The sequence below is a fragment of the Acidimicrobiales bacterium genome (genome assembly GCA_035512495.1).
Taxonomy (GTDB): Bacteria; Actinomycetota; Acidimicrobiia; order Acidimicrobiales; family CADCSY01; genus DATKDW01.
Window position 1 is genome coordinate 1 of the sequence record DATKDW010000026.1, and the last position, 56975, is coordinate 56975.

A 56975-nucleotide genomic window follows, 5' to 3' on the forward strand; every position below is an offset into this window, starting at 1 on the left:
GTGGCGGCGGCGGTGGCCGACCTCACCGAGCGCCGGGCGGGGCCACGCATGTGGTCCGGCGACCACACCCTTTGGCAGGACGACCCCACCGAGGTCGCGGACCGCCTGGGCTGGCTGCACGTGGTCGACGACATGGCCGCCGCCCTGCCCGAGATCGAGCGGGTCGCCGCGGCGGCCGCCGCCGACGGGCTCCGCCACGCCGTGGTGCTCGGCATGGGCGGCTCGTCGCTGTTCCCCGAGGTGCTGGCCCGGTCCTTCCCACCCGCCCGGCTCGACCTCCGCGCCCTCGACACCACCGACCCTGCGGCCATCGCCCGCATCGCCGAGCTCGGCCTCGACCGCTGCCTCTTCGTGGCCGCGTCCAAGTCGGGCACCACCATCGAGACCCGCAGCCAGCTCGAGCACTTCTGGGCGGCGTGCGGCCCCATCGCCGGAGGAACGGAGAGCGGGGCAAACAGGGGCAGCCGCTTCGTCGCCATCACCGACCCCGGCTCCGAGCTGGCCGAGCTCGCTCGCCAGCGGGGCTTCCGGGCCACCTTTGAGAACCGGGCTGACATCGGCGGCCGCTACTCGGCCCTGTCGCACTTCGGCATCGTGCCCGGGGCGCTGATGGGCGTCGACGTCGTCGGTCTGCTGCAGCGGGCCCAGGCGGTCGCCGCCGCTCACGGACCCTCCGACCACGACCACCCGGCCGTGCGGCTCGGCGCCATCCTCGGCGCCGGCGCCCGGGCCGGGCGGGACAAGCTCACCCTGGTGCTGCCCGAGGGCATCGCCACCTTCGGCCTGTGGCTCGAGCAGCTGGTGGCCGAGTCCACCGGCAAGGCGGGAGAGGGGATCGTGCCGGTGACGGGCGAGCCCCTCGCCGGGCCCGAGGCCTACGGCGACGACCGCCTCTTCGTCGCTGTCGGTGACGACCACCGCGCCACCCTTGACGCGCTGGCAGCAGCCGGGCACCCGGTGGTCACGCTCGCCTACGGCGACCCCCTCGACCTCGGCGGCCTGGTGCTGCTCTGGGAGCAGGCGGTGGCGCTCAGCGGCGCCGTGCTCGGCATCAACCCCTTCGACCAGCCCGATGTGGCCGCCGCCAAGGAGGCCACCGCCACGGTGCTGGACGAGGGCCTCTCCGACATCCCCACCACCGCGGTGTCCGACCTGCTCGACCTGGTGGGCCCGGGCGACCACCTGGCCGTCCAGGCCTTCGTCGACCCCGGGGACATCGACCTCCTCACTGCCCTCGAGGCCACCCGCGTGGCCCTCCGCGACCGGCTCCGGGTGGCCACCACCGTCGGCATCGGCCCCCGCTTCCTCCACTCCACCGGCCAGCTCCACAAGGGCGGCCCGCCCTCGGGGGTGTTCCTCCAGGTGGTGGGCGACGACCCGTCCGACCTCGACATCCCCGGTCGGGGGTTCGGCTTCTCCACCCTGAAGAATGCCCAAGCGGCCGGCGACCTCCGCGCCCTGCAGGACCGTGGCCTGCGGGCCGGTCGTGTCGGTCTCGACGAGCTGCTGGCGGCCCGCTGATGCACCTCGGCCTCGAAGGCTGACCCCCAAAACCCGTTCTGGCACCAGGATCGCGCTGTTCGCCGGCGCGGATCTGGTGCCAGTTCGCCCCAGCGGGGGTCGGTCAGGCCGAGGGCTCGGGGATGACTCGGGCCAGCTGGGCCACGACCTTGTAGGCCGCCTCGGCGGGGCCGACCTCGTCGGGTCGCAGCAGGTTGGCCATGATCCGCAGGACCCACTCCATCAGGGGTCGGGAGTGCATGCCCACCCGGGTGAGCTCGCGCATGAGCGTGGGCCGCCCGATGATCTTCACGAACGTGCGGGCCACCTTGAAGTAGAGCCCGTACTCGGCTTCGAGCATCTGCTCGTAGCGCTGGAGGGCCAGGCCGTTGCCGGTGTGCAGGGCCTCGTCGAGCACGTCGGCGGCCATGCGCCCGGTCTCGTAGGCGTAGTCGATGCCCTCGCCGTTGAACGGGTTGACCGACCCGGCGGCGTCGCCCACCACCAAGTGGGTGGGACCCGACTTGGGGCCGACGGAGCCGCCCATCGGCAGCCGCCCACCGGTGGGCTCGCCCACCTTGGCCTCGGGGGTGATGCCCCAGTGCGCCGGGGCGGTGGCCGCCCACTCCTCCATCAGGTGGGAGGTGTTGACCGACTTCCAGTCGCGGAACGTGGAGAGCAGCCCGATGCCGACGTTGATGGTGCCGTCGCCCACCGGGAAGATCCAGCCGTAGCCGGGCAGCGACGCTCCGTTGCGGTCGCGGACGTCGAGGGCCGACTCGATCCAGGGGTCGTCGTGCATCGGGCTCTCGTAGTAGCCCCGGATCGCCATGCCCTGGGGCCACGACCGGATGCGACTGGTGCCGAGGGCCCGCCCGAAGCGCGAGTTGGACCCGTCGGCCACCACCACGTAGCGGGCGGTGACGTCGCGCACCGCGCCGCTCTCCTTGTGCTTGATCGAGGCGCCGGTGAGGAGGCCACGGTCGAAGATCGGGCCGACGGCCTCCGTGCCCTGCCACAGGGTGGCACCGGCCTTGACGGCGTGGTCGGCCACCATCTGGTCGAGGTCGCGGCGGCGCACGACGTAGCCGTGGGAGGGGAACACGGGGTGGTCGGGCCAGGCCAGCTCGAGGGTGACGCCGTGGGCGATGGTGCGCAGGCCGTCGAAGCGGTGGTGGTCGCGGGCGATGGCGTCCTCGAGGCCCATCTCGGCCAGCTGGTGGACGGCCCGCGGCGTGAGGCCGTCGCCGCAGGTCTTCTCCCGGGGGAAGACCTTCTTCTCGACCACGAGCACGCGGTGGCCGGCCTCGGCCAGCCAGTAGGCGGTGGCCGCCCCGGCAGGGCCGCCCCCAACGACGAGCACGTCGTAGTCGGTGGTGGGACTCACCTCGTCAGTGTGGACCGCCCCGGCGGCCGACGGCGACTCGCGCCGGCGGCCCGGAGATCAGTCGTCGTCGCCGCCCTCGCCCTCGGCACCCTCGGCCAGCGTGGGCTCCTCCTCGCCGCCGATGACCTCGCGCTCGTAGCGGACCACGGCGAGGACCTCCTCGTCGGTGAGGGCGTTGCCGAAGCCCGGCATGGCGCCAAAGCCCTGCTGGGAGATCTTCTGGCCGCCGGGTCGGTCGGGGTCGCCGTAGGGGGTCCCCGCGGCCGGGGAGCCGTCGACGACCCAGTCGAGGTGCTGCTGGGGGTCGGAGAACGTCAGGTTGACCTCGGTCAGCGGCGGGCCGGAGCCGCCGCCGCCGCCCCCGCCGTGGCACCCGGCGCACTGGGCGGCGAAGATCTGCTGGCCCTCGGCGAGCACGGGGTCGAGCGCTTCGCCGGACTCGGTGAGGGCGCCAGCGTAGATGAGGGCCCACAGCGGGAGGATGGCGAGCACGGGGGCGGCCCAGACGGGGATCTTCGCCCGGCGCTGGGCAGCCTCCACGTAGGGCGGGGGCGGGGGGGGCGGCGGCGCCGGCTCGGCGGCGGTGCCCACCGGCGCCTGGGTGGCCGGGACGGGGGCCGCCTCGCCCGAGCTGGCCGGGGTGTCGGTCGCCGGTGCGTCGGCGGCCGGTGCCTCGCCGGCGTCGCCGCTGTCACCGTCGCCGGCGGAGCGGCGCTCTCGCGATCGGCGCAGCAGGTGCTCGGGGACGTCGGTCACGGATCAGCCTCCAACGGAGCTCAGCCCCCTCGGTCGGGGCTGCCATCAGGCGCTCACACTAGGGGCCCTCTCGAGGCGATGGCCAAGTCGGCCCGATGTGCCGGCCCGGGAGGGGCCGTGGTAGACCAGAGGCCGACCCGGTGTGGCGTGACCGCCTCGCGGGCGTACAATGTGAGAAGTTTCACGAGCCGGGTTGCCGAGGAGGTCCGCCGGGTGGTCGCTCTCATCGCATCGACGCTGGCAACGATCCTCATGAGCGTCGCCATCGTCGCCTACGGCAAGCGCCGTCCGCCCGGCACGCCCCTCACGTGGGGCGAGGCCATGGTGGCCGCCACCTACGTCTTCGCCATCTTCACCCTGGCGTACGGCGTCGTGCCCCACCAGTGGCTCACCCTCGCCGAGAGCGAGCTCAACTGGCGTCAGGACCGCCTGGTGTCCGGGCCCTTCGGGATCATCGAGGCCGGCCCCATCGAGATCACCTACCGGGTCCTCAAGGACCTGGTCGCCACGATCATCTACGTGGTGTTCCTCGGCGGCCACATCGCCCTGTGGGCCATCTGGCAGGGTCGTGGCAAGGAGAAGCCCAAGGAGATCCCGACCTCGCCGTACGGCCGGCCGCTGGCCCGGAAGGCCTGAGCATGGCCAAGACCGACGCCAACCCCCCGATGCCGACCTTCTCGGGGGACTACATCCTCCAGGAGATCGACACCGACGCCCTCGGTGCCTCGGTCAAGCCGAAGCAGTTCCTCCACATCGACCAGTCCGAGTGCATCATGTGCGAGGGCTGCGTCGACATCTGCCCCTGGAAGTGCATCCACATGCTCTCCACAGAGGCGGTGGCCGAGGCCACCAACACCGCAGCGCCGGGCCTCGACCCCGACGACCACGTGATCTTCGTGGTCGACGAGGACGTCTGCACCCGCTGCGCCCTCTGCGTCGACCGCTGCCCCACCGGCGTGATCGTCCTCGGCAAGGCCGGTGTCGCCGCCCGCGACGGCGACCAGCACCAGCGCGACAACAACCACGGCTACGGCTACGGGATGCGCTTCTGATGCCCGAGGCCCCGGTTCTCCGTCACGCCGCGAGCGTGCTTAGGCTGCGGGTCGTCCCCGTCCCCGTCACCGCCGCACGGCGATCCTCCGAGCGATAAGGACAACGAGGCACAGGCATGGCGAACACCATCCAGAACAAGGGCCGGGGCGCCCAGCTCGCCGACCGGCTGAGCAAGCTCGGCGACCAGATCCAGGGGTCGCAGGCCTGGAGCTCGATCTTCCGACCGGGCTCGATCTTCCGGAAGGGATACACCGACAGCCCGAGGAACCGGTCGTACGTGGTCATGAACTCGGTGCTGTACCACCTCCACCCGGTGAAGGTGAAGCGCCACGCCGTCAAGGTCTCCTACACGCTGTGCCTCGGCGGGTTGAGCTTCTTCCTCTTCATCCACCTCACCGTCACCGGCATCTTCTTGATGTTCTTCTACCGCCCGACGGCGGCGGCGGCGTGGAACGACATCTACACGCTCCAGACCTCGGTCACCTTCGGCCTGCTGGTGCGCAACATGCACCGGTGGGCGGCCCACCTCATGGTGCTGGCGGTGTTCCTGCACATGGCTCGGGTCTTCTACCACGGGGCCTACAAGCCGCCGCGCGAGTTCAACTGGGTCATCGGCGTGATCCTGCTCACGCTGACCCTGCTCCTCAGCTTCACCGGGTACCTGCTGCCGTGGGACCAGCTGGCGCTGTGGGCCGTGACGGTGGGCACCAACATGATGGGCTACACCCCCGTGTTCGGCGACCAGGTGCGCTTCGTGCTCCTGGGCGGGGTGGAGATCGGCACCGACACGCTGCTGCGCTGGTACGTGCTCCACGTGCTGATGCTCCCGTTCGTGCTCGTGATCTTCATGGCCATCCACTTCTGGCGGGTCCGCAAGGACGGCGGCATCTCCGGGCCCCTGTAGGGCCACGGCGACGCCTCAAGGCAACGAGGGAAACATGACCGAGATCCCCGAGCACCTCCTCAAGCGAGCAGCGGAGGCCAAGGCCAAGGCCGCGGCCACGCCCGACGCCCCCCCGGAGGAAGCCGCGCCCGCTGACGACGACGCTGCCGTCGCGGCCAGCGACGCCGAGGCCGAGGACACCGGCAAGATCCCGGCCCACCTCCTCGATCGATCCAAGGCGGCCAAGGCCAAGGCCGAGGGCGGCGGCGCCGCCCCCGCCGAGGGCGGCGGCGTGGCGACCAAGGAGCGCGCCCCGGCCGGCGCCGGTGGCGCCGTGGCCACCGCCGGCTCGCAGGCCCCTCCGCTGACCACCGGCCCCGAGGGCCACACCCAGCGCCTCCTCACGGTCGTCAAGTCGGGCTCGATCCAGGACGTCAAGGCCAAGCCGGTCGACAAGGTCCACACCTGGCCCCACCTGCTGGTGGTCGAGTTCGTGGCCGCCCTGTTGGCCACCGCGTTCCTGCTCGTCTTCGCCGCCCTCGTGAACGCCCCGTTGCTCACGCTGGCCAACTTCAACATGACGCCGAACCCCTCCAAGGCGCCCTGGTACTTCCTCGGCCTCCAGGAGCTGCTCGCTCTGTTCCACCCGATGGTGGCCGGCGTCACCATCCCCGGCATCGGGATGTTCGCCCTGATCCTGGCGCCCTACACCGACCGCAACCCGTCGCATCGACCCGAGGACCGCAAGTTCGCGATCTCGCTGTTCACCATCTTCCTCATGTTCTGGGCGGTCCTGGTGATCATCGGCTCGTTCTTCCGGGGACCTGGCTTCAACTTCGTCTTCCCCTGGGCCGACGGCATCTTCTTCGAGTTCTAGGCAGTAGGAGCAACCTTGGAAGGAACAACCGTCCTCACGATCGCCATCCCGGTCCTCGTGGCCCTGGCGGCGCTCGTGCTCTTCACCACGGCTCGTCGGCGCGACACCGACCGCGCCCTGTCGAGCGAGACGCGCCGCCGGGACCGCAGCGACAGCCCGTTCCTCGCCGTCGACGAGGACGAGCGTCCCCGGACCGGTCGCGAGGTCGAGCGCGAGGCCGCCATGGCCCGGGCGTCAGCCGGCACCGAGCTCGAGCGCTTCGACTCCGGACCGCCCGCTCCCTACGTCCCGCCCGACCCCGAGACCCTCGGCGTCACCCGCCGGCAGTTCTTCAACCGCAGCATCATCGCCATGTTCGGCCTCGGGCTCTCCGGCTTCGGCGCGGCCGTGCTGGCGTTCCTGTGGCCCCAGCTCTCGGCAGGCTTCGGCTCCACCATCACCGTGGGCCGGGTCGACGACATCCTGTCCTCGATCCGCGACAGCCACGAGCCCTTCTACGTCGCCGAGGGTCGCTTCTACCTCAACCCGTACCCGAGCGCGGCGGTGGGCAAGGCGGCCAACGCCTACTCCGACGCCGTGCTGCCCGGCATGGAGGCCGGCCTGGTGGCGCTCTACCAGAAGTGCCCCCACCTCGGCTGCCGCGTCCCGTGGTGCGACACCTCGCAGTGGTTCGAGTGCGGCTGCCACGGGTCGAAGTACAGCCGGGTGGGCGAGTGGAAGGGCGGCCCCGCACCCCGCGGCATGGACCGCTTCGCCGTCACCGTCGGCGACAGCGGCGTGGTCAGCGTCGACACGAGCCTCGTGGTGGAGGGCCCGGCCAAGGGCACCAACACCACCGGCCAGGAGGCCGAGGGCCCCAACTGCGTCGGTGGCGGGGGTGACCACTGATGGATCTCCTCATCGCAGCCGCCACCGGCGGCGGTGGCGGCGGCGCGGCCGATGCCGCCCCCATCTCCGCCCAGCAGGCCATCGCCATCATCGTGGCCGTCGTCGTCGTCGTGGGCTGGGGCCTCTACCTGCTCACCAACATGAAGCGCGCCAAGCCCGAGATCGGCTCCGAGATCGAGCTGGCCCCCAACCGCAAGCCCTACTACGACGACGAGCAGCTCGAGGGCCCGAGGCTCGAGCGGGCGCTCTCGTGGGGCCTCGTCAGCCTGGCCGTCATCGGCGTGGGCCTACCCCTCTACTGGCTTGCCGAGCCAGGCCGCCAGGCAGGCGCCATCGACAACATGCGCGAGCGGCGCGAGGGCGTCACCTACGTCCACGGCGCCGGCTCCGAGCCGGTGGGAGGCGGCGCCCTCTTCGCCGCCACCGACCAGGGGGGCTTCAACTGCGCCGGCTGCCATGGCGGCATGGCCGCCATCGGCGGCGAGGTTCCCGCCACCCTCACCGACCCCGACGGCACCCTCCGCCAGGTCCAGTGGTACGCCCCGTCGCTCAACGACGTCACCCTGCGGATGACCGACGAGCAGATCTTCGACGTCCTCACCTTCGGCCGGCCGTTCTCGCCGATGCCAGCGTGGGGCATCGAGGGCGGCGGTCCGATGACCAGCCAGCAGCTCGAGAACCTCATCCTCTACATGCACAGCATCGCCATCTCCCCCGAAGAGGCGCGTCAGCAGAACCTTGCCGCCATGGAGGCGGAGCAGGAGCGCATCCGCGGCCTGGGCGACCAGCCCGCCACCCTCGGTGCCGCGCTGTTCAACCTGCACTGCGCCCGCTGCCACACCAAGGGGTGGTCGTACGACGAGCCGGTGGCCCCAGGCTCGGGTGCCTTCGGGCCGCCGCTCTACAACGTGCTGGAGCAGTTCCCCGACCGCCAGGATCACATCGATTTCGTGGCCAACGGGCGCCAGCTGGGCGAGCAGTACGGGGAGCAGGGCCAGTCCAGCGGCCGCATGCCCTTCTTCTCGCAGGTACTGACCGAGGAGCAGATCGAGGCGATCGTGGACTACGAGCGCGAGCTCACGGAGCGACAGGCGGCCGGCGGCAACCGCGCCAACCGGAACGGGGGCGGCTCGTGAGCGGCGCCCTCCTCCTCGCCCTGAGCCTCCCCTGGGATCCTGCCCTCCGCGGCATCGCCATCGTGGCGGTCGCCGTGGCCATCCTCTGCGGCTCGGTCTACCTCCTGCTCGCCACCAACACCGGCACCCGCCTCGGGTTCCTCATCGCCGCCGCCGGCCTCGCCGGCTGGATGATGCTCATGGCCGGCACCTGGTGGATCTACGCCATCGGCCTGGTGGGCGACTCGCCCACCTGGCAGGTCACCGAGATCGTCCGTCACGACGACCCCCGCAACCTCGAGGGGGTAGCCCTGCCTGAGGCGCGTGACCTCTCCGACTGGACCCAGATCCCCGCGGACGACCCCTCGCGGGGCGAGGCCAGCGCAGCCGCCGACGAGGCCATCGCCGGGTCCGGTCCCGTGGCCCAGTTCGAGACCACCAGCGACTACGTCGTGATCGGCGTCCTCGACCGTGGCGGCAAGGACCCCGACGCCCTGCTCTCACAGCTCCCCCTGTCGCACCCGCCCCACCACGCCATCGTGCAGGTGCAGCAGGTGGTCGAGGTCGAGGTCGCCTTCGGCGAGGCGCCGCCCCCGGCCGAGGCCGACCCCACCCGGCCCATCCACTCCATCGTGATGGTGCGGGACCTCGGCAGCGAGCGCCTGCCGCCGGCGGTCATCACCATCGCCTCGATGATCATCTTCGGGGTGGCCTGCAACGCGCTGCACCGGCGTGACAAGGCGGCCAGCGAGGCCCGTGCTCGTGCGCTGGCTGCTGCCCCATGAGCATTTCGGCGGGCCCCGCGCTCGTCGCTAGGGTCCGGTGATGGACGACTACCTGCCGATCGTCGTCATGTTCGTGCTCGCCGTCGGCTTCGTCGTGCTGAGCCTGGTGACCACCAAGATGGTCGCCTCCTCGCGCCCCACCGACGCCAAGCTGGCGCCCTACGAGTGCGGCATCGTGCCCAGCCGGGAACCCGCCCGCCGCTTCCCGGTGCGGTTCTACCTGGTGGCGATGATCTTCATCATCTTCGACATCGAGATCATCTTCCTGTTCCCGTGGGCCACGGTCTTCCGTGAGCTCGGCGGCTACGGCCTCGGCGTGATGATGCTCTTCATCGTGCCGTTCTTCCTCTCGTTCGCCTGGGAGATCTCCCAGGGGGGCCTCGACTGGGGCCCACGCAAGCGGATGCGCCGCCTCGACCCCGCTGCCGCGCTCGGCCGCGCCCCCGGCCCCGGCGTGCGCCGGGTGACCTCGCCCGGCCTCGTCGCCGGCTCCGAGCGGCGTCCCGTCACCGCCCCCGCGCCCGAGGAGGTCCACGCCTGATGCCGGCACCGAACGGCCTCGAGGGCATGCAGCACAACTTCCTCACCGGCCCCCTCGAGGACGTCGTCAAGTGGGCGCGCAGCAACAGCGTGTGGCCCGCCACCTTCGGCCTGGCCTGCTGCGCCATCGAGATGATGGCCACCGGCGCCGCCCACCACGACCTGTCGCGCTTCGGCATGGAGGTCTTCCGGCCCTCGCCCCGCCAGGCCGACCTGATGATCGTGGCCGGCCGCGTGAGCCAGAAGATGGCACCGGTGCTCCGGCAGGTCTACGACCAGATGATGGAGCCCAAGTGGGTCCTGTCGATGGGCGTCTGCGCCTCGACCGGCGGCATGTTCAACAACTACGCGATCGTGCAGGGGGTCGACCAGGTCGTCCCCGTCGACGTCTACGCCCCGGGCTGCCCCCCGAACCCCCAGACGCTGCTGCACTCGATCCTGACCCTCCACGAGCTCATCCGCACCGGCGAGCTCACCCAGCGCCGCCGGGCCACCGGCGCCGGCGCCGGCATCCACGTCGAGGCCCAGGAGGCCGGCGACGTCCCCGTCACCCTCCAGCGCAAGCCCGTCCACCTGGGTACTCCCACATGAGCGACGGCCAGAGCGACGTGGCGCCCGACGAGGAGGCGCAGGGAGAGGGCGTGCCCGAACCGGAGACCCGGCACGGCGCGCTCGTCACCCGCACCTTCGGCGACGAGGTCCTCCACGTCGAGCGCGAGCGCTGGCTCGAGGTGGTGGAGGCGCTGCGCGACGAGGGCTACACCCTCTGCACCGACATCACTGCGGTCGACTACCTGACCCACACCGGGCGCACGCTGCCGGCCGGCGTCGCACCCGAGCGCTTCGAGGTGGTGGCCAACCTGGTGTCGCTCGAGCAGCGCGCCCGCCTCCGCCTCCGGACCCAGGTCCCCGAGGGCGACCCCACCGTGGCGTCGCTGTGGGGTGTCCACCCCGGGACCGAGGCGGGGGAGCGCGAGGTCTACGACATGTTCGGCATCGCCTTCGACGGCCACCCCGACATGACCCGCATCCTCATGCCCGAGGACTGGGAGGGTCACCCGCTGCGCAAGGACTACGCCGTGGGGGAGATCCCCGTGGCCTTCAAGGGCACCCCGGGGGTGAGATGAGCGACTCCGCACACCACGACCAGCGCGCCGGCGGCGTGGGGGCCGACACCAGCGAGGGCGCTCAGGAGATGATGGCCCGTGGCAGCGTGGCGGCCACCGAGCTGCTCCGCGAGTCGGGCGCGGTGCTGCGGATGTCGGAGGCCGACGTCGCCGAGCTGACCCAGACGATCGACGACGAGACCATCGGCGACGACGAGACGATGATCATCAACATGGGGCCCCAGCACCCCAGCACGCACGGCGTCCTGCGCCTGATGCTCGAGCTCCAGGGCGAGACGGTGCTGCGCACCAAGCCCATCATCGGCTACCTCCACACCGGCATGGAGAAGACGGGGGAGTCCCTCACCTACCTCCAGGGCACCACCAACACCACGCGGATGGACTACCTGTCGCCGCTGTTCAACGAGCTGGTGTTCGCCATGGCCACCGAGAAGCTGCTCGGCCTCGAGCTGCCCCCGCGGGTCACCTGGATCCGCATGCTGATGTGCGAGCTCAACCGCATGTCGTCGCACCTCCTCTACTTCGCCACCAACGGCATGGACATGGCCTCGACCACGTCGATGATCTTCGGCTTCCGCGAGCGCGAGGAGATCCTGACGTTCTTCGAGCGCTGCTCCGGCTTGCGGATGAACAACAACTACATCCGCGTGGGCGGGGTGGCCGCCGACCTGCCCGACGGCTGGGAGGACGAGGTCACCGCCCTCGTCGACGAGATCGAGTCCCGCCTGCCCGACCACGAGGACCTCTTCCACGGCCAGCCCATCTGGCACGAGCGCAGCCAGGGCGTGGGCGTCCTCACCCCCGAGGAGGCCCTGGCCATGGGGTGTACCGGGCCGATCCTCCGCGCCACCGGCGTGCCGTGGGACCTTCGCCGCGACACGCCGTACCTGGCCTATGACCAGGTCGACTTCGACGTCGTCATCGGCACCTACGGCGACGCCCTCGACCGCTTCTCGGTGCGCATGGACGAGATCCGCGAGTCGATGCGCATCGTGCGCCAGTGCGTCGAGGCCATGCCGGCGGGCGACCACCGGGTGCAGGACAAGAAGGTCACCCCGCCGCCCCGGGCCCGCATCGACGAGTCGATGGAGGCCCTGATCCACCACTTCAAGATCTTCACCGAGGGCTTCAAGGTGCCCGAGGGAGAGGTCTACGCCGCGGTCGAGTCCCCTCGTGGCGAGCTCGGCTGCTACATCGTCTCCGACGGCAGCTCCAAGCCCTACCGCATGCACATCCGGGGGCCGTCGTTCGTGAACCTCCAGGCGCTGCCTCACATGATGCGCGGCGGCCTCGTGGCCGACGCCGTCGCCATCATCTCCTCCGTCGATCCCGTGATGGGGGAGGTCGATCGCTGATGTCCCGCCTGTCGTCCGCCAACGTCGAGCTCGCCCGGGAGATCATCGCCCGCTACCCGCGCAGCCGCTCCGCCCTGATCCCGCTGCTCCACGTCGCCCAGGAGCAGGATGGCTGGGTCAGCCCCGAGGCCATGGCCCACATCGGCGAGCTGCTCGACCTCACCCCCGCCGAGGTCCTCGGCACCTGCAGCTTCTACGAGATGTTCAAGCGCGAACCGGTCGGTCGCTACGTGGTGAACGTCTGCACCTCGATCTCGTGCCACCTCATGGGTGGCGACGAGCTGCTCGAGCACTGCGAGCGCAGCCTCGGGATCAACGCCGGGGCCACCACGGCCGACGGCACCTTCACGCTGAACCACGTCGAGTGCATTGCCGCGTGCACCGAGGCGCCCGCCCTCCAGGTCAACTACCGCTACGTCCACCGGGTCACCGACGCCGACGCCGACGCTCTCTTCGACGATCTGCGCGCCGGCCGGCGCGACGACGAGATCCCGCCCCACGGCACCCTCACCCGCATCCGCCAGCGTCCCGCCCCCGACCGGTGGGTCGGACGCGGCGCCGAGGGCCTCGCTCCGGAGGTCCGCTAGATGGCAGTCACCAGCGCTCCCAAGATCACCACAGCGCGCTTCGACCGCGACGACGCCCACACCCTCGACGGCTACCTCGCCACCGGGGGCTACGGGGCGCTGCGCAAGGCGCTGGCGATGACCCCGGCCGAGGTGGGCGCTGAGGTCAAGGCGGCCAGCCTGCAGGGCCGCGGCGGCGCCGGGTTCCCCGCCGGCGTCAAGTGGGGGTTCCTGCCGGAAGGGGTGTTCCCCCGCTACCTCGTGGTCAACGGCGACGAGAGCGAGCCGGGCACCTACAAGGACCGTCTCCTCATGGAGCGTGATCCCCACCAGCTCATCGAGGGCGTGATCATCTCCAGCTACGCCACCGACTGCGCCCAGGCCTTCATCTACGTCCGCGGCGAGATGCCCGTTGCTCACGAGCGCCTCGCCACCGCCCTCAACGAGGCCTACGCGGCCGGCTACGTCGGCAAGGACATCATGGGCACGGGCTACGACCTCGACGTGGTGCTGCACTGGGGCGCCGGCGCCTACATCGTGGGGGAGGAGACCGCCCTCATCGAGAGCCTCGAGGGCCAGCGCGGCATGCCCCGCCTCAAGCCCCCGTTCTTCCCCGCGGTCAAGGGCCTCTACATGCAGCCCACCATCGTCAACAACGTCGAGACGCTCGCGAACATCCCCTGGATCATCGACAACGGCGCTGCCGCCTACACCGAGATCGGCAACGAGGAGGGGGCGGGCATGCGCATGTTCGCCGTGTCGGGCCACGTGAAGACCCCCGGCGTCTACGAGGTCGAGCTCGGCAAGACGACCTTCCGCGACCTCATCGAAGCGCCGGTCTACGGCGGGGGCATCCGTGACGGCCGCGCCCTCAAGGCGTTCATCCCCGGCGGGGCGTCGTCACCGTGGTTCTTCGAGGAGCACCTCGATCTGCCCCTCACCAAGTCCGGCATCGACAAGGCCGGCTCCATGCTCGGCTCGGGCGCGGTGATCATCATGGACGAGACCACCTGCGTGGTGCGTGCCGCCTACTCGCTGGTGCGGTTCTTCGCCCACGAGTCCTGCGGCAAGTGCACACCGTGCCGCGAGGGCACCGGGTGGCTGGCCAAGATCCTGCGTCGCATCATCGACGGGGCGGGCCGCGAGGAAGACCTCGAGCTCCTCCTCGACGTGTCCGACAACATCTCTCCGGGGATCGCCTGGCCCCCGAAGCAGACCACCATCTGCCCGCTGGGTCCCTCGGCGGTCTCGCCGATCGCCTCGTCGATCCGGCGCTTCCGCGACGAGTACCTGGTGATGATCAAGGAAGGCGGCGCGGCCCGTGGCTGACACCGAGCACGAGACCAAGACGACCGTCTCCATCACCGTCGACGGCCGCACCGTCGAGGCCGCCCCCGGCGAGCTGGTCATCGCGGCCGCCGAGCGCGAGGGCACCTACATCCCGCGCTTCTGCTACCACCCGCGGATGAACCCGGTGGGCATGTGCCGCATGTGCATCGTCGAGATCGACACCGGGCGCGGCCCCTCCCTCCAACCGGCCTGCATGATCCCGGTGGCCGAGGGCATGAGCGTCGACACCACCTCCGAGGTCACCAAGAAGGCCCAGGATGGGATCCTCGAGTTCCTGCTCATCAACCACCCGCTCGACTGCCCCGTCTGCGACAAGGGCGGCGAGTGCCCCCTGCAGGACCAGACCCTGGCGTTCGGTCCCGGTGAGAGCCGCTTCGTCGAGCAGAAGAACCACTGGGAGAAGCCGATCCCGCTGAGCGACCTGGTCACCATGGACCGGGAGCGCTGCATCTTGTGCGACCGTTGCACCCGCTTTGCCTCCGAGGTCGCCGGCGACCCGCTCATCAGCTTCATCGGGCGGGGCAGCGAGACCCAGGTCAACACCTTCCCCGACGACCCATTCGCCTCGTACTTCTCCGGCAACACGGTCCAGATCTGCCCGGTGGGCGCGCTCACCTCGGTGGCGTACCGCTTCAAGACCCGCCCGTGGGACCTCGACCAGGTGGAGTCCACCTGCACCTCCTGCTCGGTGGGCTGTCGGATCGCGCTCCAGAGCTCGCAGGACCGCCTCGTCCGCCAGCTCGGCGTCGACGTCGACCCCGTCAACTGGGGCTGGCTCTGCGACAAGGGCCGCTACGACCACGAGGCGTTCGACAGCGACCGGCGCCTCGGGACCCCGCTGCGCCGCGACGGTGACGCCCTCGTCGAGACGGGCTGGGCCGAGGCCCTCGGTGCGACGGTCGAGGCCCTCGCTGGTGCTCGCGACCGCCACGGCCCCGGCTCGGTGGCCGTGCTCGGCGGCGCCCGCCTCACCAACGAGGACGCCTACGCGTGGTCCAAGCTGGCTCGCTCGGTGATCGGCACCGACTCGGTCGACGCCCAGATCGGCGACGGCCTGCCGGCGGAGGCCGTGGTCGGCCTGCCCCGGGCCACCATCGACGAGGTCTGCGCCGCCGACACCGTCGTGCTGCTCGCTCCTGACGTCAAGGAGGAGCTGCCGGTGCTGTACCTGCGCCTCCGCCACGCCGTGGTCGAGCGCGGGCTCAAGATCATCGAGCTCAGCCCCGCGGCCACCGGTCTGACGCGCTACGCCGCCGCCTCGTTCCGGTACCGGCCGGGCGAGGCCGCCGGCGTCATGCGTGACCTCCTCGCCGGCGAGGGCCCCCATGCCGAGGCCGCTGGGCTGCTGGGCGACGGCACCGTCGCCTGCGTGCTCGGGCGCCCGTCGCTGGCCGAGTCCGGGCAGTCGATCCTCGATGCCGCCTCGGTCCTGTTCGAGTCGGCGCCGGCCACCACCTTCCTGTCGGCCCTCCGGCGCTCGAACGTCCACGGCGCGCTCGACATGGGCCTTGCCCCCGGGCTCCTCCCGGGCCGGGTCGCCCTCGACGAGGGCCGCGAGTGGTACGGCGCCGAGTGGGGCGACCTCCCCGCCGAGCGCGGGCTCGATGCCGCCGGGATCCTCGAAGCTGCGGCCAATGGCCAGGTGCGGGTGCTGGTGCTCCTCGGTGCCGACCCGCTCGCCGACTTCCCCGACCGCGACCTCGCCCGCCGGGCGCTGGCGGGGGCCGGTTTCGTGGTGGCCCTCGACTGCTTCGCCACCGACTCCAACCGTCAGGCCGACGTGGTGCTGCCGGTCGCCGGCTTCGGCGAGAAGCCCGGCACCACCACCAACATCGAGGGGCGGATCAGCCGGCTCCACCAGAAGGTCACCGCGCCGGGTACCGCTCGGACCGACTGGATGGTCGCAGCAGAGCTGGCGTGGCGCCTCGGTGGCGACCTCGGCATCGAGTCGGTCGAGGACGTGTGGGCCGAGCTGTCGCGGCTGGCCCCCTCGCACGCCGGCATCACCTGGGAGCGGATCCAGTCCGGTGAGGGCTTCGACGGCATCCTCGCCGGCGAGCTCACCACCGAGGCGGTGGAGGAGGCTGCCGCCGACCCGGAGGCCAGCGACGTCGACGAGGCGTTTGGCCCTTCCGGCGGCGGGAGCGACGACGACGCCACGCCCCGCATCCCGGCGGTGCTGCGCTTCGGGCCCGTCCCCGCGTCCCGGAACCTGCCACCGGTCGACAGCTACTCCCTGCGCCTGGTGGCGTCGCGCCGCCTCTACGACGACGGCACCATCAACCAGCACGCCCCGGCGCTGGCGGGCCTGGCCGTCGCCGCGCCGCTCCGGGTGAACGCCACCGACCTCGACCGGCTCGGCCTCGACAGCGGCGCCCGGGTGCGGTGCACCTCCAGCCGGACCTCGCTGGTCCTCGAGGTCGCCCCAGACCCCGGCGTCCCCCGGGGCTCGGCTGTGCTCACCTTCAACCAGCCCGGAGCCGGTGCCGCCGACCTGATCGACGCCTCGCAGCCCGTGACCGACATCCGCGTCGAGACGATCACCGACTCGACCTCCCAGGAGCGCGCTGATGGGTGACCCGCTCTTCGCCGACGGCATCGACCTCACGGTCGTGCTGTTCGTCCTCGTCAAGGCGCTCATCGGCTTCACGTTCGTGATGGTCGGCGTCATCTTCATGATCTGGTTCGAGCGCAAGATCATCAGCGACATGCAGGCGCGCGTCGGTCCCGACCGGGCCGGGAAGTGGGGACTGCTGCAGACCCTCGCCGACGGCATCAAGCTGATCTTCAAGGAGGACCTGTCGCCCGACCGGGCCGACAAGCTCATCTTCCGCCTGGCGCCCTACCTGTCGGTGGCGCCCGCCTTCCTGACCTTCACCGTCGTCCCCATCGGCGGGGTGTTCGGTGGTGGCGGCGACGGCTCGATCACCCTCTTCGGGCGCACCACCTACATGCAGGTGGCCGACCCCCAGGTCGGTGTGCTGTTCCTGCTCGCCATGTCGTCGGTGGCGGTCTACGGCATCATGCTCGCCGGCTGGTCCTCGGGCTCGAAGTACCCGCTGCTCGGCTCGGTGCGGGCCTCGGCCCAGATGGTCAGCTACGAGGCAGCCCTCGGCCTCTCCGTGGTCGCGGTCATCCTGCTGTCGGGCTCGCTGTCCACCCACGACATCGTCGCCGCCCAGGCCGGGTCCATCCTGAACTGGAACCTGGTTGCCACCGCCGGGGTCCCCTTCTTCATCTTCCTCGTCGCTGCCACCGCCGAGCTCAACCGCCCGCCGTTCGACCTCGTCGAGGCCGAACAGGAGATCGTTGGCGGCTTCCACACCGAGTACTCCTCCATCCGCTTCGGCATGTTCTTCCTCGCCGAGTTCATGAACACCATCACTATGTCGGCGATCATGGTGACGCTGTTCCTCGGCGGCCCCGCCGGCCCGATCCTCTTCGGCCCCGAGATCATCTGGCCCACGTTCTGGTTCATGGCGAAGCTGCTGGCCTTCCTCTTCCTGTTCGTGTGGATGCGGGCGAGCCTGCCGCGCCTCCGCTACGACCAGCTGATGGACCTCGGCTGGAAGCGCCTCATCCCCCTCTCGCTCGGCTGGCTGCTCCTCATCGCGGCCATCCGCGTCGGCCGCGACGAGGGCTGGAACTGGGCCGTGGTGCTGGTCGGGAGCTTCGTCGTCGGCCTCCTCGCGTTTGCCGCCCTGCTCGCCGCCATGCGAGTGTCCGACCGCCGTCGGGACCTCGAGGCGGTCGACGAGTTCGGGGAGGTGACGGGCTAGTGGGCTACTTCAGCGGGTTCGGCGTGACCCTGCGCCAGATGTTCCGTCCCCGGGTCACGCACCGGTACCCGGAGGTCAAGCGGCCGAAGCCGGAGCGCCACCACGGCCGCCACGTCCTCAACCGGTACGAGGACGGCATGGAGAAGTGCATCGGCTGCGAGCTCTGCGCCGGTGTCTGTCCGGCGCGCTGCATCTACGTCCGAGGCGCCGACAACCCGCCCGACGACCCGGTCAGCCCCGGTGAGCGCTACGGCTACGTCTACGAGATCAACTACCTGCGCTGCATCCACTGCGACCTGTGCGTGGAGGCCTGCCCCACCGAGGCCATCACCGAGTCGAAGCTCTTCGAGTTCTCCTTCACCAACCGCGACGACGCCATCTACACCAAGGACCAGCTGCTGGTCGACGACGACGGTCGCCCCCGCCGCCTGCCCTGGGAGGACTGGCGCGAGGGCGACGACACCCACACCTCGGCGTGGATGCGCGCCACCTCGACCGGCGGCTCCGCCGCCTACGCCGGCCGGGTCCTCTGGTCGGGTGAGCTGGGCTACGGGGTCCGCGCTCCGGAGGTCGGCCAGTCCGCCACCGCGGCGCCGGTGCTCGACGCCTCCGAGGAGGGTGATCACTGATGGAGACCGTCGTCTTCCTGATCGCCGCCGTGGTGATCCTCACCGGCGCCCTCGGCGTGATCCTCTCCCGCAACCCGGTGCACTCCGCCCTGATGCTCGTCATGACCCTGTTCGGGGTGGCGGTGCTCTTCGTGGCCCAGGAGGCGCACTTCCTCGCTGCGGTGCAGGTGATCGTCTACGCCGGCGCCATCGTCGTGCTCTTCCTGTTCGTCATCATGCTCCTCGGGGTCGACACCGCCGAGAACCTCCAGACCGAGCCCATCGGCGGCCAGCGGCCGGCGGCCGCCGTCGTGGCGGTGGCCAGCCTCGGCCTCCTCGCCCTGCTCGCCGTCCGCGCCGCGCAGGTCTCCACCGGGGCAGAGTCGGTCATCGGCCCGCTCGACGGTGACGGCTCGAACACCGTGCTGCTGGGGCGGGCGCTGTTCACCGACTACGTCTTCGCCTTCGAGGCCACCGGGGCGCTGCTGGTCATCGCCGTGGTGGGCGCCGTGGTGCTGGCCCGCCGTCCCCGGGGCGGCATCGACGAGGGGAGCCGGACGTGACCGTCGACTCCAGCTGGTACCTGATCCTCTCGGCCATGCTGTTCACCATCGGGGCCATGGGCCTGCTGGTGCGCCGCAACCCGCTCGTGATGTTCATGTGCGTCGAGCTCATGCTCAACGCCGTCAACCTCACGTTCGTGACCTTCGCCCGGATGCTGAACGACATCGGCGGGCAGGTGGTCGTGTTCTTCGTGCTCGTCGTGGCCGCCGCCGAGGTGGTGGTCGGTCTCGGGATCATCGTGGCCATCATGCGTCGCCGCCCCGGCGCCACCGCCGACGACATCTCGCTGCTGCGCGGTTGAGGAGACGACATTGACCAGTGCCGTGTGGCTGATCCCTGCCCTGCCCCTGCTCGGCGTCGCCGTGCTGCTCGTCGCGGGCCGTCGGATGGGCGAACCCCTCGCCGGGTGGTTCGCCACCGCCATGGTGGCCGGGAGCTTCGCCGCCGGCGTGGTGACCTACCTCGGCCTCCTCGCCGAGGACGAGCACCACCGCCAGACGGTGTTCACGCTCTTCACCTGGCTGCCCGCCGGCGGCTTCAGCGTCGACGTCGGCTTCCTGGTCGACCCGCTCTCGCTCACCATGGTCCTGTTCATCACCGGTGTCGGGGCGCTGATCCACCTGTACTCCATCGGCTACATGCACGGTGACGCCCGGTACTCCACGTTCTTCCTCTACCTCAACCTCTTCTGCTTCTCGATGCTCATGCTGGTGCTGGGCGACAACCTGCTCCTCACCTTCCTCGGGTGGGAGGGGGTCGGCGCCTGCTCGTACCTGCTGATCTCGTTCTGGTTCACCGACGAGGCCAACGCCAGCGCCGGGAAGAAGGCGTTCGTCACCAACCGCATCGGCGACACCGGCTTCCTCCTCGCCACGTTCCTCACGTTCGCGACCCTGGGCACCATCACCTACGCCGGCGACGACGGCATCCTCGCCAACGCCGGGTCCCTCCCCGCCGTGACGGCCACCGGCATCGCGCTGCTGCTCTTCGTCGGTGCCATCGGCAAGTCGGCCCAGCTGCCGCTCTACGTCTGGCTGCCCGATGCCATGGCCGGCCCCACCCCGGTCTCGGCGCTCATCCACGCCGCCACCATGGTGACGTCGGGCGTCTACCTGCTGACGCGGGTCAACCCGATCATCGCCGAGGCCTTCACCTGGGTGCCGACCACCATCGCGTGGGTCGGCGCCGCCACCGCCCTCTTCGCCGCCACCATCGCCGTGGCCCAGCGCGACATCAAGAAGGTGCTCGCCTACTCGACCATCAGCCAGCTGGGCTTCATGTTCCTCGCCGTCGGTTCCGGCGCCTACGTCGCCGCCATCTTCCACATGGTCACCCACGCCTTCTTCAAGGCGCTGCTCTTCCTCGGCGCCGGGTCGGTGATCCACGGCATGCACGAGGAGCAGGACATGCGCCGCATGGGGGCCCTGCGCGCCTTCATGCCGATCACCGCGGCCACCTTCATCGTGGGCTGGCTGGCGATCGCCGGGGTCCCGCCGTTCGCCGGCTTCTGGTCGAAGGACGAGATCCTGCTCTACGCCTTCGCCAAGAGCCCGGTGCTGTGGGCGGTCGGCCTCGTCACCGCCCTGCTCACCGCCTACTACATGAGCCGCCAGGTGTTCATGGTGTTCTTCGGGGAGGCCAGGTGGAGCGAGACCTCCACCGCCACCGCCACCGCCAGCGTGAGCGCGGATGCCCCCCAGCACGAGCGGGCGCAGGTCTCGACGGTCCACGAGCTCACCCCCCACGAGTCGCCCTGGACCATGACAGCGCCCCTCGTGGTCCTCGCCGTCCTCGCCGTGGTCGCCGGTGGCCTGAACCTGCCGTTCACCTCCGGGCTCCACTTCCTCGGGCACTGGCTCGAGCCGGTCCTCCAGGGCAACGAGGCCCACATCGGCGTGGCCACCGCCACCAAGGTCATCCTCGCCGTCCTGGCCGTGGTCGCTGCCGTGGCGGGCATCACGGCGGCCGCCCTCGTCTACCTGCACCGCCGCGTCGCCCCCGAGCGGGTCGAGCCCGACCTGCTGCTCCGCGCCTACCGAATCGACGAGGGGATCTCCCTCCTCGTCGACGGTCCCGGGCGCAAGCTGGCGGAGATCAGCGCGTTCGTGCTCGACGGCAAGGGGGTCGACGGCGCCGTCAACGGTGTCGGCACCCTCGTGCGCAGCGGCGGCCAGCGCCTCCGCGTGGTCCAGACCGGCCTGGTCCGCAGCTACGCACTCGGCGTGGCCGCCGGCGCCGTGCTCCTCCTCGCCTTCTTCCTCACCAGGACCGGAATCCAGTGACGCCCCTGCTGCCCTTCCTCGCCCTGGAGACGCCGGCCGGCAACGGCCCGGGCTTCCCGCTCCTCACCAGCCTCGTGGTCCTGCCGGCGATCCTCGCCGTCATCGTGGCGATCCTCCCCCGGACCCGCCCGGAGGTCATGCGCCTCGTCGGCGTGGCCGGCTCGGTCGGCGTCGGCGCCCTGACGGTCGTGGTGCTCACCACCTTCGACATCGCCGACGACGGCTTCCAGCTCGTCTCTCGCCACTCCTGGATCGAGGACTTCGGGATCTCCTGGCACGTCGGCGTCGACGGCATCTCGCTGTTCCTCGTCGTGCTCACCGGACTGCTCTTCCCGCTGGCCCTCCTGGCGGTCAAGCCCCACCACGACGCCAAGGCCTACACCGCCTGGATCCTCCTCCTGGAGGCGGGGTGCATGGGCGTGTTCCTCTCCCTGGACCTCTTCCTGTTCTTCGTGATGTTCGAGATCGTGCTGGTCCCGATGTACTTCCTCATCGGCGGCTGGGGCTACGGCGAGCGGGTCTACGCCGCCACCAAGTTCTTCCTCTTCACCATGCTCGGCTCGGCGTTCATGCTCGTTGGCATCCTGGCCACCGCGTTCCTGCACGCCTCGGCGACCGGCGGCGACCTCACCTTCGACCTGGTGACCATCGCCGAGTCGCAGGCGGTGGTGGGCGACGCCGCCCGCTGGCTGTTCCTGTCGTTCGCGGTTGCCTTCGCCGTGAAGGTGCCGCTGGTCCCCCTGCACACCTGGCTGCCCGACGCCCACACCCAGGCGCCCACCGCCGGCTCGGTGATCCTGGCCGGCGTGCTCCTCAAGCTCGGCACCTACGGGTTCCTGCGCTTCGGGCTCTACCTCTTCCCCGAGGCGGCGGCCTGGGCGGCTCCGGTGCTTGTGACCCTCGGTGTGATCGGCATCATCTACGGGGCCATCGTGGCCGCCGTCCAGAAGGACCTGAAGCGCCTCGTCGCCTACTCCTCCGTGGCCCACCTCGGCTTCATCGTCCTCGGCACGTTCGCCTTCACGACCCAGGGCCTCCAGGGTGGCGTGGTCCAGATGGTCAACCACGGCATCTCCACCGGGGCGCTGTTCCTCCTCGTCGGCATGATCTACGAGCGTCGCCGCACGCGCCTGATCGCCGAGCTGAAGGGCCTGCAGAAGGTGGCCCCGGTGCTCGCCGCCGTGTTCACCGTGGTGATGCTGAGCTCCATCGGCCTCCCCGGCCTGAACGGCTTCGTCGGGGAGTTCCTCATCCTGCTCGGCAGCTTCCCGACGCGGCGGTGGTGGGCGGTGGTGGCGACCCTCGGGGTCATCTTCGCGGCCATCTACCTGCTCTGGGCCTACCAGCGGGTGTTCCACGGCGAACCCGACGAGGCCAACCTCGACACGCCCGACATGACGATCCGCGAGGGCCTCATCATGGCCCCGCTGCTCGTGGCCATCGTCTTCCTCGGCGTCTACCCCCGCCCCATGCTCGAGCGCATCGAGCCTGCCGTGAACCGGCTGGTGGCGCACGTGGAGGAGTTCTCCGACTTCGAGGTCCCCGCCGTCACGGTGGAGGGGCCGGCCGCCCGGGTGGCGGCGGCCGGCGGTGCTACCGCTGGTGACGACCATGGTGACGACGACGGAGAGGGTGGGTGATGGGCACCACCGTGCTGGGCCAGATCGGCCAGGTCAGCCAGCTGGAGGTGCCACAGATCGAGTGGTCGGGCCTCATCCCGCTGCTCGTCCTCGCCGGCGCCCCGATCCTCATGCTCACCATCGCCGCGGTCACCAGTGCCCGGGCGCCCCGCGGCGCCTACGCCACCTTCACCGTGGTGACCTCGGCCGTCGTCCTGGTCACGTGCATCCCACTCTGGAGCCGGGTGACCGACCCCGAGCGGGGCCCGTTCAACGCGGTGGCCGATGCCGTCACCATCGACGGCTTCAGCATCTTCTTCACCGTCTTGATCGCCGTCTCCGTGGCCCTGGCCGCGCTGCTGGCCGACGACTACCTGCGCCGGGAGGGCCTCGACGGCCCCGAGCTGTACGTGCTGATGATGCTGTCGGGCGTCGGCGGCGTGCTGATGGCCATGTCCAACGACATGATCGTGCTGTTCCTCGGACTCGAGACGCTCAGCATCGCCCTCTACGTGATGTGCGGCTACCACCTGCGTCGCCTCGAGTCGCAGGAGTCGGCGATCAAGTACTTCGTGCTCGGGTCGTTCTCGTCGGCGTTCCTCCTCTACGGGATCGCCCTCGTCTACGGCGCCACCGGCTCCACCAACTTCAGCCGCATCGGCGCGTTCCTGGCCGGCAACGTGCTCGAGGCCGACGGCCTCCTGTTGGCCGGCTTCGCCCTGCTCCTCGTGGGGCTGGGCTTCAAGATCGCCGCGGTGCCGTTCCACGTCTGGACGCCCGACGTGTACCAGGGCGCCCCCACGCCGGTCACCGCCTTCGCCGCCTCGGCCTCGAAGGCGGCAGGCTTCGCCGCCCTCATCCGGGTGTTCACCTCCACCTTCGAGGCCTACCGCCTCGACTGGCAGCCGATCATCTGGGTCCTCGCCGTGCTGACGCTCGCCGTGGGCTCGATCCTCGCCATCGTGCAGGACGACGTGAAGCGGATGATGGCGTACAGCTCCATCAGCCACGCCGGGTTCATCCTCATCGGCGTGCACGCCGCCACCGACCGGGGCGTGGCCGCCGCGCTCTTCTACCTGCTGGCCTACGCCTTCATGGTGATCGGCAGCTTCGCGGTGATCACCCTGGTGGGCCGGGCGGGCGACGCCGCCCACGGCCTCGACGCCTACCGGGGCCTCGGCACCCGGCGGCCCGCCCTGGCGCTCGTGTTCGCCGTCTTCCTCCTTGCCCAAGCGGGGGTCCCCCTCACCTCGGGCTTCCTGGCCAAGTTCTACGTGATCAGCGCAGCGGTCGAGGACGGCGGCTACGTCCTCGCCATCATCGCCATGGTCTCGGCCGTGGTCGCCGCCTTCCTGTACCTGCGCATCATCATCGCGATGTACATGGGGGACGCGGACATGGGTGACGCGGAGAGCGGGACGGTCATCGCGCCGGTCCAGATCCCGCTCGGTGCCGGCGTCGCCATCGGCATCGCCGCCGTGTTCACCCTCGCCGTCGGCATCCTGCCCGGCACCGTCATCGACTTCGCCCGCGACGCCGTCCCCGTCCTCCTCGCCGCCGGCGACTGACCCCCACCCGCCCTCGAGGTGGCGGCCCCACCAGGTCCGGGTTGTGTGCGCTGGACGTCCGCTGCCGACATCGTGCGCGCAGAACTCGGGGTGCGGCCGCCCCACCAGGTCCGGGTTGTGTGCGCTGGACGTCGGCTGCCGACAGCGTGCGCGCACATCTCGGGTGGCGGGGCCGGCGTAGCGTCGAGTCCGTGGACGAGGTCAACGAGGCGGCGACGGTGGGGTTCGGGGCGGCGAGCGACGCCTACGAGCGGGGTCGACCCTCGTACCCGCCGGCCGTCATCGGGGTCCTCACCGGTGACCTCGGCGTCGGCCCCGGGCGCCGGGTGCTCGACCTCGCCGCCGGCACGGGCAAGTTGACCCGCCTCCTGGTGCCGACCGGTGCCGACGTGGTGGCGGTGGAGCCGGTGGCGGCCATGCGCGAGCAGATGCAGTCGGCGGTGCCCGGCGTGGAGGTGCTCGAGGGCACGGCCGAGGCCATCCCGCTGCCCGATGGGTCGGTCGACGCCGTCACGGCGGCGCAGGCCTTCCACTGGTTCCGGCCGGGCCAGGCGCTGGCAGAGATCCGGCGGGTCCTCCGCCCGAGCGGGGGGCTTCTCCTGGTCTGGAACGAGCGCGACGTCTCGGTCCCCTGGGTGGCAGCGGTCTCCGAGGTCATCGACTGGGACGGGCGCCGTCCCTACGAGAAGGGGACCGACTGGGCGGAGGTGGTGGCTGACGCCGGCGGATTCACCCCGTTGCAACAGCGACGAATCCGCTTCGAGCACGAGGTCGACGAGGAGACGCTCGTTGATCGGATGCTCTCCACGAGCTACGTGGCGGCGGGGAGCGACGAGGAGCGGCGCGAGGTGGAGGCCGGCGTACGTGCTGTCGTGGCCGGCTTCCCCGAGCGCTTCGCGCTGCCCTACGTGACCGACATCTTCTGGTGCACGAGGGACTGAGGACGGCACCCGGCGCCCCCCACCCCAGGTCGCTTTCGACGGAGCGGGCGGGGAGAGCGGGACATCGCGCCGCCAACCCCGCCCGGTGCCACATCCCCGACCCGAACCTCTCCTCTCGCCTCCGGAGCGGCCGCCAGGCACCTGCTTTGGCCCGTCGTGAAGGCGCTCACTAGGCTCCGCCATCGTGTCCGAGTTCCTTCGCGCCTACCTGACGGTGGCGGTGTTCGCAGGTGCAGCCGGCCTGCTCATGGCGCTGTCCCTCGGCATCGGCCGGGTCCTGCGACCCAACAACCCGAACAAGCAGAAGCTCACCAGCTACGAGAGCGGTGTCGACCCCGTCGGGGCGCCCATCGGGCAGACACAGGTGCGCTACTACATCTTCGCCCTGCTCTTCGTCATGTTCGACGTGGAGGCGGTCTTCATCTTCCCGTGGGCCATCGGCCTCGAGCGCTACGACGTCTACGGCCTCGGCGCCATGGGCCTCTTCATCTTCGTCCTCACCCTGCCGCTGCTCTACGCGTGGCGAAAGGGAGTCCTCCGGTGGGTCTGACCAGCACCAACGCGACCGGAGGCCGGGCCTGATGGGCATCGTCGAGCGCGGCAAGCTCCCCAAGCCGCTCACCCACCTGCTCAACATGAGCCGGAAGTACTCGCTGTGGGTGTACCAGTGGGGCCTCGCCTGCTGCGCCATCGAGATGGGTGCCGCCTTCGGGTCCCCCCGCTACGACGTGATGCGCCTCGGCGTCATCCCCTTTCCCGCCAGCCCTCGCCAGGCCGACCTCGTCGTCATCTCGGGCACCGTCACCGACAAGATGGCCCCGGCCGTCCGGCGCCTCTACGAGCAGATGCCCGAGCCCAAGTACGTGATCTCGATGGGCAGCTGCGCCAACGGCGGCGGCCCGTACTGGGACTCCTACTCCGTCACCAAGGGCGTCGACCAGATCATCCCCGTCGACGTCTACGTCCCGGGCTGCCCACCGCGGCCCGAGGCCCTCCTCGAGGGGATCGTGCTGCTCCAGCAGCGGATCCAGCACGAGGACATGGCCGAGCGCTGGAAGGGCGATCCCATTGTCGTCGCCTGACACGCCCCCGGAGGGCGACGAGCAGCGTCCCGACCCCGCGGTCGAGCCCGAGGACGGCGCCGAGCCCGAGGACGGCGCCGCCGAGCCCGAGGACGGGGCCGCCGAGCCCGAGGCCGCCGCCGAGCCGGAGCCCGACCCGGCTCGGGACCCCATGATCGCAACCCTCGGCGAGCACCTCGGCGACGACCTCGTCGCCTCCCACGTGGTCCCCGGCGTCGACGCCTGGGTGCGGGTGCGCCCCGAGGCGTGGCACCGCGCCGGCGAGGTCTGCCGCGACGTCCTCGGCCTCACCTACTTCGGCCACCTGTCGGCCATCGACTGGATGCCCTCGCCCTACGGCAAGAGCGAGGACGGCGGCCTCGGCCGCGACGAGGGCGCGCCCGCAACCACCACCGCCCCGGCCGACCTCGCCCACGGCACCACGGGTGGCGAGACGCGCTTCCAGCTCATCGCCCGCCTCGAGAACCACGCCACCGGCATCGGCCTGCACCTCAAGGCCGACATCCCCGACGATGCGTTGGCGGTGGCCACGTGGTCGGACCTCTTCGCCGGCGCCGACTGGCACGAGCGCGAGACCTGGGAGATGTTCGGCATCGACTTCGTCGACCACCCCCACCTCGTGCACATCTACCTGCCGGGTGAGTTCGAGGGTTACCCCCTCCGCAAGGACTTCCCGCTCCTCGCCCGTGAGGTGAAGCCGTGGCCGGGCCTGGTCGACGTGGAGCCCATGCCCGGCGAGGAGCCGGCCGAGGACGAGGCCGGAGCCAACGACGAGGCCGGAGCCGACGTATGACGTCCCGAACAGGAGCCACGCGATGACCGCCGTCAGCGAGCGACAGCAGCGCGCCTACATCGCCGGTCAGGCGGCCGAGGCGCGGGTCAACGTCGAGATCGAGACCGAGGGCATGACCCTCAACATCGGCCCTCAGCACCCGGCGACCCACGGGACCCTGCGCATCGTGGCCAAGCTCGACGGCGAGCAGGTCATCTCGGCCGAGCCCGTGCTCGGCTACATGCACCGGGGCTACGAGAAGCTCGTCGAGGTCCGCACCTACCCCCAGGTCACGACCCTCATCAACCGCATCGACTGGCTCGGCCACTTCGCCAACGAGGTGCCGTTCATCCTCGCCGCCGAGGCGCTGATGGGCATCGAGGCCCCCGAGCGGGCCCAGTACATCCGGACGATCTTCTTCGAGCTGGCGCGGATGTCGAACATCATGCTGTTCCTCGGCGACATGGGCGTGCAGCTCGGCGCCATCACCGCGGTGTTCTTCGCCTTCCGCGACCGCGAGCACGTGCTCAACATCATGGAGTCGGTGACCGGCGGCCGGTTCCACCCCAACTTCGACCGCATCGGCGGCCTCAAGGACGACCTCCCGGCCGGCTGGATCGACGAGTGCCGCGCCGTGATGGAGAAGGTCCGGGGGTTCTGCGACGAGATCGAGACCCTCCTCATGGGCAACGAGATCTTCGAGACCCGGACCCGGGGCATCGGCGTCATCCCGCCCGAGATCGCCCTCTCCCATGGCCTGTCGGGGGCCAACGCCCGCGCCTCGGGCATCGACTACGACATCCGCCGCGACGTGCCGTCGGCCATGGCCTGGAACGAGGTCGACTGGAAGGTCTGGACCCACCCCGACGGCGACAGCTTCGCCCGCTACTGGGTCCGCCTCCAGGAGACGCGCGAGGCCACCCACATCGTCGACCAGCTGCTCGACAAGCTGCCCGCCGGCCCGATCATGGCCAAGGTGCCCCGCATCATCAAGGTGCCCGAGGGCGAGGCCTGGGTCTCCACCGAGAACCCGCTCGGTGAGATGGGCTACTACGTCGTGAGCAAGGGCGACCTCGGCCCGTTCCGGGTCAAGATCCGCACGCCCTCGTTCAACAACATCTCGGTCGTCCCGTGGGTGATGAAGGGCGTCTACGTGCCCGACATCATCACCATCCTCGCCAGCCTCTACTTCATCCTGGGGGACATCGACCGGTGATCGACCCCGTCCTGGCGATCAGCCTCTCCGACTACTGGGTCCAGACCGCCATCAAGGTGGGGGTCGTCCTCGCCATCATCCCGGCGGGCGCCCTCATCCTCGGCTACGTCTTCCTGCTGAAGATGATGAGCCACATGCAGAGCCGCGTCGGTCCGATGGAGGCCGGTCCCCACGGCGTGCTGCAGCTCGTCGCCGACGGCGTGAAGTTCATCCAGAAGGAGGACATCTTCCCGGCTCGGGCCGACCGCTGGGTCTTCGCCATGGCGCCCCTCGTGGTGCTCATGTCGACGTTCCTGCTCTACGTCGTCGTCCCCGTCGGGCCCACGCTGGTCGTCGAAGACCTCGACATCGGCATCTTCTTCGCCCTCGGCATCTCGTCGCTGTCGGTGCTCGGCGTCCTCATGGCCGGCTGGGCCTCGGCCAACAAGTACTCGCTGATGGGTGGCCTCCGTGCCGCCGGCCAGCTCATCGCCTACGAGCTCCCGCTGATATTTGCGGTCGTCGGCGTCGTCATCCAGGCCGAGACGCTCAGCCTGCAGGGCATCGTCATGGCCCAGGCCGAGGGCGAGATCTTCGGTTGGGGCGGTATCGGCAACCCGTTCATCCTCACCCAGTTCGTCGGCTTCGCCCTCTTCCTCGTCGCTGCCCAGGCCGAGCTGACCCAGCCGCCCTTCGACATGCCGGTCGCCGAGTCCGAGATCGTCGGCGGCTACCAGGTCGAGTACACGGGCTTCCGGTTCCTGCTGTTCTTCATCGGCGAGTTCGGCACCGCCTTCGCCTTCGCCGCCATCGGAGCCACCCTCTTCCTCGGCGGTTGGTACCTGCCGGGGATGGACGTCACCGGTGGGCTGTTCTCCAACGTGCTCGGCCCCCTGGTGCTCTTCGCCAAGATCATGCTGGTGGCGTTCATCATCTTCTGGGTGCGCTTCACCTACCCTCGCCTCCGCGAGGACCAGCTGCAGTCGTTCGCCTGGAAGTACCTGATCGAGCTGTCGCTGCTCAACATCTTCGTCACGGCTGTCTTCAAGGTGGTCTTCTAGATGCCCCAGCTCCCCGGCCTGGTGAAGGGCCTCGGCGTCACCTTCAAGACGATGCTGAAGCCCGCGGTCACCACGCAGTACCCCCACGAGCGCGAGGCCCCGGCGCCTCGGGCGCGTGGCGTGATCGCCCTGAAGGAGGAGAACTGCACCGTCTGCATGCTGTGCTCGCGCAGCTGTCCCGACTGGTGCATCTACATCGAGGGCCACAAGACCAAGGCGCCGCCGCGGCGTGAGGGTGGCAAGACCCGCACGGTGCAGCACCTCGACCGCTTCGACATCGACTACGGGCTGTGCATGTACTGCGGGATCTGCGTCGAGGTCTGCCCATTCGACGCCCTCTTCTGGAGCCCCGAATTCGAGTACTCCGAGATGCGCATCGCCGACCTCCTCCACGACAAGACCCGCCTCGGCGAGTGGATGGAGACCGTGCCCGACAACGAGCCCTACGAGCAGGGCTCGGAGCAGAAGGTCAAGAAGATCCCCCGATGATCGCCCAGAACGTCGCCTTCGGCATCCTGGCCGCCGCCGCGGTCCTCGCCGCCCTCCGGGTGGTCACCACCAAGAACGTGGTGCACGCCGCGCTGTACCTGGTGATGGTGCTGGCCAGCGTCGGTGCGCTGTACATCCTGCTGGTGGCCGAGTTCATCGCCGCCGTGCAGGTGCTGGTCTACATCGGCGCCATCGTCGTGCTCTTCCTCTTCGGTGTGATGTTGACGCGCGCTCCCCTCGGTGACGAGGGCGGCCTCGACAACGACCAGCGGGGCATCGCCGCGATCACCGCCCTGTTCCTCCTCGGTGTGCTGAGCTTCGCCCTGATCGATGCCTTCGGCGACGACCGCCTGCCCGACCTCGCCGGCGAGAGCCGGGCGCAGCTCACCGCCGAGCGGGGCACCGACGCCGTTGGCGACATGCTCTTCGCCAACTTCCTCGTGCCCTTCCAGGCCGTCGGCGTCCTGCTCCTGGCTGCCCTCGTCGGCGCCATCGTCCTGGCTCGTCGGGACTGATCGGAGGATCTCATGCTTCTCAACCAGTTCCTCCTCCTCGGCGCCATCTTGTTCTGCATCGGCGTGTACGGCGTGCTCGCCCGTCGCAACGGCGTGCTCGTGCTCATGTCGATCGAGCTGATCCTCAACGCCGTGAACATCAACCTCATCGCCTTCGGCTCCATGGCCGGCGGCGACGCCATGCTCGTGGGGCAGGTCTTCGCCCTCTTCGTGGTGGCCGTGGCCGCCGCTGAGGTCGGCGTCGGCCTGGCGATCATCCTGCTCATCTACCGCAACCGCCGCAGCGTCGACATCGATGACGTCGACCTGATGAAGGGCTGACCGTGCTCGAGAACGCCTGGATCATCCCAGCCCTGACCTTCATGTCGTTCTGGCTGATCCTGTTCTTCGGCAAGCGCCTGCCGAAGCACGGGTCGGAGATCGGCGTCGGCGTGCTCGCCGTCGCGTTCGCGCTCTCCTGCGTCGGTGTCTTCCAGTGGCTCGACCAGCCCGAGGACCACGTCGTCGAGCCCGCCGGGGTCCACGCCACCGACGAGTCCCAAGCCGGCGACGACCACGCCCTCGCGGCGCCGGTCGTCCTCGCCGGCCTCGACGGGACCGAGGTGACGGCCGCCGAGGACGACGACCACGGCGGGCCCACCACCATTCGCGGCGCGGTGGAGCGCAACGTCACCTGGTTCGAGATCGGCGACGTCGAGGTGAAGGTCGGTACCGCCATCGATGGCCTCGCCGTGACCATGCTCTTCGTGGTGACCCTGATCTCGCTGCTGGTGCACGTGTTCTCCACGAACTACATGCACGGCGACCCCCGCTTCACCTTCTACTTCGCCGGTCTCTCCCTGTTCACCACCGGGATGCTCCTGCTGGTCGTCTCCAGCAGCATGCTGCAGCTGCTGTTCGGTTGGGAGCTGATGGGCCTGTGCAGCTTCATGCTGATCGGGCACTGGTGGGAGGAGAAGGACAACTCCAACGCTGCCCTCAAGGCGTTCCTGACCACGCGCACCGGCGACATCGGGCTGCTGGTCGGCATCTCGATCCTGTTCTTCGCCGCCGGCCTGACGTTCGACATCGCCAGCATCAACGCCGCCGCCCTCGGCGGTGAGATCGCCGAGACGGCGCTGCTCGTGGCGGCGGTCGCCCTGTTCGTCGCCGCCATCGGCAAGTCTGCCCAGTTCCCGCTGCACACCTGGCTCCCCGACGCCATGGCCGGACCCACGCCGGTGTCGGCGCTGATCCACGCCGCCACCATGGTCGTGGCCGGGGTGTACCTCGTGGCCCGCCTCTACGGCGTCTTCTGGCAGGCGTTCGACATCGGCGGCGGCGGGGTCAACCCAATCGCGGTGATCGGTGGCATCACCATCCTCATCGCCGCCGCCTTGGCGTTCGTGCAGACCGACATCAAGAAGGTGCTCGCCTACTCCACCGTCAGCCAGCTGGGCTTCATGGTGCTGGCCCTCGGCGTCGGCGCCTGGACCGCAGCCATCTTCCACCTCTTCACCCACGCCTTCTTCAAGGGCCTCCTCTTCCTCGGCGCCGGGTCGGTCAGCCATGCCGTGCACAGCTTCGACATGCGGGAGATGGGTGGTCTCCGCAAGCACATGCCGACCACCTACGTCACCTTCATGATCGGCTCGCTCGCCCTCGCCGGCCTCCCGCCGCTGGCAGGGTTCTGGTCGAAGGATGAGATCCTGCTCGGCGCCTCGGACAACGGCTACGGCGTCTTCATGATCGTCGGCCTCGTCGGTGCGTTCATGACGGCGGCCTACATGACTCGTGCGGTCTACCTCACGTTCTTCGGTGAGTTCCGGGGCCACGGCCACCCCCACGAGTCCCCGAAGGTCATCACCGTCCCGCTGATCGTCCTGGCGGTGCTCTCGGTCGGTGCCGGGCTCCTCAACGCCCCGCCGCTCGGCATCCAGGCGTTCTTCTACGCCACCCGCAACGAGGTGTTCGTCCTCGCCGGGGTCAACCACCCCGAGTTCTCGGTGCCGATCGCCTTCAACTCGATCGTCGTCGCCGTGGTCGGCATCGCCGTCGCCGCCGTCCTCTACTTCGGGGGCCGTCTCCCGCAGGGCGTCACCGCACGCAACCGGGCGGCTGCCGTCGGCTACCGCTTCCTCGAGAACAAGTACTACCTCGACCACCTCTACACCGGCGTCGTCGTCGGCTCCGTCAAGGGCTCGATCGCCCGGGCCGCCAACTGGTTCAACCAGCGGGTGCTCGACGGGATCGTCAACGGCGTCGCCAACGGCTCCGTCACCTCCGGCCGCTGGATCTACAAGCGGATCGACCAGGGGGTGGTCGACGGCGCCGTCAACGGCGCCGGCATCGGTGCCGGCCGTGCCGGCGGTGGCCTCCGGGCCATCCAGAACGGCAAGGTGCAGAGCTACGCGGCGCTCCTCTTCGCAGGCGCCGCCGCCTTTGCCTTCGTCCTCGTCCTCTTCGTCCAGTAGCGCAGCCCGAGCAAGAACAGCCAGGAGCGATCGACGCCAATGGAGACCTTCGACGACTACGCCCTCTCGCTGGCGGTGTTCCTGCCGCTGGCAGGGGCCATCGCCATGATGCTCGTGCCGCGGGCCGAGGAGGTGACCCACAAGGTCCTCGCCCTCCTCACCACCGCCGCCACCTTCGGCATCGGCATCTACATCCTCGCCCGCTTCGACTACGGGCGTGCCGGTGAGCTGCAGTTCGGCCTCGACAAGCCCTGGATCGAGGTCATCAACAGCCGGTACCTGATCGGCATCGACGGGATCTCCCTCCCGTTGCTGGTGCTGTCGATGTTCATCACCCTGCTGGTCGTGCTCTACAGCTGGAACCACTTCCCGACACCGCACAACCCCAAGGCGTTCCTCATCCTGATCCTCATCCTCGAAGTCGGGATGAACGGCACCTTCGTGGCCCAGGACCTCATCTTGTTCTTCGTCTTCTTCGAGGTCGTGCTGCTGCCGATGTACTTCATGATCGGCGTGTGGGGTGGCGAGGACCGCCAGTACGCGGCCATCAAGTTCTTCCTCTTCACGCTCTTCGGCTCGGCGCTCATGCTGCTGGGCTTCTTGGCCCTGTTCTTCCAGGGCGGTGAGACGTTCTCCATCCCCGAGCTCGTCGCTGTGGCATCGGACAACATCGACCGCAACACCCAGCTGCTGATCTTCGGTGGCCTGTTCATGGGCTTCGCCATCAAGGTGCCCATGTTCCCGTTCCACACGTGGCTCCCCGACGCCCACACCCAGGCACCGACCCAGGGCTCGGTGATCCTGGCCGCCATCCTGCTGAAGCTCGGCACCTACGGCTTCGTCCGGGTCGCCATCCCGATCCTGCCCGAGGCCGCCATCGAGTGGGCGCCCTGGATCGGCGGCCTAGCCGTCATTGGCATCATCTACGGCGCCCTCGGCTGCCTCGCCCAGACCGACATGAAGCGCCTGATCGCCTTCTCCTCGGTGGCCCACATGGGTTACGTGATGCTGGGCATCGCCACCCTCACCGACTTCGGCCTCAACGCGGCGGTGTTCGGCATGGTCGCCCACGGCCTCATCACCGGCATGCTCTTCTTCGTCGCCGGCTCGGTGAAGGACCGCTTCCACACCCTGGAGCTGTCCCGACTCGGCGGCCTGCTCCTCCAGGCGCCCCGCCTGGGCTGGATCCTCGGTTTCTGCGCCATGGCGTCGCTCGGGCTCCCCGGGCTCGCCGGGTTCTGGGGCGAGTTCCCCGTCATCCTCGCCGCCTACAGCCCCGCCGAAGGCCTGTCGGTCGAGCTGTTCCGCGGCTACATGGTCGTGGCCGCCGTCGGCACCGTGCTCGCCGCCGGCTACCTCCTCTGGATGCTGCAGCGAGCGGCGTTCGGCACCCCCAAGGAGGAGTTCGAGAAGGTCGACATCCACGATCTCCACTGGAACGAGTACGTGGCCTGGACGCCGATCCTCATCCTGATCGTGGTGCTGGGCGTCTACCCGACCCTGCTGTTCGGGATCACCGACGCCGCGGTGGGCACGGCCCTGGCCGCGCTGGGGGGCTGACCGATGGAGACCGTGCGATCGGCGTTCGAGACGCCGGTCATCGACTACCACGCCTTCGCCCCCGAGCTGGTGCTGCTCGGGGTCATCGTGGTGCTGCTGCTGATCGACCTGCTGTTCGAGGAGCGGGTCCGCTGGGCGACCTCCACCGTCGCCGGCATCGGCCTGATCGCCGCCATGGTCCCCGTGCTCACCCTCGCCGTCGACGGCGCCGACCGCGGCATGTTCAACGGCGCCTACATGGTCGACAACTTCGCGCTCGTCCTCAAGGCGCTGTTCCTCGTCGCCGCGCTGATCACCACGCTCATCGCCACCGACTACATCGCCGACGGCGACTACTACGTGGGCGAGTTCTACTTCATGGTGCTGTGCTCGGTGCTGGGCATGATGGTCATGGCCTCGTCGCGCGACCTCATCAGCATCTTCATCGCCCTCGAGCTCCTCTCGATCCCCGCCTACCTGCTCGCCGGCTGGCGGAAGCGGGACCTCCGGGGCAACGAGGCCTCGCTGAAGTACTACCTCCTCGGCGTGTTCGCCACGGCGGTGATGCTTTACGGCATGTCGCTGGTGTTCGGCATGACCGGCACCACCATCCTCACCGAGATCGGCGACGCCCTCGCCGCCGGTGAGGGCTCGGCCCCGATCGTCACCCTCGGCATCGTCTTCGTGATCGTCGGCTTCGCATTCAAGATCTCGGCCGTCCCGTTCCACACCTGGGCGCCCGACACCTACGAGGGCGCGCCGACCCCGATCACCGCCTTCCTGTCCGTGGCCTCCAAGGCGGCGGGCTTCGTCGCCCTCATGCAGCTGGTCTTCATCGGCTTCCTCGGTCGTGACGACGTCTGGCAGCCGATGTTCTGGGTCCTGGCGGTGCTGACCATGACGGTCGGCAACCTCATCGCCCTGCGCCAGACAAACATCATCCGCCTGCTCGCCTACTCGTCGGTGGCCCAGGCCGGGTTCATGCTCGTACCCTTCGCCGTCGCCGGCGAGCTCGACGCCGGCCCAGCCGGCGCCATCAGCGCCGTGGTCACCTACCTGCTGATCTACACGGCGATGAACCTCGGTGCCTTCGCCGTGGTGATGACCGTGGCCCGCAAGACGCGCTCGGGCGAGATCGAGTCGTTCGGTGGGCTGTTCACCTACGCCCCCGGCCTCACCGTGGTGATGACGATCTTCCTGTTCGCCCTCGCCGGCATCCCTCCGCTCGCCGGCTGGTACGCCAAGTTCGTGGTCTTCCGGGTGCTCTTCGACGCCTTGACGCCCGCCGCGGTGGTGCTCGGCGTGATCGTGGGCGTCAACTCCGTGATCGCGCTCTTCTACTACGCCAACGTGGCCCGCCAGATGTGGATGGCCCCGGTGCCCGACGGCGACACCATGCCCGTCAAGGTCACGCCGTCGCTCACCGCAGCCCTCGGGCTGTGCGTGGTCGCCACGGTGATCATCGGCATCGTCCCCGGCGTGATCGCCCGCTTCGGCGATCTCGCCCTCTTCGCCGCCCTGCCCTGAGCGTGTGAGCGCGCTCGAGGAGGTCCTCGCCCTCGTCGAGCGGGAGGGGCCGATCACCTTCGACCGCTACATGGACGTCGCCCTCTACGGCGTCTCGGGCTTCTTCGCCACCGGCGGGGGGGCGGGCCGGCGGGCCGACTTCATCACCAGCCCCGAGGTCGGCCCCCTCTTCGGCGCGGTGGTGGCCCGGGCGTTCGACGCCGAGTGGGAGCGCCTGAGCCGTCCCGATCCGTTCGTGGTGGTGGAGGTGGGTGCCGGACGGGGGGCCCTGGCCAGGTCGGTGCTCGATGCCCGGCCCAACTGCGCGCCGGCGCTGCGCTACCTCTGCGTCGAGCGGTCCCCGGTGCTGCGCGACGCTGTCGCCGAGCTGGTGCCGCTGGAGCCGCCGGCCAACGTGTTGGCCGTCGGGCCGTCGGACGACGAAGCCGACGGACCGGTCGAGCCGGGTGCTGGCCCGCTCGTCGCCGTGCTCGACGACCTGCCGGCGGTGTCGCTCACCGGGGTGGTGCTCGCCAACGAGCTGCTCGACAACCTCCCGGTCGCCCTCCTCGAGCGGACCGAGGACGGGTGGGCCGAGGTGCGGGTGGGTGCCGACCACCGGGGCGAGCTGGTCGAGGTCCTGGTCGGGGCCTCATCTCAGTCGGGCGCCCTGGCCGGCGAGCTGGCACCCGCCGCTCCACCGGGCGCGCGGATCCCGCTCCAGCGGGCGGCGACCGCCTGGCTGCGACAGGTGCTGAGCTCGCTCGACCGAGGTCGGCTGATCGCCCTCGACTACGCCGACACCACGGCGTCGATGGCCACCCGCCCGTGCGACGAGTGGCTGCGCACCTACCGGGCTCACGCCCGCGGCGGCCCGCCACTGGCCCGGCCCGGGAGCCAGGACATCACCTGTGAGGTGGCCGTCGATCAGCTGGTCCGGGCCCACCGCCCCCGATCCGAGGCCAGCCAGGCCGACTGGCTCCGCGCCCACGGCATCGACGACCTGGTCGCCGCGGCCCGGGCCACGTGGCACGAGCGGGCGGCCATCGGCGACCTCGCCGCCCTCCGGGCCCGGAGCGCGGTGGGGGAGGCCGAAGCCCTCACCGACCCGGCGGGGCTGGGCGCCTTCCGCGTCCTCGAGTGGCAGGTGGGCCAGTGAGGAGCTGGACCGCCGGGCTGCTCGTCTTCTGCACCTCTGCCGCGGTGCTGGTGCTGGAGATCATCGCCGGCCGGCTGGTGGCGCCCCATCTCGGCGTCTCGCTCGAGACCTACACCGGGATCATCGGCACGGTGCTGGCCGGCATCGCCCTCGGGAGCGCCGTGGGGGGCCGCCTCGCCGACCGGTACGACGCCCGACGCCTGCTCGGGCCGACCCTCGTCCTCGGTGGGCTGCTGGCGCTCACGTCCCTGCCGGTCGTGACCGCCGTCGGGCCGACCGTCGCCGGGGGCGGGCCCGGGGCGATCGTGCTGCTCACCGTGCTGGCCTTCTTCGCCCCTGCCGCGGTGCTGTCGGGGGTGAGCCCCATGGCGGCGAAGCTGCGGCTGGAGAGCCTGGTGGAGACCGGCTCGGTGGTGGGTGGGCTGTCGGCGGCGGGCACGGCGGGCGCGCTCGTGGGCACCTTCCTGACGGGCTTCGTGCTGGTGGGCGCCCTGCCCTCGCGCGCGATCGTGGTCGCACTGGGCCTGGGCCTCCTGGTTGCCGGCTTCGTCCTCTGGTTGGTCATGGCCCCGGCACGGCGGGTGGTGATGGCCGGCGCGGCCGTCGTCGCCGTGCTGGTCGCAGGGGTGTCCACCAGCGCCGCCGGCCCGTGTCACCACGAGACGGCGTACTTCTGCGCCCGGGTCGAGCTCGACCCCGGCCGGCCCTCGGGCCGGGTGCTGGTGCTCGACGACCTCCGTCACAGCTACGTCGACCTCGACGACCCGACGCACCTCGAGTTCCGCTACATCCGGCTCTTCGCCGACGTGATCGACGCCACGACCGCCGGCCCGATCGAGGTGCTGCACGTGGGCGGCGGTGGCTTCACCATGCCCCGCTGGCTGGCCGCCACCCGGCCGGGCAGCGCCAGCACCGTGCTCGAGCTCGACGCCGACCTCGTCGACATCGTGCGAGACGAGCTCGGCCTCGTCACCGGGCCGGACCTCCGGGTGGTCACCGGCGATGCCCGCACCGCCCTCGACGACCTGCCCGCCGACCGGTTCGACGTGGTGGTCGGCGACGCCTTCGGTGGCGTCTCCGTGCCCTGGCACCTCACGACCGTCGAGGTGGTGCGGCTCCTCGACCGGGTGCTCCGCCCCGATGGGGTGTACGTGCTCAACGTCATCGACGGTGGACCCCGCCGCTTCCTCCGAGCCGAGGTGGCCACGCTGCAGGCCGTGTTCGACCACGTGGCCGTGATCGAGCCACCGGGCCAGGACGGGTCGGCGCCCCAGAACCACGTGCTGGTGGCGTCGCACGCCCCTCTGACGCTGGCCCAGGGGGACCTCGACGTCGCCGAGGGCCTCCTGGCCGACGGCGCCGACCTCGACGTCCTGGTGGGCGGCGCCAGGGTCCTGACCGACGGCTTCGCCCCCGTCGATCAGCTCATCTCACGCCGCTGACCAGGGACTTTGTCGCACCACCCGTTCGGGTGGTTCCATAAATGGTCACCTCCGGGGCTTCAGGGAACGCCCCTCAACGTCGAGACAACAAAGGCACAACAAGTGCGCAACCACCACACCGATGGAGCAGCCCGATGAAGTTCAACAAGGTCCTCGCCGCAGGAGCAGCCCTCGCCACTGCAGCCTCGATGCTGGCATTCGCGCCGGGAGCCCAGGCGCAGACGACTGCGACGCTCAGCATCACCGGGGGCTTGCTCACGATCAGCGAGCCGGCCAGCACCGTCCACCTCGGAAACGTCGAGTCCGGCTCGCTGACCTTCTCCGGCACCCTCGGCAACGTGCAGGTGACGGACGAGCGGGGGAACCTCGTGGCGACCTGGACCGCCACCGTCTCCGCCACGAACTTCACGACCGGCACGGCTGCGACCCCGGCAGCATCGGAGACGATCGCCAACACCAACATCACCTACACCGCACCTGCTGCCACCACCACCGGAACCGGGACCTTCACCCCCGGCGTGGGACTCACCCTCGGTGCGCCGGCGACGGCCGGGACGTGGGCAGGGGAAGGCACCAACACGGCGACGTGGAACCCCACGCTGGCCTTCACGCTGCTGTCGTCGCAGGTGTCGGGCACGTACACGGGCACGGTGACCCACTCCGTCGCTTGAGGATGCACAGCGGCGCCGGTGACCTGGGCGTACCCTCCGGGTCGATGCGCCGCTCCCTGCTCCTCGTCCTGTTGATCGCCGGGGCCCTGGCCCCGGCGATCGGCGCGCCCGGCTGGGCACAGGACGGCGACCCTCCCGCCTCGGAAGGTGTCTCGATCGGTCTGGCGGAGATACCCAGCGATCGTGCCGACGACCCGCGGGCCCGCATCTACGTGATCGATCACCTCTCGCCCGGTGCCACCATCGAGCGGACGATCCGGTTGGGAAACCGGACCGACCGTGCTCAGCGGATCGCCCTGTACGTAGGCGCCGCCGATCTCGAGGGTGGTGAGATGCGCTTCGCGGAGGGGCGCTCCCAGAACGAGCTCAGCCGGTGGACCACCGTCAGCCCGCAGGAGGTGGATGTGCCGCCCCGGAGCGAGACGGAGGCAGTGGTCATGATCACGGTGCCGGGTGACGCGTCTCCCGGCGAACGTTACGGTGTGATCTGGGCCGAGCTCCCGTCAGCGACGTCGGAGAGCGGTGTTACCGTCGTCAACCGCGTCGGCGTCCGCATCTACCTCTCCGTCGGCGAGGGTGGCGAGCCCGCCTCCGACTTCGAGGTCGACACGCTCACCACCGCCCGGGAGTCCGACGGCGCGCCGGTGGTCAAGGCCAAGGTGCACAACACCGGTGGACGCGCCCTCGACATGAGCGGTGAGCTCGAGCTCAGCGACGGGCCTGCCGGGCTCTCGGCCGGCCCCTTCCCCGCCGAGCTGGGCACCACGCTCGGCATCGGCCAGACGGGCGATGTGCTGGTCCGGCTGGACCGCGAGATCCCCGACGGCCCCTGGACCGCCACCCTGACACTGCGGTCGGGAGAGCTCGAGCGCACGGTCCGGGCCACGATCACCTTCCCGGGGGAGCACGGTGAGCTGGGTGAGTCGTTTGGCGCCGAGCGGGTCACCGACTCGATGAAGGGCCTCATCCTCTTCGGCATCGCCTTGCTCCTGTTGCTCCTCATCCTGGGGTGCCTGCTCTGGTACGTGCTGAAGCGCAGGCGTCGCCGCGACGACGAGGACGAAGCCCGGCTGTCCATCCGGGAGCCCGAACCCGTCGGCTGACAGCTCTCGTGGCGGTTCCTGCCGCTTTCGGTGTCGCCAGGTCGCGGGAGCGCACGGAAGCGCCACGAGAAGGTGGGCGCGGCCGTTCGCCCGCTCGCCCCTCACTCCTGCCTCGCTAACGTCGCCCCCGTAGCGAACCGTGCACACGAGGGGGACGGCGATGACCGACCAGAGCAGCAGCGACGCCATCGAGGTGTTCGGCCTCGAGGACCGGACCTTCCCGCCGCCGGCGGCCTTCCAGCAGCGAGCCCTCGTCACCGACGCCACCCTCTACGACGAGGCCGACGACGACTGGCAGTCGTTCTGGGCCCGTCAGGCCGCCGAGCTGCTCACGTGGCGCAAGGAGTGGCACACGGTCCTCGACTGGGACCTCCCCTTCGCCAAGTGGTTCGTGGGCGGGCAGCTCAACGTGAGCGAGAACTGCCTCGACCGCCACGTGGAGGCGGGCCGTGGTGACAAGGTCGCCTTCCACTGGGAGGGCGAGCCGGGCGACACCCGCACCATCACCTACGCCGACCTCCTCGACGAGGTGCAGCGCTTCGCCAACGTCCTCAAGGGCCTCGGGGTCGCCAAGGGCGACCGGGTCAACATCTACATGCCGATGATCCCCGAGCTTGCGGTGGCCATGCTCGCCTGCGCCCGCATCGGCGCCCCGCACTCGGTGGTGTTCGGCGGTTTCTCGGCCGACTCGCTGTCCGATCGCATCAACGACGCCGAGGCGAAGGTCCTCGTCACCGCCGACGGTGGCAACCGGCGGGGCAGCGTCAGCGCCCTCAAGCCCAACGTCGACGTGGCCCTCGCCGACACACCCACCATCGAGCACGTGGTCGTGGTGCGCCGCACCGGCCAGGACGTCCACATGGAGGACGGCCGCGACCACTGGTACCAGGACCTGATGGCCGATGCCGAGGCCACCTGCCCGCCCGAGCCCATGGATGCCGAGGACCTCCTCTACCTGCTCTACACCTCGGGCACCACGGCCCGGCCCAAGGGGATCATGCACACCACGGGCGGCTACCTCACCCAGGTGGCCTTCACCCACAAGTACGTCTTCGACCTCCAGCCCGAGACCGATGTCTACTGGTGCGCGGCCGACATCGGCTGGGTCACCGGCCACAGCTACATCGTCTACGGACCGCTGGCCAACGGCGCGACCTCGGTGATGTACGAGGGCACCCCCGACCACCCCGGCAAGGACCGCTTCTGGGACATCGTCGAGCGGTACGGGGTCACCACGCTCTACACCGCTCCCACCGCCATCCGGACCTTCATGAAGTGGGGGACCCAGGAGCCCGAGCGCCACGACCTGTCGTCCCTGCGCCTGCTGGGCAGCGTCGGCGAGCCCATCAACCCCGAGGCGTGGATGTGGTACCACACCCACATCGGCGGCGGACGGTGCCCCATCGTCGACACCTGGTGGCAGACCGAGACCGGCGCCATCATGATCTCGCCCCTCCCGGGCACCACCACCACCAAGCCGGGCTCCGCCACCTTCCCGCTGCCGGGCATCGAGGCCGAGGTGGTCGACGACGCCGGTAACCCCGTGCACAAGGGCGGCGGCTACCTCACCCTCACCCGCCCGTGGCCCTCGATGCTGCGTGGCATCTACGGCGATCTCGAGCGCTACCGCGAGACCTACTGGAGCCGCTTCGGGGGCCGCTACTTCGCCGGAGACGGTGCCAAGACCGACGACGACGGCTACCTGTGGCTGCTCGGCCGGGTCGACGACGTCATGAACGTCTCCGGCCACCGGGTGTCGACCACCGAGGTCGAGTCGGCCCTCGTCGACCACCACCAGGTGGCGGAGTCGGCCGTCGTCGGGGCGAAGGACGAGACCACTGGCCAGGCGATCGTGGCCTTCGTCACCGTGAAGGGCGACGTCACCTCGAGCGACGAGCTCGGCCAGGAGCTGCGGGCCCACGTCGCCACCAAGATCGGCCCGACCGCCCGCCCGAAGACGATCATCTTCACCGACGACCTGCCCAAGACCCGCAGCGGCAAGATCATGCGCCGGCTCCTCAAGGACGTGGCCGAGGGCCGCGACCTGGGCGACACCACCACGCTGGCCGACCCGGCGGTGGTCGAGGAGATCCGCAAGCGGGCCACCACCGCCCCCCAGGAGGACTGACCCCGGGAGCCACGTCCCCGGCCGGTATCCTGGCTCCTGCGCACGCCCCCCTCGCGCGCAGGAGACGAAAGGGACGATGCACAACAACACGTTCAAGACGTTCGTGCTGCTGGCCGGGCTCGCCGGCCTCTTCGTGGTGATCGGCGGCGCCTTCGGCGGCGGCTCCGGGGCCACCATCATGCTGGTCGTGGCCATCGCCATGGTCGGTGGCTCGTACTGGTTCTCCGACAAGCTGGCCATCAAGGCCGCCAAGGCGGTGCCGGCCAGCGAGGCCGAGTACCCCGAGTACCACGCCATCATGCGCGAGCTGACCCAGGCGGCGGGCATGCCGATGCCCCGCCTGTACGTGACCCCCGACCTGCAGCCGAACGCCTTCGCCACGGGCCGCAACCCCGAAAACGCGGCCGTCGCGGTCACCCGTGGGATCATGGAGATCTGCACGTGGGACGAGCTCCGCGGCGTGCTGGCCCACGAGATCAGCCACATCGGCAACCGCGACATCCTCATCGGGTCGGTGGCGGCCGCCATCGCCACCGCCATCACCTACCTGGCGTTCATGGCCCGCTTCGCGGCCATCTTCGGCAGCGGTGGCCGCGACCGCGACAGCAACCCGATCGCTCTCCTCGCCACCGCCCTCCTCGCCCCCGTCGCCGCCGGGATCCTCCAGATGGCCCTGAGCCGCAGCCGCGAGTTCGAGGCCGACCGCACCGGGGCCCGGCTCATCGGCGACGGCGAGGCGCTCGCCCGCGCCCTCGAGAAGCTCGAGGCGGGGGCCCGTCAGATCCCCATGGACGTCCAGCCCAGCCAGGCCCAGGCCTACATCGTGAACCCCCTCACCGGGCGAAAGGTGCAATTCGCCACCCTCTTCCGCAGCCACCCCAGCACGGCCGACCGCGTGGCCCGGCTCCGCAGCGGGGCCTGGCAGTAGCCGTCACCGGGCCGCGCCCCGCGCCCAGAGCAGGGCGGCGGGTTCGCTCCGTGGCATCCGGGGGAAGGTCCGGGCCCCTCCAACGTCGAAGCCTTGATTGCACATGAACCCGTCGAACCCTCGTCCCAGCAGCTCTGTGCGCCGCCGTTCACTCGCCGTGGTCGCCTCAGGCGTCGTCGCGCTCGTCGTGGCGACGGCCGTGGGCGCCGCCGCCCAGGTCGAGCTGCCGCCGCTGGAGACCACGACGACGTCGTCCACCACGACCACCACGTCGACGACCACCACGAGCACCACGACGACGACGGCCCCGCCCTCCGACGACGGGCTCCTGACCCCCACGTCCCCGCCCCCCCCGGAAGAGGAGGAGCCGTCGCCCTCCGCTTCGGACGACGACTCTGGCTCCTCCCCGTCTGAGGACGGGTCCACGAGCCAGACCCAGGATCCCGATGGAGGGCCGCCGCCAGCGGGCGCAGGCGAGTTCCCCGACCACCTGCAGGCCCTGCGTGACTCGGTCGTGCGCACGCCGGCCACCAACACCGCGGCCCTGCTCGAGGCCCTCCAAGAGCTCGAGCAGTTCGGCGTGAGCATCGAGGACGCCGCGGTGATCGGCTTCGGTCGCTTCCCCGTTGGCGGCCAGGCGTCGTACTCCCACGACTGGTGGTTCCCCCGGTTCGGCCCCGGCTGGCGCCTCCACGAGGGCACCGACATCTTCGCCCCGATGGGCACGCCGGTGCGCGCGCCGGTCGACGGCACCATCCGGATCACCGACGGCGGCCTCGGCGGGCTCTCGGTGTACGTCGACCAGCCCGACGGCACCTACTGGTACCTGACCCACCTCTCGGGCATCGGCCCCGGGATCGAGATCGAGAGCAGCGTGGTGACCGGACAGGTGGTGGGCTACGTCGGCAACTCCGGCAACGCCCGGACCACCCCGCCGCACCTCCACATCCAGATCCACCCCCGTGGCGGCCGCCCGATCGACCCCAAGCCTGTCCTCGACAAGTTCATCAGCGACGCCCTGGCCGCCGTGCCCGAGCTGGTGGCCGCCTACGCCGCCGCCGCGGCGGCCGGCAACCTCGACGACACCGGCAGACCCGCGGTGGAGGTTGCGACCCCGGCCGCCGTCGAGCTGCCCGAGCCCGACGACCTCGAGCTCGGACCCCCTCGCTCCGCGCTGCTGTGGGCGTCGTCGGTCAGCCCCACCGGAGGCGCGCTCCAGCTGGCCGAGGCCGAGGCAGCGCGGGCGGCCGCCAACATCGACTGGGTGTCGCTGGCCAGCGTGCAGCTGGCCGCGCGGGCCGACCGGGCCGACGTCGAACGCGAGGTCAACGCCTGGTTGCGCCCCCTCCTGCCGCCTGCCCTGGCCTTGGTCGTCCTCGAGGGCTGATCCGACCGTCCTGCCGCGGCTTCCCGCCGACGGTGGTCAGTCGCGGAAGTTGTTGAACTGCAGCGGCAGCTCGATGTCGCTGGCCTTCAGCTCGGCGATGACCCCCTGCAGGTCGTCGCGCTTCTTGCCCGTGACCCGGACGGAGTCGCCCTGGGTGGACGACTGGACGCCCTTGAGGCCCATGGCCTTGATGCGCTTGTTGATGTCACGGGCGTTGTCGGCCGAGATCCCCGACCGGAGGGTGACGACCTGGCGGACCGCCTGGCCGGACGCCTCCTCGACCTTGCCCCAGTCGAGGGACTTGAGCGAGAGCTTGCGCTTGACGAACTTCTCCTCCAGCACCTGGCGCAGCGCCCGCAGGCGGTCCTCGGAGCCGGCACGGAGGGTGATCTCGTCCTTGCCGAGCTCGAGCTCGGTGCCCGTGTCCTTGAAGTCGAAGCGGGTCGACACCTCGCGCTGGGCCTGGTCCACCGCGTTGCGGACCTCCTGGCCGTCGATCTCGGACACGACGTCAAAGCTCGGCATGCGCTCAGGGTAACGTTGCCGCCGAGGGTCGGTACCCAAGCGGCCAAAGGGAGCAGACTGTAAATCTGCCGGCTCAGCCTACGGAGGTTCGAATCCTCCCCGGCCCACCCTCGGACCCGACGGCGGCCACGAGGGCCGCCGTCGGCACCGGATCGTGCCCAGTCGTCAGCCCAGCAGGCGCTGGAGCACCACCACGTCGAGCCACTGGCCGAACTTGCGGCCGACCTCGCGCTCGGTGCCCACGACCTGGAAGCCGTGCCGGCGGTGGAGGGCGATCGAGGCTTCGTGATCGCCGACGATGCGTGCCATGACGGCGTGGAACCCGTGGGCGGTGGCGGTGGTCATCAGCTCGGCGACGACGGCATCGCCCACGCCCCGGCGGTGCCGGTCGCGGCGCACGTAGACCGAGCTCTCCACGGTGGTGGCGTACGCCGGGCGCTCCTTGTAGGGGGAGAGGGCGCCGAAGCCGACCACCTCCACGTCGCCGGCCGGGCCCTCCTCGGTGGCGACCACCACGGCGTGGGCACCGGAGCGATCCGAGAGCCACGCCCGCTGCTCGGCCGGGCTGCGGGGCACCAGGTCGAAGGTGACGGTCGAGGTCGTGACCTCGAGGTTGTAGATCGCCCGGATGCCCTCGGCGTCATCGAGGCGAGCCTGGCGGATCAGCACGGCGTCGACCATACCTACCGTCGTGGCGGCCACCGGGCGATTCTCAGGCGGTCAGGGCCAGCCGCTACCATGTCGAGCCGGCCGCGCCTGCGGCCGAGCACCAAGCACCCGCCCCCTTAGCTCAGTCGGCAGAGCGTTTCCATGGTAAGGAAAAGGTCGTCAGTTCGATTCTGACAGGGGGCTCGCCCGGCGGCGTAGCTCAGTTGGTGAGAGCGCTCGGCTCATAATCGAGAGGTCGCCGGTTCGAGTCCGGCCGCCGCTACCGGCCCGGCAGGGCACCACATCCGCAGGAGAGGAAAACGATGGCCAACGAGAAGCGTGTCGCGGTGACGCTCGCCTGCGAGCAGTGCAAGCGCCGCAACTACATCACCACCAAGAACAAGTCGAACCAGCGCGAGCGGATCGAGATGAAGAAGTACTGCCGCTGGGACCGCTCCCACACCGTCCACAAGGAGACCCGCTAGGGGTCACCGTGGCTCCCATCGTGCCGGCGCGTAACCGTCAGCCCCTCCCCGAGGTCGGAGGATCGATGGTTGCAGCGCGGGCTGCCCTCGTCGACGCTGCTCGTGGCGGCGACCGGGCCGCCTTCGACGAGTTGGTGCGGGCGACGTCAGCAGAGACGTACACCCTCGCCGTCAGGCTCGTCGGCGATGAGGAGGATGCGAAGGACGTGGTCCAGGAGACCTACCTGCGGGCTTACCGGGGCCTCGCCCGCTTCCGGGGCGACGCCCAGTTCAGCACCTGGCTGTACCGGATCACCGCCAACTGCGCCGCGACCCACCTCGGCCGGCGGCGCCGGCACCGTCACGACCCGCTCCCCGACGACGACGTCGTGGTCGACATCGACCCGAGCCACGATCCCGAGGCCCGGGCCGACCTGGCCGCCGACCGCGACCTTCTCACCGCCGCCCTGGCCGACCTGCCGCCGCGGCTGCGGGCCGTCATCGTGCTTCGCGACATCTACGACCTGCCCCACGAGGCCATCGCCGCCGAGCTGGGGATCTCCACCTCAGCGGCCAAGGTCCGCTTGCACCGGGCCCGGCGGAAGCTCCGTGAGGAGCTCTACCCGCGGCCCGGAGCCCACGACGGGGAGGCCGCCCGTGCGGTGTGACGACCTGGCCGACCTGCTGGCCGCATCGCCCGATGGTCTGCACCTCGACGACCGCCGTACCCGTCGCCACGTCGAGACCTGCCTGCCCTGCCAGGCCGAGCTGGCCCAGTACCGCAAGCTGATGCGGGCCCTGCGGTCGCTGCGGACCGAGGTGCTGCGACCGGCGCCCGGGCTCGTCTCTGACGTGCTGGCCTCGCTGGAGGAGGCGGGGGACCGTCACGCCGTGCGGGGCATCCTTCACGGCCGCACCGTGGCCTACGTCGGCGGGATCGCCGTCGCCACGGCGGCGGCGGCCGGTGCGGGGGCCGTGGTCCTGGCCGCCCGCCGCGGCCGCCTGCGCCTCGCCGGTTGAGGGGCTCACGGGGCCCGTCGCCGAGCGGGGCCTTCCCACCGCCTCCGCAAGCTCCGGCGGCGGGCCCCTTCCCTCGGCGCCACCCGCTCGCTTCCGGTTGAGCGGTCTCGGCCTTCGGCCGGGGCCCTCTTGGCCGACGGGGGGCGTTGGAGGGGTCGGTGCTATCGTGGCTGCGTCCTTAGGGCAGTAGCTCAATTTGGCAGAGCACCGGTCTCCAAAACCGGCGGTTGGGGGTTCGAGTCCCTCCTGCCCTGCGCAAGCGGGCACCGATCACCCCCGGGTGCCCGCACGTCACCAGCCGAGAACGGGTGCCGACCACATGGCCATGAACCGAGAGACCAAGCGGATGCTGCAGCGCCAGGGCGAACTCGGCCCCGACGGCGAGCCGGCGCGCCCCAAGGGCCAGCAGCGCCCGGGCGGTCGCCCTCCCAAGGAGCGAACCGGGCCCAAGCAGTACGTCCGGGAGGTGCGCGGCGAGCTCCGCAAGGTCGCCTGGCCCCACCGGGACGAGGTCGTCCGCTACTCGATCATCGTGCTGTTGACCCTGCTGGTCCTCACCGCCTTCATCTTCGCCCTCGATTGGGCGTTCGCCCGAGCCGTCTTCTTCCTCTTCGATTCGTGAGCACCGTGCCTGAACCCCTGCAGACCACCACCACCTCCGATGGCGACGAGGAGGCCGCCGCCGTGCTCGGCGCGGCCGCCGAGTCCGCCGAGCCCGGGGTCGAGACCCCCGAGGGCGAGGCGAGCGTGCTCGCCGACAGCGAGGCCGATGCCGACACCGATGCCGACACCGATGCCGACACCGACACCGACTCGGTGGGCGATGCCCCGGCCGAGGCCGACGAGGTCGCTGCCGAGGTCATCGACGCCGAGGACCTGATCGAGGAGGCGCCCCCCCGCAGGCGCGAGAGCCCCTACGACCGGCCGGGCGACTGGTTCGTGGTCCACACCCAGTCGGGCTACGAGAAGAAGGTCAAGACCAACCTCGAGAGCCGCATCTCGTCGATGAACATGGAGGACTCGATCTTCGAGGTCGTCATCCCCATGGAGGACGTCGTCGAGTTCAAGAACGGCAAGAAGGTCGTCGTTCAGAAGAAGGTCTACCCGGGCTACCTCTACGTGCGCTGCTTCCTGGAGGAGCGCTCGTGGGACGTCATCCGCAACACCCCGGGCGTCACCGGCTTCGTCGGTCTCGGCGCCAAGCCCGTGCCGCTGTCCCGCAAGGACGTGGAGTCGGCCCTCACGCTGCCCGACGAGGACGACCTCGAGGGTCCGGCGAAGCGCCAGCGCCCCCGCCTCGAGTACGAGGTGGGCGAGAGCGTGCGGGTCAAGACCGGCCCGTTCGCCGACTTCTCCGGCCAGATCGCCGAGATCAACGAGGACCAGCTGAAGGTCAAGGTCCTCGTCAACATCTTCGGCCGGGAGACCCCCGTCGAGCTCGAGTTCGCCGAGGTCGCCAAGCTCTGACCCCCGTGGCGGCGAGCCGGGTTGCCCCCGTGGCCCGCCGCCCGCCACACTTGCCCGTTCGCCCCAACGTGACTGAGTAGGAACACCATGGCCAAGAAGAAGGTCGCCGCCGTCGTCAAGATCCAGATCCCGGCTGGCGCCGCCACCCCCGCACCCCCCGTCGGTACCGCCCTCGGCCCCCACGGCGTGGCCATCATGGACTTCTGCAAGGCGTACAACGCCGCCACGGAGGCCCAGAAGGGCACGATCATCCCCGTCGAGATCACCATCTTCGAGGACCGGTCGTTCACCTTCGTCACCAAGACGCCCCCCACGGCGGTCCTGATCCGCGACGCCATCAAGCTCGACAAGGGCTCGCAGAACCCAGGCAAGGAGCAGGCGGGAACGATCACCGACGCCCAGATCACCGAGATCGCCCAGACCAAGATGCCCGACCTCAACGCCAACGACCTCGAGGCCGCCAAGCTCCAGGTCGCCGGCACCGCCCGCTCCATGGGCGTCAAGGTCGCCAAGTAAAAGAAAGGTGTCTGAACGACTGCGGAGGAAGTTCTGCTCCTCGTTCGGCCTTCGAAGGCGCAAGTTCGTCTGAGAGGTCTGCGGACGAGGAGCAGAACTTGTGCAGCAGTTGAGCAGACGCCCAGCCCTTGACAATCGCAAGTTCAGCAGCAAGCGCCCCTGAGGGTCCACCTCGCCCCGGGGCGCGACCAGCGGCCATCCGGCCCTGGCACCACCCACCACCCGAGGGAGCCACACCATGGCGCGAGGAAAGAAGTACCGCGACGCAGCCCGTCGCTTCGACATCGAGAACCTGCACAGCCCGGTCGAGGCCATCGAGCTCGTCCGCACGCTGGCGTCGGCCACGTTCGACGAGACCATCGAGGTCGCCATCCAGCTGGGTGTCGACCCCCGCAAGGCCGACCAGCAGGTGCGCGGCACCGTGGCGCTGCCCGCCGGCACCGGCAAGGACGTCCGCGTGGCCGTCTTCGCCACCGGTGACGCCGCCGCCGCCGCCCGCGAGGCGGGCGCCGACCACGTCGGCGCCGAGGACCTCGTCGCCGAGGTCGAGGGCGGCATGCTCGACTTCGACGTGGCCATCGCCACGCCCGACCTGATGGCCCAGGTGGCCCGCCTCGGTCGCGCGCTCGGTCCCCGCGGCCTCATGCCCAACCCCAAGACCGGCACCGTCACCCCCGACGTGGGCCGGGCGGTCACCGAGTTCAAGGGTGGGCGCGTCGAGTACCGCACCGAGCGCCAGGGCGCCAACGTCCAGGTGCCGATCGGCAGGGCCAGCTTCAGCTCGGAGGCACTGCTCTCCAACTTCCGCGCCGTGATCGACGAGCTCATGCGCGTGAAGCCCGCCTCGGCCAAGGGCCGCTACATCAAGCGGCTGGCGGTGTCGTCCACCATGGGGCCCGGCATCAAGATCGATCCGGCCCGCCTCCGGGCCGAGGTCGTCGAGGCCGCCAACATCTAGCTGGCCGACCTCGCTGGCCGGGCCCGGTTTGGTGCCCGTGTCGCTGGGGCGTCTAGCCTGACCGCCACAACCGATCTGCTCGCCGCAGACATCCGGTGCGCCTGCGGGCGCCGAAGGGGCTCCGGCCCGCCTGACGAGGCGAACTCCTGGCACACGCACTCGGTGCACCAGGGTTCGTGCCTGCGCGAGCCCTGAGTCGCAACATCGAGGTGTGCATGGACGAGAACGGAGCGGGCCGCCACGGCTCGCCGAGGGCCGAGAAGGTCGCTGTGGTCGACGAGGTGCGCGAGCGCCTGTCGTCGTCCACCGCCGTCCTGCTGACCGAGTACCGCGGCCTCAAGGTCAGCGAGCTCGCCGAGCTGCGTCGTTCGGTGCGCGCCGCCGGTGGCGACTACAAGATCTACAAGAACACCCTCGTCCGCTTCGCGGTCGACGAGCTGGGGGTCGACGGCGTCGGCGACCTGCTCGTCGGGCCCACGGCCATCGCCTTCGTGGAGGGCGACGCCGTCAACGTGGCCAAGGCGCTGCGCGACTACTCGCGCACCAACCCGAACCTCGTGCTGAAGGGCGGCCTGCTCGGCGACCGGTCCATCACCGCCGACGAGGTCACCGCCCTCGCCGCCGTACCGCCCCGCGAGGAGCTGCTCGCCCGTCTGGCCGGCGGCCTCGCCGCCCCGCTGCAGGGCTTCGCCGGGCTGCTCCAGGCCCTGCCCCGCAACCTGGCCTACGGCATCAAGGCCCTCATCGACCAGGGCGGCGCCCCCGGCGCCCCCACCGACGCGGCCCCCGCCGAGACGGCCCCGGCCGACGAGGCAGCGGCCGAGACCACCGAGGTCGCGGCCGACGCCGTGGCCGACGCACCCGAGAACGCTGCTGAGGCACCCGCCGAGGCCGCACCCGAGAACGCTGCTGAGGCACCCGCCGAGGCCGCGCCCGAGACCGAGGCGGCACCCGCCGCCGAGGCATCCACCGAGTCGCCCGAGGAGGCGTAGCAAATGGCAACCAAGGACGAGATCCTCGACGCGATCTCGAACATGACCGTGCTCGAGCTGTCCGAGCTGCTCAAGGACTTCGAGGAGAAGTTCGGCGTCACCGCAGCGGCCCCCGCGGCCGTGGCCGCGGCCCCCGCTGCCGGTGGCGGCGGTGGTGGCGAGGACGCCGTCGAGCAGGACGAGTTCGACGTGATCCTCACCGCCGCAGGCGACAAGAAGATCCAGGTCATCAAGGAGGTGCGCTCGCTGACCAGCCTTGGGCTGAAGGAGGCCAAGGACCTCGTCGACGGCGCGCCCAAGCCCGTGCTCGAGAAGGTCACCAAAGAGGACGCCGAGAAGGCCAAGACGGCCCTCGAGGGCGCCGGCGGCTCCGTCGAGGTCAAGTAGCACCAGACATCACGAGCGGGTAGCCTTCGCCTCGGCGAACGTTGCCCAACCCGCAGAAGAGCCGGCCGTCAGGCCGGTTCTTCCGCGTTTTGGTCTCGGTGACCGCGGGCCGTCTGGGCGGTGGTCGCCGCCGCGACCGGATCCACCGCCCAGAGCCACCGTCGGTCAGGTCAGGCGGCGGCGGACGAGCTCGTAGGCGACGACGGCGGCGGCGCTGGCCACGTTGAGCGACTCGACGCCATTGTGGAGGGGGAGCGAGAGCCAGGTGCCGACCCGCTCGGCCACCACCGGCGAGACGCCCACGGTCTCGTTGCCGAGCACGAAGACCGCCCGGTCGGCCAGCTCGGTGTCGTAGATGGTGGTGGCGTCGTCGCCCCGGAGGCCGTAGACGGCGAAGCCGGCGGCGGCGAGCGCCTCCACGCCGGCCAGGGCGGTAGGGCAGCGCTGGATGGCGGCGTCGAAGGCCACCCCGGCCGACGCCTTGATCACCAGCGGGCCGACCTCGGGGGAGCCAGCCTGGGGGAGGACCAGGCCGTGGAGGCCCGCAGCGGTGACGGTCCGCACGATCATGCCGACGTTGGCCGGGTTGGTGACCCCGTCGAGGAGGACGACCGACGCGGGGGCCCCGGGCCCCAGCCGCGCCAGCCACGCCTCGAGGTCCTCGAGGGCCGGGGCCGCGACCTCGGCGACCACGCCTTGGTCGTGGCGGCCGTTGCCCGAGATGCGGGTCACCTTCTCCGGCGCCACCCGGGTGACCTTGAGGCCCCGCCGGGCGGCGGCAGCGAGGATGTCGTCGACCGAGTCGCCCCGGGCGGTGCGGGCGACGAGCACCCGGCGCACCGCCACCCGGTCGTCGTCGAGGGCCTCGAGCACGGGCATGCGCCCGAACACCGTCACCACCTCGGAGGCACCCGTACCGGCCACGGCCCGGACGGTAGCGGTCGGGGATCGTTGACGGATGTGCCACACCCGTCGTACCCTCTCGCTGTCCGACGGCACGGCCGTCCGGACCGGCTCCGGCCGTCCGGGGTTGCGACCGTCGGGGTCCCCCGGTAGGTTTGCTCTGCCGTGCCCGCGCCTGCTCGTCCTTCGGTTCTCTCGTTTGCGACCCTGCGCGCCTGCCGGTTCCCTCTGCCGATCCGCCTCTGAGGAGCTGTCGCGTTGCCTTCTCGCCCTGCCGTCCGGGACCGCTACTCCTTCGCAAACCTCGATGAGGTCTTGGAGCTCCCCGACCTCATCAGCATCCAGCGCTCGTCGTTCGAGTGGTTCCTCCACCAGGGGCTGGCGGAGACCTTCCGCGACATGAGCCCGATCGAGGACTTCAGCGGCTCGCTGCGCCTCGAGCTCGAGTTCGACCCCGACGACGAGGACCTGCGCCCCCCGCCGAAGTTCAGCGTGGAGGAGTGCAAGGAGAAGGACATGACCTTCTCCGCCCCGATCTTCGTCCGGGCCCGCTTCATGAACGCCACCACCGGCGAGATCAAGGAGCAGACGGTCTTCATGGGGGACTTCCCGATGATGACCGACAAGGGCACCTTCATCATCAACGGCACCGAGCGCGTCGTCGTCTCCCAGCTCGTGCGCTCACCCGGCGTGATCTTCCAGCCCGGTGAGCGGTTCCGGCTCCGCAACCTGGCCAAGCACCAGCTCGTCACCGGCACCATCCACCCCTACCGCGGCGAGTGGATCGAGTTCGACGTCGAGCAGAAGCCCGGCAAGGACGTCACCGCCGGCACCCGCGTGGCCCGCAAGCGCCGCCTGAGCCTCTTCACCCTGCTGCGCGCCCTCGGCTACGACGAGGAGAACCACCCGGGCCTGCTCGACCGGGTGGTGCGCCACTTCGACTTCCTCGAGGGGCAGTGGGAGAAGGACAAGGAGGTCGCGCCGACCCAGGAGGAGGCGCTGATCGAGATCTACAAGCGCGCCCGCCCCGGTGAGCCGCCCACCCCCGACGCCTCGCGCAACTACTTCGAGAACGCCTTCTTCAACCCGAAGCGCTACGACCTCTCCCGCGTCGGCCGCTACAAGCTGAACCGCAAGCTCGGTCCCGAGGTCGCGCACCTTCAGGACCTCTTCGGCCTCACCGGCGTCGACCTGCCCGACGCCGACCAGTCGACGCTGTCGCGCATCGAGGTCTTCGCCGCCACCACCTACATGCTGAACCTGGCCAACGGCGAGCCCGGCTACCGCCTCGACGACCAGGACCACTTCGCCAACCGCCGCATCCGCAGCGTCGGCGAGCTGATCCAGAACCAGGTCCGCATCGGCCTCTCCCGCATGGAGCGCGTCGTGCGCGAGCGCATGACGACCCAGGACGTCGAGGCCATCACGCCGCAGACGCTGATCAACATCCGCCCGGTCGTGGCCGCCATCAAGGAGTTCTTCGGGACCTCCCAGCTGTCGCAGTTCATGGACCAGGTGAACCCCCTCTCGGGCCTCACCCACCGTCGCCGCCTCTCGGCCCTCGGCCCCGGCGGCCTCTCCCGCGAGCGGGCCGGCTTCGAGGTGCGAGACGTCCACTTCTCGCACTACGGCCGCATGTGCCCCATCGAGACCCCGGAGGGGCCGAACATCGGCCTCATCGGCGCCCTGTCGACCTTCGCCCGAGTCAACTCCTTCGGCTTCATCGAGTCGCCGTACCGCAAGGTCATCAACGGCAAGCTCACCGACGAGATCGTCTACCTCGCCGCCGACGAGGAGGAGGACTACGTCGTCGCCCAGGCGAACACGCCGGTCAACCCCGACGGCACCTTCGTCGACGCGAAGGTGCTCGTGCGCCGCAGCCCCCAGGCCGCCTCGCTGTCGGACCTCAAGCTCCAGCTCGAGCGCGACGTCTTCTTCGGCGCCACCACCGAGATCAGCGCGGTGCCGCCGGCCGAGGTCCAGATGATGGACGTCTCGCCGAAGCAGATCGTCTCGGTGGCCGCCGCCCTCATCCCGTTCCTCGAGCACGACGACGCCAACCGCGCCCTCATGGGCGCCAACATGATGCGCCAGGCCGTGCCGCTGGTCCGGGCCGAGGCGCCCTTCATCGGCACCGGCGTCGAGGCCCGTGCGGCCCGCGACGGCGGCGACATGGTCCTCGCCCTCGGCAAGGGAACCATCACCGAGGTGTCGGGCGACCACATCATCGTCGAGTACGACCGCGGCCAGACCGACGTCGACGGTCGCGAGCTGGGCCGCACGGTCGAGCGGCTCTCGAAGTTCCGCCGCTCCAACCAGGACTCGTGCATCAGCCAGCGCCCCCGCGTCGTCGCGGGCGACAAGGTGGTGGCCGGCGACCTCCTCGCCGACGGCCCGTCCACCGACGGTGGCGAGCTGGCCCTCGGCAAGAACCTCCTCGTGGCCTACATGCCCTGGGAGGGCTTCAACTTCGAGGACGCCATCATCCTCTCCGAGCGCCTCGTCACCGACGACGTGCTCACCTCGATCCACATCAAGAGCCACGAGATCGACGCCCGCGACACCAAGCTCGGGCCCGAGGAGATCACCCGCGACATCCCCAACCTCTCCGAGGAGATCCTGAAGGACCTCGACGAGCGCGGGATCATCCGGGTCGGCGCCGAGGTCGAGCCCGGCGACGTGCTCGTCGGCAAGGTCACGCCCAAGGGCGAGACCGAGCTCACCCCCGAGGAGCGCCTGCTGCGGGCCATCTTCGGCGAGAAGGCCCGCGAGGTCCGCGACACCTCGCTCAAGGTGCCCCACGGCGAGTCCGGCAAGGTCATCGACGTCAAGGTGTTCAGCCGCGACGAGGACCACGAGCTGCCACCCGGCGTCAACCAGCTGGTCCGGGTCTACGTCGCCCGCCGCCGCAAGATCAGCGTCGGCGACAAGCTCGCCGGCCGCCACGGCAACAAGGGCGTCATCTCCCTGATCCTGCCGGTCCAGGACATGCCGTTCATGGCCGACGGCACCCCCGTCGACGTGATCCTCAACCCCCTCGGCGTGCCCTCCCGCATGAACGTGGGCCAGGTGCTCGAGGCCCACGTCGGCTACGCCGCCCGCTGGGGCTGGGACCTCAGCGGCGACGGCAAGGTCGACGTCGGCGACGAGCCACTGCGCGGAACCGAGACCAAGACCCGCCCGAGCAACACCGCCTCCTCCCTGGTGTCGACCCCCGTCTTCGACGGCGCCCACTGGGACGAGGTCGGCCGCGCCGGGAAGCACCCGACGATCAAGAAGATCTTCGGGGCGCTGCACCCAGAGTCGCCCTACGAGGAGTACGGCGAGGGCGGCCGGATGATCGGCACCGACGGCAAGGCCACGCTCTACGACGGCCGCTCCGGCATGCCCTACGACAGCCCGGTGATGCTCGGCTACGTCTACATCCTGAAGTTGGCCCACCTCGTCGACGACAAGATCCACGCCCGCTCGACCGGCCCGTACTCGATGATCACCCAGCAGCCCCTCGGCGGGAAGGCCCAGTTCGGTGGCCAGCGCTTCGGCGAGATGGAGGTGTGGGCCCTCGAGGCCTACGGCTCCGCCTACTGCCTCCAGGAGCTGCTCACCATCAAGTCCGACGACGTGCTCGGCCGGGTGAAGGTCTACGAGGCCATCGTCAAGGGCGAGAACATCCCCGAGCCGGGCATCCCCGAGAGCTTCAAGGTGCTCATCAAGGAGATGCAGGCCCTGTGCCTCAACGTCGAGGTCCTCTCCACCACCGGTGAGGAGATCGAGATGCGCGAGCTCGACGAGGACGTGTTCCGGACCGCCGAGGAGCTCGGGATCGACCTGAGCCGCCCCGAGCGAGGGTCGGACGAAGAGGACGCACGACGCGAAGCCGCCAGGCCGTAAGGGAAGAGGGACTCACAAGTGCTCGACGTCAACAACTTCGACCAGCTGCGGATCGGTCTGGCCACCGCCGACTCGATCCGCACGTGGTCCAACGGCGAGGTCAAGAAGCCGGAGACCATCAACTACCGCACGCTCAAGCCCGAGAAGGACGGCCTCTTCTGCGAGAAGATCTTCGGGCCGACCAAGGACTGGGAGTGCTACTGCGGCAAGTACAAGCGCGTCCGGTTCAAG

The 56975-nt window shown here is 70.3% G+C and carries 58 protein-coding genes and 4 tRNA genes; 56 read left to right on the forward strand and 6 right to left on the reverse strand.

The genetic code is table 11. The annotated features are described in order from the left end of the window. Window positions 1–1521, forward strand: a 1521-nt coding sequence (locus VMN58_03145; protein HUF32191.1) for a hypothetical protein, incomplete at its 5' end; no start/stop codon positions are given. 103 nt (window positions 1522–1624) lie between these two features. Here VMN58_03145 and VMN58_03150 read toward each other — a convergent pair. Both VMN58_03150 and VMN58_03155 read right to left on the reverse strand, forming a co-directional pair. Beyond that, the gene (locus VMN58_03150) at window positions 1625–2887 is read right to left on the reverse strand and encodes a geranylgeranyl reductase family protein (protein ID HUF32192.1); all 1263 of its coding nucleotides are present in this window, start codon (window positions 2885–2887) and stop codon (window positions 1625–1627) included. Window positions 2888–2944: 57 nt separating this feature from the next. Beyond that, window positions 2945–3643 carry a c-type cytochrome gene (locus VMN58_03155; GenBank protein ID HUF32193.1) on the reverse strand — a complete coding sequence of 233 codons (699 nt, stop codon included), beginning with the start codon at window positions 3641–3643 and terminating at the stop codon, window positions 2945–2947. A gap of 213 nt (window positions 3644–3856) precedes the next feature. Between VMN58_03155 and VMN58_03160 the strand changes: the two genes are divergently transcribed. The 39 genes from VMN58_03160 to VMN58_03350 all read left to right on the forward strand — a co-directional run bounded on the left by VMN58_03160 (window position 3857) and on the right by VMN58_03350 (window position 43586). Then, window positions 3857–4279 (forward strand): hypothetical protein, encoded by a 423-nt coding sequence (locus VMN58_03160; protein ID HUF32194.1) that lies wholly within the window; start codon window positions 3857–3859, stop codon window positions 4277–4279. 2 nt (window positions 4280–4281) lie between these two features. Next, on the forward strand, window positions 4282–4695 hold the full coding sequence (locus VMN58_03165; GenBank protein HUF32195.1) for a 4Fe-4S binding protein: 414 nt from the start codon (window positions 4282–4284) through the stop codon (window positions 4693–4695). A gap of 116 nt (window positions 4696–4811) precedes the next feature. Then, window positions 4812–5600 (forward strand): selenite/tellurite reduction operon b-type cytochrome ExtP, encoded by a 789-nt coding sequence (extP, locus tag VMN58_03170; GenBank protein ID HUF32196.1) that lies wholly within the window; start codon window positions 4812–4814, stop codon window positions 5598–5600. Window positions 5601–5634: 34 nt separating this feature from the next. Continuing rightward, the gene (locus VMN58_03175; GenBank protein ID HUF32197.1) at window positions 5635–6456 is read left to right on the forward strand and encodes a menaquinol-cytochrome c reductase cytochrome b subunit; all 822 of its coding nucleotides are present in this window, start codon (window positions 5635–5637) and stop codon (window positions 6454–6456) included. A gap of 15 nt (window positions 6457–6471) precedes the next feature. Continuing rightward, the gene (locus VMN58_03180; GenBank protein HUF32198.1) at window positions 6472–7344 is read left to right on the forward strand and encodes a Rieske 2Fe-2S domain-containing protein; all 873 of its coding nucleotides are present in this window, start codon (window positions 6472–6474) and stop codon (window positions 7342–7344) included. Then, window positions 7344–8480, forward strand: a complete 1137-nt coding sequence (locus VMN58_03185) for a cytochrome c (protein HUF32199.1) — start codon at window positions 7344–7346, stop codon at window positions 8478–8480. The genes VMN58_03180 and VMN58_03185 overlap by 1 nt, the downstream gene beginning before the upstream one ends. Further along, entirely contained in the window at window positions 8477–9244 is a 768-nt protein-coding gene (locus tag VMN58_03190) for a hypothetical protein (protein ID HUF32200.1), read from the forward strand. Before VMN58_03185 ends, VMN58_03190 begins: the two co-directional genes overlap by 4 nt. Before the next feature lie 40 nt (window positions 9245–9284). After that, complete coding sequence (ndhC, locus tag VMN58_03195; protein HUF32201.1) at window positions 9285–9785, forward strand: NADH-quinone oxidoreductase subunit A; 501 nt, start codon at window positions 9285–9287, stop codon at window positions 9783–9785. Beyond that, on the forward strand, window positions 9785–10375 hold the full coding sequence (locus VMN58_03200) for an NADH-quinone oxidoreductase subunit B family protein (GenBank protein ID HUF32202.1): 591 nt from the start codon (window positions 9785–9787) through the stop codon (window positions 10373–10375). Before ndhC ends, VMN58_03200 begins: the two co-directional genes overlap by 1 nt. Continuing rightward, a complete protein-coding gene (locus tag VMN58_03205; protein HUF32203.1) occupies window positions 10372–10911 on the forward strand; it encodes an NADH-quinone oxidoreductase subunit C in 540 nt (179 codons plus the stop codon). The genes VMN58_03200 and VMN58_03205 overlap by 4 nt, the downstream gene beginning before the upstream one ends. Further along, window positions 10908–12266, forward strand: coding sequence for an NADH-quinone oxidoreductase subunit D (locus VMN58_03210; GenBank protein ID HUF32204.1), 1359 nt, complete (start codon window positions 10908–10910; stop codon window positions 12264–12266). Before VMN58_03205 ends, VMN58_03210 begins: the two co-directional genes overlap by 4 nt. Further along, window positions 12266–12853, forward strand: coding sequence for an NADH-quinone oxidoreductase subunit NuoE (gene nuoE / locus VMN58_03215; GenBank protein ID HUF32205.1), 588 nt, complete (start codon window positions 12266–12268; stop codon window positions 12851–12853). The genes VMN58_03210 and nuoE overlap by 1 nt, the downstream gene beginning before the upstream one ends. After that, window positions 12854–14161: an NADH-quinone oxidoreductase subunit NuoF gene (nuoF, locus tag VMN58_03220; protein ID HUF32206.1), complete on the forward strand. Its 1308-nt coding sequence runs from the start codon at window positions 12854–12856 to the stop codon at window positions 14159–14161. Next, complete coding sequence (gene nuoG, locus VMN58_03225; protein ID HUF32207.1) at window positions 14154–16760, forward strand: NADH-quinone oxidoreductase subunit NuoG; 2607 nt, start codon at window positions 14154–14156, stop codon at window positions 16758–16760. Before nuoF ends, nuoG begins: the two co-directional genes overlap by 8 nt. Further along, window positions 16753–17961 carry an NADH-quinone oxidoreductase subunit NuoH gene (nuoH, locus tag VMN58_03230; protein HUF32208.1) on the forward strand — a complete coding sequence of 403 codons (1209 nt, stop codon included), beginning with the start codon at window positions 16753–16755 and terminating at the stop codon, window positions 17959–17961. Before nuoG ends, nuoH begins: the two co-directional genes overlap by 8 nt. Continuing rightward, a complete protein-coding gene (gene nuoI / locus VMN58_03235; GenBank protein HUF32209.1) occupies window positions 17961–18590 on the forward strand; it encodes an NADH-quinone oxidoreductase subunit NuoI in 630 nt (209 codons plus the stop codon). The genes nuoH and nuoI overlap by 1 nt, the downstream gene beginning before the upstream one ends. Continuing rightward, a complete protein-coding gene (locus VMN58_03240) occupies window positions 18590–19132 on the forward strand; it encodes an NADH-quinone oxidoreductase subunit J (protein ID HUF32210.1) in 543 nt (180 codons plus the stop codon). Before nuoI ends, VMN58_03240 begins: the two co-directional genes overlap by 1 nt. Then, a complete protein-coding gene (nuoK, locus tag VMN58_03245) occupies window positions 19129–19434 on the forward strand; it encodes an NADH-quinone oxidoreductase subunit NuoK (GenBank protein HUF32211.1) in 306 nt (101 codons plus the stop codon). Before VMN58_03240 ends, nuoK (VMN58_03245) begins: the two co-directional genes overlap by 4 nt. A gap of 10 nt (window positions 19435–19444) precedes the next feature. After that, window positions 19445–21415 (forward strand): NADH-quinone oxidoreductase subunit L, encoded by a 1971-nt coding sequence (nuoL, locus tag VMN58_03250; protein ID HUF32212.1) that lies wholly within the window; start codon window positions 19445–19447, stop codon window positions 21413–21415. Then, the gene (locus VMN58_03255; protein ID HUF32213.1) at window positions 21412–23055 is read left to right on the forward strand and encodes an NADH-quinone oxidoreductase subunit M; all 1644 of its coding nucleotides are present in this window, start codon (window positions 21412–21414) and stop codon (window positions 23053–23055) included. Before nuoL (VMN58_03250) ends, VMN58_03255 begins: the two co-directional genes overlap by 4 nt. Then, window positions 23055–24602, forward strand: coding sequence for an NADH-quinone oxidoreductase subunit N (locus tag VMN58_03260; protein HUF32214.1), 1548 nt, complete (start codon window positions 23055–23057; stop codon window positions 24600–24602). Before VMN58_03255 ends, VMN58_03260 begins: the two co-directional genes overlap by 1 nt. Window positions 24603–24793: 191 nt before the next feature. After that, window positions 24794–25543, forward strand: a complete 750-nt coding sequence (locus VMN58_03265) for a class I SAM-dependent methyltransferase (protein HUF32215.1) — start codon at window positions 24794–24796, stop codon at window positions 25541–25543. A 184-nt stretch (window positions 25544–25727) separates the two neighbouring features. Beyond that, a complete protein-coding gene (locus VMN58_03270) occupies window positions 25728–26093 on the forward strand; it encodes an NADH-quinone oxidoreductase subunit A (protein HUF32216.1) in 366 nt (121 codons plus the stop codon). A 31-nt stretch (window positions 26094–26124) separates the two neighbouring features. Beyond that, window positions 26125–26625 (forward strand): NADH-quinone oxidoreductase subunit B family protein, encoded by a 501-nt coding sequence (locus VMN58_03275; GenBank protein HUF32217.1) that lies wholly within the window; start codon window positions 26125–26127, stop codon window positions 26623–26625. Then, window positions 26612–27418 (forward strand): NADH-quinone oxidoreductase subunit C, encoded by an 807-nt coding sequence (locus VMN58_03280; protein HUF32218.1) that lies wholly within the window; start codon window positions 26612–26614, stop codon window positions 27416–27418. The genes VMN58_03275 and VMN58_03280 overlap by 14 nt, the downstream gene beginning before the upstream one ends. 22 nt (window positions 27419–27440) lie before the next feature. Next, window positions 27441–28613, forward strand: coding sequence for an NADH-quinone oxidoreductase subunit D 1 (locus tag VMN58_03285; protein ID HUF32219.1), 1173 nt, complete (start codon window positions 27441–27443; stop codon window positions 28611–28613). Continuing rightward, window positions 28610–29653 carry a complex I subunit 1 family protein gene (locus VMN58_03290; protein HUF32220.1) on the forward strand — a complete coding sequence of 348 codons (1044 nt, stop codon included), beginning with the start codon at window positions 28610–28612 and terminating at the stop codon, window positions 29651–29653. Before VMN58_03285 ends, VMN58_03290 begins: the two co-directional genes overlap by 4 nt. Continuing rightward, window positions 29654–30142, forward strand: a complete 489-nt coding sequence (locus VMN58_03295) for an NADH-quinone oxidoreductase subunit I (GenBank protein ID HUF32221.1) — start codon at window positions 29654–29656, stop codon at window positions 30140–30142. Further along, window positions 30139–30657 (forward strand): NADH-quinone oxidoreductase subunit J, encoded by a 519-nt coding sequence (locus tag VMN58_03300; GenBank protein ID HUF32222.1) that lies wholly within the window; start codon window positions 30139–30141, stop codon window positions 30655–30657. The genes VMN58_03295 and VMN58_03300 overlap by 4 nt, the downstream gene beginning before the upstream one ends. Before the next feature lie 12 nt (window positions 30658–30669). Beyond that, window positions 30670–30978: an NADH-quinone oxidoreductase subunit NuoK gene (gene nuoK / locus VMN58_03305; GenBank protein ID HUF32223.1), complete on the forward strand. Its 309-nt coding sequence runs from the start codon at window positions 30670–30672 to the stop codon at window positions 30976–30978. Between the two features lie 2 nt (window positions 30979–30980). Continuing rightward, entirely contained in the window at window positions 30981–33110 is a 2130-nt protein-coding gene (gene nuoL / locus VMN58_03310) for an NADH-quinone oxidoreductase subunit L (protein ID HUF32224.1), read from the forward strand. A gap of 39 nt (window positions 33111–33149) precedes the next feature. Further along, window positions 33150–34670 (forward strand): NADH-quinone oxidoreductase subunit M, encoded by a 1521-nt coding sequence (locus VMN58_03315; protein HUF32225.1) that lies wholly within the window; start codon window positions 33150–33152, stop codon window positions 34668–34670. 3 nt (window positions 34671–34673) lie between these two features. Further along, window positions 34674–36176 (forward strand): NADH-quinone oxidoreductase subunit N, encoded by a 1503-nt coding sequence (locus tag VMN58_03320; GenBank protein HUF32226.1) that lies wholly within the window; start codon window positions 34674–34676, stop codon window positions 36174–36176. 4 nt (window positions 36177–36180) lie between these two features. Further along, a complete protein-coding gene (locus VMN58_03325) occupies window positions 36181–37314 on the forward strand; it encodes an SAM-dependent methyltransferase (protein ID HUF32227.1) in 1134 nt (377 codons plus the stop codon). After that, the gene (locus VMN58_03330) at window positions 37311–38756 is read left to right on the forward strand and encodes a fused MFS/spermidine synthase (protein HUF32228.1); all 1446 of its coding nucleotides are present in this window, start codon (window positions 37311–37313) and stop codon (window positions 38754–38756) included. Before VMN58_03325 ends, VMN58_03330 begins: the two co-directional genes overlap by 4 nt. A 134-nt stretch (window positions 38757–38890) precedes the next feature. Then, the gene (locus tag VMN58_03335; protein HUF32229.1) at window positions 38891–39427 is read left to right on the forward strand and encodes a hypothetical protein; all 537 of its coding nucleotides are present in this window, start codon (window positions 38891–38893) and stop codon (window positions 39425–39427) included. 44 nt (window positions 39428–39471) lie between these two features. Next, window positions 39472–40530 carry a hypothetical protein gene (locus VMN58_03340; protein HUF32230.1) on the forward strand — a complete coding sequence of 353 codons (1059 nt, stop codon included), beginning with the start codon at window positions 39472–39474 and terminating at the stop codon, window positions 40528–40530. 160 nt (window positions 40531–40690) lie between these two features. After that, window positions 40691–42658, forward strand: coding sequence for an acetate--CoA ligase (gene acs, locus VMN58_03345; protein HUF32231.1), 1968 nt, complete (start codon window positions 40691–40693; stop codon window positions 42656–42658). A 76-nt stretch (window positions 42659–42734) separates the two neighbouring features. Further along, complete coding sequence (locus tag VMN58_03350; protein ID HUF32232.1) at window positions 42735–43586, forward strand: M48 family metalloprotease; 852 nt, start codon at window positions 42735–42737, stop codon at window positions 43584–43586. Window positions 43587–43589: 3 nt separating this feature from the next. On the opposite strand, the gene VMN58_03355 is transcribed toward VMN58_03350, so the two are convergent. Then, window positions 43590–43925 (reverse strand): hypothetical protein, encoded by a 336-nt coding sequence (locus VMN58_03355; GenBank protein HUF32233.1) that lies wholly within the window; start codon window positions 43923–43925, stop codon window positions 43590–43592. Window positions 43926–44100: 175 nt separating this feature from the next. Here VMN58_03355 and VMN58_03360 point away from each other — a divergent pair, with 175 nt between their 5' ends. Then, window positions 44101–44973 carry a M23 family metallopeptidase gene (locus VMN58_03360; protein HUF32234.1) on the forward strand — a complete coding sequence of 291 codons (873 nt, stop codon included), beginning with the start codon at window positions 44101–44103 and terminating at the stop codon, window positions 44971–44973. Window positions 44974–45009: 36 nt separating this feature from the next. Here the strand turns inward: VMN58_03360 and VMN58_03365 are convergent, their stop codons facing one another. Continuing rightward, window positions 45010–45498, reverse strand: a complete 489-nt coding sequence (locus VMN58_03365) for a YajQ family cyclic di-GMP-binding protein (GenBank protein HUF32235.1) — start codon at window positions 45496–45498, stop codon at window positions 45010–45012. A 25-nt stretch (window positions 45499–45523) separates the two neighbouring features. Here VMN58_03365 and VMN58_03370 point away from each other — a divergent pair. Continuing rightward, window positions 45524–45605: transfer RNA gene (locus tag VMN58_03370), tRNA-Tyr, on the forward strand. A 58-nt stretch (window positions 45606–45663) separates the two neighbouring features. On the opposite strand, the gene VMN58_03375 is transcribed toward VMN58_03370, so the two are convergent. After that, on the reverse strand, window positions 45664–46200 hold the full coding sequence (locus VMN58_03375) for a GNAT family N-acetyltransferase (GenBank protein HUF32236.1): 537 nt from the start codon (window positions 46198–46200) through the stop codon (window positions 45664–45666). A 77-nt stretch (window positions 46201–46277) separates the two neighbouring features. Here VMN58_03375 and VMN58_03380 point away from each other — a divergent pair. From VMN58_03380 to rplL, 12 genes are all read left to right on the forward strand, one after another. Continuing rightward, window positions 46278–46350: transfer RNA gene (locus VMN58_03380), tRNA-Thr, on the forward strand. A 5-nt stretch (window positions 46351–46355) separates the two neighbouring features. Then, window positions 46356–46429: transfer RNA gene (locus VMN58_03385), tRNA-Met, on the forward strand. 40 nt (window positions 46430–46469) lie between these two features. Further along, a complete protein-coding gene (gene rpmG, locus VMN58_03390) occupies window positions 46470–46631 on the forward strand; it encodes a 50S ribosomal protein L33 (protein ID HUF32237.1) in 162 nt (53 codons plus the stop codon). A gap of 65 nt (window positions 46632–46696) precedes the next feature. Further along, window positions 46697–47278: a sigma-70 family RNA polymerase sigma factor gene (locus tag VMN58_03395; protein ID HUF32238.1), complete on the forward strand. Its 582-nt coding sequence runs from the start codon at window positions 46697–46699 to the stop codon at window positions 47276–47278. After that, a complete protein-coding gene (locus VMN58_03400) occupies window positions 47268–47630 on the forward strand; it encodes a hypothetical protein (GenBank protein HUF32239.1) in 363 nt (120 codons plus the stop codon). Before VMN58_03395 ends, VMN58_03400 begins: the two co-directional genes overlap by 11 nt. A gap of 180 nt (window positions 47631–47810) precedes the next feature. Further along, window positions 47811–47884: transfer RNA gene (locus VMN58_03405), tRNA-Trp, on the forward strand. A 71-nt stretch (window positions 47885–47955) separates the two neighbouring features. Further along, window positions 47956–48252: a preprotein translocase subunit SecE gene (gene secE, locus VMN58_03410; protein ID HUF32240.1), complete on the forward strand. Its 297-nt coding sequence runs from the start codon at window positions 47956–47958 to the stop codon at window positions 48250–48252. Further along, the gene (gene nusG, locus VMN58_03415; GenBank protein HUF32241.1) at window positions 48249–49097 is read left to right on the forward strand and encodes a transcription termination/antitermination protein NusG; all 849 of its coding nucleotides are present in this window, start codon (window positions 48249–48251) and stop codon (window positions 49095–49097) included. The genes secE and nusG overlap by 4 nt, the downstream gene beginning before the upstream one ends. A gap of 87 nt (window positions 49098–49184) precedes the next feature. Continuing rightward, a complete protein-coding gene (gene rplK, locus VMN58_03420) occupies window positions 49185–49613 on the forward strand; it encodes a 50S ribosomal protein L11 (GenBank protein ID HUF32242.1) in 429 nt (142 codons plus the stop codon). Window positions 49614–49851: 238 nt separating this feature from the next. Beyond that, window positions 49852–50571 (forward strand): 50S ribosomal protein L1, encoded by a 720-nt coding sequence (gene rplA / locus VMN58_03425; protein ID HUF32243.1) that lies wholly within the window; start codon window positions 49852–49854, stop codon window positions 50569–50571. A 215-nt stretch (window positions 50572–50786) separates the two neighbouring features. After that, window positions 50787–51563, forward strand: coding sequence for a 50S ribosomal protein L10 (rplJ, locus tag VMN58_03430; protein ID HUF32244.1), 777 nt, complete (start codon window positions 50787–50789; stop codon window positions 51561–51563). Window positions 51564–51566: 3 nt separating this feature from the next. Continuing rightward, complete coding sequence (gene rplL / locus VMN58_03435; protein ID HUF32245.1) at window positions 51567–51950, forward strand: 50S ribosomal protein L7/L12; 384 nt, start codon at window positions 51567–51569, stop codon at window positions 51948–51950. A gap of 165 nt (window positions 51951–52115) precedes the next feature. Here rplL and VMN58_03440 read toward each other — a convergent pair whose 3' ends face one another. Then, window positions 52116–52874, reverse strand: coding sequence for an RNA methyltransferase (locus tag VMN58_03440; GenBank protein ID HUF32246.1), 759 nt, complete (start codon window positions 52872–52874; stop codon window positions 52116–52118). Window positions 52875–53111: 237 nt separating this feature from the next. On the opposite strand from VMN58_03440, the gene VMN58_03445 reads away from it, so the two are divergent. Both VMN58_03445 and VMN58_03450 read left to right on the forward strand, forming a co-directional pair. Then, window positions 53112–56744: a DNA-directed RNA polymerase subunit beta gene (locus tag VMN58_03445; GenBank protein ID HUF32247.1), complete on the forward strand. Its 3633-nt coding sequence runs from the start codon at window positions 53112–53114 to the stop codon at window positions 56742–56744. An 18-nt stretch (window positions 56745–56762) separates the two neighbouring features. Beyond that, on the forward strand, window positions 56763–56975 hold a 213-nt coding region (locus VMN58_03450; protein ID HUF32248.1), incomplete at its 3' end, for a hypothetical protein.

What these genes read in the sequence shown, in the direction of transcription:
- VMN58_03165 (HUF32195.1), top strand. Translation starts at nt 4,282, where the DNA reads ATGGCCAAGACCGACGCCAACCCCCCGATGCCGACCTTCTCGGGGGAC.
- extP (HUF32196.1), top strand. Translation starts at nt 4,812, where the DNA reads ATGGCGAACACCATCCAGAACAAGGGCCGGGGCGCCCAGCTCGCCGAC.
- VMN58_03175 (HUF32197.1), top strand. Translation starts at nt 5,635, where the DNA reads ATGACCGAGATCCCCGAGCACCTCCTCAAGCGAGCAGCGGAGGCCAAG.
- VMN58_03185 (HUF32199.1), top strand. Translation starts at nt 7,344, where the DNA reads ATGGATCTCCTCATCGCAGCCGCCACCGGCGGCGGTGGCGGCGGCGCG.
- ndhC (HUF32201.1), top strand. Translation starts at nt 9,285, where the DNA reads ATGGACGACTACCTGCCGATCGTCGTCATGTTCGTGCTCGCCGTCGGC.
- VMN58_03200 (HUF32202.1), top strand. Translation starts at nt 9,785, where the DNA reads ATGCCGGCACCGAACGGCCTCGAGGGCATGCAGCACAACTTCCTCACC.
- VMN58_03205 (HUF32203.1), top strand. Translation starts at nt 10,372, where the DNA reads ATGAGCGACGGCCAGAGCGACGTGGCGCCCGACGAGGAGGCGCAGGGA.
- VMN58_03210 (HUF32204.1), top strand. Translation starts at nt 10,908, where the DNA reads ATGAGCGACTCCGCACACCACGACCAGCGCGCCGGCGGCGTGGGGGCC.
- nuoE (HUF32205.1), top strand. Translation starts at nt 12,266, where the DNA reads ATGTCCCGCCTGTCGTCCGCCAACGTCGAGCTCGCCCGGGAGATCATC.
- nuoF (HUF32206.1), top strand. Translation starts at nt 12,854, where the DNA reads ATGGCAGTCACCAGCGCTCCCAAGATCACCACAGCGCGCTTCGACCGC.
- nuoH (HUF32208.1), top strand. Translation starts at nt 16,753, where the DNA reads ATGGGTGACCCGCTCTTCGCCGACGGCATCGACCTCACGGTCGTGCTG.
- VMN58_03240 (HUF32210.1), top strand. Translation starts at nt 18,590, where the DNA reads ATGGAGACCGTCGTCTTCCTGATCGCCGCCGTGGTGATCCTCACCGGC.
- VMN58_03260 (HUF32214.1), top strand. Translation starts at nt 23,055, where the DNA reads ATGGGCACCACCGTGCTGGGCCAGATCGGCCAGGTCAGCCAGCTGGAG.
- VMN58_03275 (HUF32217.1), top strand. Translation starts at nt 26,125, where the DNA reads ATGGGCATCGTCGAGCGCGGCAAGCTCCCCAAGCCGCTCACCCACCTG.
- VMN58_03285 (HUF32219.1), top strand. Translation starts at nt 27,441, where the DNA reads ATGACCGCCGTCAGCGAGCGACAGCAGCGCGCCTACATCGCCGGTCAG.
- VMN58_03295 (HUF32221.1), top strand. Translation starts at nt 29,654, where the DNA reads ATGCCCCAGCTCCCCGGCCTGGTGAAGGGCCTCGGCGTCACCTTCAAG.
- VMN58_03300 (HUF32222.1), top strand. Translation starts at nt 30,139, where the DNA reads ATGATCGCCCAGAACGTCGCCTTCGGCATCCTGGCCGCCGCCGCGGTC.
- nuoK (HUF32223.1), top strand. Translation starts at nt 30,670, where the DNA reads ATGCTTCTCAACCAGTTCCTCCTCCTCGGCGCCATCTTGTTCTGCATC.
- VMN58_03315 (HUF32225.1), top strand. Translation starts at nt 33,150, where the DNA reads ATGGAGACCTTCGACGACTACGCCCTCTCGCTGGCGGTGTTCCTGCCG.
- VMN58_03320 (HUF32226.1), top strand. Translation starts at nt 34,674, where the DNA reads ATGGAGACCGTGCGATCGGCGTTCGAGACGCCGGTCATCGACTACCAC.
- VMN58_03335 (HUF32229.1), top strand. Translation starts at nt 38,891, where the DNA reads ATGAAGTTCAACAAGGTCCTCGCCGCAGGAGCAGCCCTCGCCACTGCA.
- VMN58_03340 (HUF32230.1), top strand. Translation starts at nt 39,472, where the DNA reads ATGCGCCGCTCCCTGCTCCTCGTCCTGTTGATCGCCGGGGCCCTGGCC.
- acs (HUF32231.1), top strand. Translation starts at nt 40,691, where the DNA reads ATGACCGACCAGAGCAGCAGCGACGCCATCGAGGTGTTCGGCCTCGAG.
- VMN58_03350 (HUF32232.1), top strand. Translation starts at nt 42,735, where the DNA reads ATGCACAACAACACGTTCAAGACGTTCGTGCTGCTGGCCGGGCTCGCC.
- VMN58_03365 (HUF32235.1), bottom strand. Translation starts at nt 45,498, where the DNA reads ATGCCGAGCTTTGACGTCGTGTCCGAGATCGACGGCCAGGAGGTCCGC.
- rpmG (HUF32237.1), top strand. Translation starts at nt 46,470, where the DNA reads ATGGCCAACGAGAAGCGTGTCGCGGTGACGCTCGCCTGCGAGCAGTGC.
- VMN58_03395 (HUF32238.1), top strand. Translation starts at nt 46,697, where the DNA reads ATGGTTGCAGCGCGGGCTGCCCTCGTCGACGCTGCTCGTGGCGGCGAC.
- secE (HUF32240.1), top strand. Translation starts at nt 47,956, where the DNA reads ATGAACCGAGAGACCAAGCGGATGCTGCAGCGCCAGGGCGAACTCGGC.
- rplK (HUF32242.1), top strand. Translation starts at nt 49,185, where the DNA reads ATGGCCAAGAAGAAGGTCGCCGCCGTCGTCAAGATCCAGATCCCGGCT.
- rplA (HUF32243.1), top strand. Translation starts at nt 49,852, where the DNA reads ATGGCGCGAGGAAAGAAGTACCGCGACGCAGCCCGTCGCTTCGACATC.
- rplJ (HUF32244.1), top strand. Translation starts at nt 50,787, where the DNA reads ATGGACGAGAACGGAGCGGGCCGCCACGGCTCGCCGAGGGCCGAGAAG.
- rplL (HUF32245.1), top strand. Translation starts at nt 51,567, where the DNA reads ATGGCAACCAAGGACGAGATCCTCGACGCGATCTCGAACATGACCGTG.